At 58.8% G+C, this 42,168-nt stretch carries 33 protein-coding genes and 2 tRNA genes (1 of these 35 cut by a window edge); 16 read left to right on the forward strand and 19 right to left on the reverse strand.

Going from position 1 to position 42,168, the window contains the following annotated elements:
- From ACVWXF_RS03525 to hisG, 4 genes are all read right to left on the reverse strand, one after another.
- A protein-coding gene (locus ACVWXF_RS03525) for a GDP-L-fucose synthase family protein (protein ID WP_457473647.1) crosses the window boundary here: on the reverse strand, positions 1–278 show its 5' end (the start). The gene continues 694 nt to the left of window position 1, outside the view; 278 of the gene's 972 nt are visible here — the first part of the coding sequence; the start codon lies at positions 276–278; the stop codon falls past the left edge of the window.
- A 97-nt stretch (positions 279–375) separates the two neighbouring features.
- Positions 376–1,560, reverse strand: coding sequence for an NAD(P)/FAD-dependent oxidoreductase (locus tag ACVWXF_RS03530; protein WP_457473648.1), 1,185 nt, complete (start codon positions 1,558–1,560; stop codon positions 376–378).
- A gap of 367 nt (positions 1,561–1,927) precedes the next feature.
- On the reverse strand, positions 1,928–2,722 hold the full coding sequence (locus ACVWXF_RS03535; RefSeq protein WP_457473649.1) for a photosystem II manganese-stabilizing polypeptide: 795 nt from the start codon (positions 2,720–2,722) through the stop codon (positions 1,928–1,930).
- A gap of 108 nt (positions 2,723–2,830) precedes the next feature.
- Complete coding sequence (gene hisG, locus ACVWXF_RS03540) at positions 2,831–3,538, reverse strand: ATP phosphoribosyltransferase (RefSeq protein ID WP_011433162.1); 708 nt, start codon at positions 3,536–3,538, stop codon at positions 2,831–2,833.
- Between the two features lie 301 nt (positions 3,539–3,839).
- Here hisG and ACVWXF_RS03545 point away from each other — a divergent pair, with 301 nt between their 5' ends.
- From ACVWXF_RS03545 to ACVWXF_RS03555, 3 genes are all read left to right on the forward strand, one after another.
- Complete coding sequence (locus ACVWXF_RS03545; protein ID WP_414329069.1) at positions 3,840–4,961, forward strand: nucleotidyltransferase family protein; 1,122 nt, start codon at positions 3,840–3,842, stop codon at positions 4,959–4,961.
- Entirely contained in the window at positions 4,939–5,685 is a 747-nt protein-coding gene (locus ACVWXF_RS03550) for a GvpL/GvpF family gas vesicle protein (RefSeq protein ID WP_011433160.1), read from the forward strand. Before ACVWXF_RS03545 ends, ACVWXF_RS03550 begins: the two co-directional genes overlap by 23 nt.
- A gap of 143 nt (positions 5,686–5,828) precedes the next feature.
- A complete protein-coding gene (locus tag ACVWXF_RS03555; protein WP_457473650.1) occupies positions 5,829–6,491 on the forward strand; it encodes a hypothetical protein in 663 nt (220 codons plus the stop codon).
- Between the two features lie 88 nt (positions 6,492–6,579).
- Here ACVWXF_RS03555 and ACVWXF_RS03560 read toward each other — a convergent pair whose 3' ends face one another.
- A complete protein-coding gene (locus ACVWXF_RS03560) occupies positions 6,580–6,822 on the reverse strand; it encodes a hypothetical protein (protein ID WP_414351871.1) in 243 nt (80 codons plus the stop codon).
- Positions 6,823–6,992: 170 nt separating this feature from the next.
- Here ACVWXF_RS03560 and pyk point away from each other — a divergent pair, with 170 nt between their 5' ends.
- The 4 genes from pyk to dnaN all read left to right on the forward strand — a co-directional run bounded on the left by pyk (position 6,993) and on the right by dnaN (position 13,781).
- Entirely contained in the window at positions 6,993–8,852 is a 1,860-nt protein-coding gene (pyk, locus tag ACVWXF_RS03565; RefSeq protein WP_011433157.1) for a pyruvate kinase, read from the forward strand.
- Positions 8,853–8,989: 137 nt separating this feature from the next.
- Positions 8,990–9,220 carry a DUF4327 family protein gene (locus ACVWXF_RS03570; RefSeq protein WP_414412891.1) on the forward strand — a complete coding sequence of 77 codons (231 nt, stop codon included), beginning with the start codon at positions 8,990–8,992 and terminating at the stop codon, positions 9,218–9,220.
- A 150-nt stretch (positions 9,221–9,370) separates the two neighbouring features.
- Positions 9,371–11,674: a RelA/SpoT family protein gene (locus ACVWXF_RS03575; RefSeq protein ID WP_457473651.1), complete on the forward strand. Its 2,304-nt coding sequence runs from the start codon at positions 9,371–9,373 to the stop codon at positions 11,672–11,674.
- Between the two features lie 730 nt (positions 11,675–12,404).
- Positions 12,405–13,781, forward strand: coding sequence for a DNA polymerase III subunit beta (gene dnaN, locus ACVWXF_RS03580; RefSeq protein ID WP_457473652.1), 1,377 nt, complete (start codon positions 12,405–12,407; stop codon positions 13,779–13,781).
- Between the two features lie 711 nt (positions 13,782–14,492).
- Here dnaN and queG read toward each other — a convergent pair.
- From queG to rpsB, 4 genes are all read right to left on the reverse strand, one after another.
- The gene (gene queG / locus ACVWXF_RS03585) at positions 14,493–15,482 is read right to left on the reverse strand and encodes a tRNA epoxyqueuosine(34) reductase QueG (RefSeq protein ID WP_457473653.1); all 990 of its coding nucleotides are present in this window, start codon (positions 15,480–15,482) and stop codon (positions 14,493–14,495) included.
- Positions 15,483–15,496: 14 nt separating this feature from the next.
- The gene (locus ACVWXF_RS03590; protein ID WP_414407212.1) at positions 15,497–16,912 is read right to left on the reverse strand and encodes an amidohydrolase; all 1,416 of its coding nucleotides are present in this window, start codon (positions 16,910–16,912) and stop codon (positions 15,497–15,499) included.
- 222 nt (positions 16,913–17,134) lie between these two features.
- Complete coding sequence (gene tsf / locus ACVWXF_RS03595) at positions 17,135–17,926, reverse strand: translation elongation factor Ts (RefSeq protein WP_457384367.1); 792 nt, start codon at positions 17,924–17,926, stop codon at positions 17,135–17,137.
- A 144-nt stretch (positions 17,927–18,070) separates the two neighbouring features.
- The gene (gene rpsB / locus ACVWXF_RS03600; protein WP_414328871.1) at positions 18,071–18,865 is read right to left on the reverse strand and encodes a 30S ribosomal protein S2; all 795 of its coding nucleotides are present in this window, start codon (positions 18,863–18,865) and stop codon (positions 18,071–18,073) included.
- A gap of 290 nt (positions 18,866–19,155) precedes the next feature.
- Here rpsB and ACVWXF_RS03605 point away from each other — a divergent pair.
- A tRNA-Pro gene (locus tag ACVWXF_RS03605) sits at positions 19,156–19,229 on the forward strand.
- 227 nt (positions 19,230–19,456) lie between these two features.
- On the opposite strand, the gene ACVWXF_RS03610 is transcribed toward ACVWXF_RS03605, so the two are convergent.
- Entirely contained in the window at positions 19,457–21,808 is a 2,352-nt protein-coding gene (locus ACVWXF_RS03610) for an AAA family ATPase (protein WP_457473654.1), read from the reverse strand.
- Between the two features lie 89 nt (positions 21,809–21,897).
- Here ACVWXF_RS03610 and ACVWXF_RS03615 point away from each other — a divergent pair, with 89 nt between their 5' ends.
- Positions 21,898–22,356 carry a gamma-glutamylcyclotransferase family protein gene (locus tag ACVWXF_RS03615; protein WP_414342279.1) on the forward strand — a complete coding sequence of 153 codons (459 nt, stop codon included), beginning with the start codon at positions 21,898–21,900 and terminating at the stop codon, positions 22,354–22,356.
- 298 nt (positions 22,357–22,654) lie between these two features.
- Here ACVWXF_RS03615 and ACVWXF_RS03620 read toward each other — a convergent pair whose 3' ends face one another.
- The 4 genes from ACVWXF_RS03620 to ACVWXF_RS03635 all read right to left on the reverse strand — a co-directional run bounded on the left by ACVWXF_RS03620 (position 22,655) and on the right by ACVWXF_RS03635 (position 24,723).
- A complete protein-coding gene (locus ACVWXF_RS03620; RefSeq protein WP_457473655.1) occupies positions 22,655–22,909 on the reverse strand; it encodes a DUF2283 domain-containing protein in 255 nt (84 codons plus the stop codon).
- A complete protein-coding gene (locus ACVWXF_RS03625) occupies positions 22,906–23,175 on the reverse strand; it encodes a DUF4258 domain-containing protein (protein WP_457473656.1) in 270 nt (89 codons plus the stop codon). The genes ACVWXF_RS03620 and ACVWXF_RS03625 overlap by 4 nt, the downstream gene beginning before the upstream one ends.
- Positions 23,176–23,309: 134 nt before the next feature.
- Positions 23,310–24,491, reverse strand: a complete 1,182-nt coding sequence (locus ACVWXF_RS03630) for an aldo/keto reductase (RefSeq protein ID WP_457473657.1) — start codon at positions 24,489–24,491, stop codon at positions 23,310–23,312.
- 158 nt (positions 24,492–24,649) lie between these two features.
- A tRNA-Asp gene (locus tag ACVWXF_RS03635) sits at positions 24,650–24,723 on the reverse strand.
- 49 nt (positions 24,724–24,772) lie between these two features.
- On the opposite strand from ACVWXF_RS03635, the gene ACVWXF_RS03640 reads away from it, so the two are divergent.
- A complete protein-coding gene (locus ACVWXF_RS03640; RefSeq protein WP_457403491.1) occupies positions 24,773–25,276 on the forward strand; it encodes a hypothetical protein in 504 nt (167 codons plus the stop codon).
- Positions 25,277–25,506: 230 nt separating this feature from the next.
- Here the strand turns inward: ACVWXF_RS03640 and ACVWXF_RS03645 are convergent, their stop codons facing one another.
- Positions 25,507–27,168: a protein kinase domain-containing protein gene (locus ACVWXF_RS03645; RefSeq protein WP_457473658.1), complete on the reverse strand. Its 1,662-nt coding sequence runs from the start codon at positions 27,166–27,168 to the stop codon at positions 25,507–25,509.
- Between the two features lie 303 nt (positions 27,169–27,471).
- Between ACVWXF_RS03645 and alaS the strand changes: the two genes are divergently transcribed.
- A complete protein-coding gene (alaS, locus tag ACVWXF_RS03650; protein ID WP_457473659.1) occupies positions 27,472–30,126 on the forward strand; it encodes an alanine--tRNA ligase in 2,655 nt (884 codons plus the stop codon).
- A gap of 163 nt (positions 30,127–30,289) precedes the next feature.
- On the opposite strand, the gene dnaG is transcribed toward alaS, so the two are convergent.
- The gene (gene dnaG, locus ACVWXF_RS03655) at positions 30,290–32,230 is read right to left on the reverse strand and encodes a DNA primase (RefSeq protein WP_457473660.1); all 1,941 of its coding nucleotides are present in this window, start codon (positions 32,228–32,230) and stop codon (positions 30,290–30,292) included.
- 135 nt (positions 32,231–32,365) lie between these two features.
- On the opposite strand from dnaG, the gene ACVWXF_RS03660 reads away from it, so the two are divergent.
- The 5 genes from ACVWXF_RS03660 to ACVWXF_RS03680 all read left to right on the forward strand — a co-directional run bounded on the left by ACVWXF_RS03660 (position 32,366) and on the right by ACVWXF_RS03680 (position 39,320).
- The gene (locus ACVWXF_RS03660) at positions 32,366–32,707 is read left to right on the forward strand and encodes a c-type cytochrome (RefSeq protein WP_414413566.1); all 342 of its coding nucleotides are present in this window, start codon (positions 32,366–32,368) and stop codon (positions 32,705–32,707) included.
- Positions 32,707–33,054, forward strand: a complete 348-nt coding sequence (locus tag ACVWXF_RS03665; RefSeq protein ID WP_457445165.1) for a hypothetical protein — start codon at positions 32,707–32,709, stop codon at positions 33,052–33,054. Before ACVWXF_RS03660 ends, ACVWXF_RS03665 begins: the two co-directional genes overlap by 1 nt.
- A 62-nt stretch (positions 33,055–33,116) precedes the next feature.
- Positions 33,117–33,710, forward strand: coding sequence for a YcnI family protein (locus tag ACVWXF_RS03670; RefSeq protein WP_457445163.1), 594 nt, complete (start codon positions 33,117–33,119; stop codon positions 33,708–33,710).
- 17 nt (positions 33,711–33,727) lie between these two features.
- The gene (locus ACVWXF_RS03675) at positions 33,728–35,350 is read left to right on the forward strand and encodes a copper resistance CopC/CopD family protein (RefSeq protein WP_457397587.1); all 1,623 of its coding nucleotides are present in this window, start codon (positions 33,728–33,730) and stop codon (positions 35,348–35,350) included.
- A gap of 157 nt (positions 35,351–35,507) precedes the next feature.
- The gene (locus tag ACVWXF_RS03680; protein ID WP_457473661.1) at positions 35,508–39,320 is read left to right on the forward strand and encodes a tetratricopeptide repeat protein; all 3,813 of its coding nucleotides are present in this window, start codon (positions 35,508–35,510) and stop codon (positions 39,318–39,320) included.
- A 93-nt stretch (positions 39,321–39,413) separates the two neighbouring features.
- On the opposite strand, the gene lysS is transcribed toward ACVWXF_RS03680, so the two are convergent.
- The 3 genes from lysS to ACVWXF_RS03695 all read right to left on the reverse strand — a co-directional run.
- The gene (gene lysS, locus ACVWXF_RS03685) at positions 39,414–40,949 is read right to left on the reverse strand and encodes a lysine--tRNA ligase (protein ID WP_457473662.1); all 1,536 of its coding nucleotides are present in this window, start codon (positions 40,947–40,949) and stop codon (positions 39,414–39,416) included.
- Between the two features lie 50 nt (positions 40,950–40,999).
- Positions 41,000–41,923, reverse strand: coding sequence for a Uma2 family endonuclease (locus ACVWXF_RS03690; protein WP_457473663.1), 924 nt, complete (start codon positions 41,921–41,923; stop codon positions 41,000–41,002).
- A gap of 38 nt (positions 41,924–41,961) precedes the next feature.
- On the reverse strand, positions 41,962–42,168 hold a 207-nt coding region (locus tag ACVWXF_RS03695), incomplete at its 5' end, for a hypothetical protein (protein ID WP_457473664.1).

The following is a 42,168-nucleotide window of genomic DNA, read 5'->3' on the forward strand; positions in this document are numbered from 1 at the left end:
TTGTCGTAGAAGAGTTCTGCCGGCTTGGCTTGGTTGAGGCCGATGCCACCCACGTGGGCGGCCAAATGGATGACGATATCTTGCCCTTGCACCACCTCTTGGCAGACTTCCCAACGGCGCAGATCCTGGGTGCGGGAGCGCGGGATGCGCACCTGCTCCGGCTTTACCCCCAGCACCTGCAACTGTTGCAGCACATGTTTGCCCAAAAAGCCGCTGCCCCCTGTGAGCAAAATGCGCTTCTGGCTGAGATCGACGGAGCTGGGCAAGCTGTTAGGCATAGATCCGACGCAGAGAACTTCCGGCTTTCATTATGCTGCAGACGGGATAGCCGTATTCCAGACTTGTTGGCGATGGTCATCGAGAATAGGCAAGGCATCAACTCAAAACCTGGGCAAACCGCCCCGGCGATAGAGCAGGGATCCATTCATCCGCCTGTCCATAGGCTTGTTGGGCGAAGCGACGGGCCAAAGCGGGCACGATGGGCAGGGGGTTGCTGAAGCCGGAAAACAGTTGCAAGCCTTCCCAACCGGGCAGGGATCCGACCAGAGGCTGGTGATCGGCGCTAAAGGCCACCAAGCAGTGATACCACCGTCCGGGCAGGTGGGCCAACTTGGGCAGGTAGCGACCAGCCTGTTCCCGGATCTGGACTTCGCTGGCGGCTGCATCCACCTCGGCATGGGGATCTGTCAATACCCGGCTGATCTGGCCCATGCGAATGCTGCCATCCACAAATTGCAGGATCCCGGCATCCAAAATCGGCGGGCCAAGCTCGTGCCCCGGCTCGTCCCAGAGGGGATCCCGATCGGGATGGGCGGCTTGTCGTTCCAGTTCCAAGCGTTGCACGGGCACGCTCATCACCAACGCTTTCAATTGCAAATCCGAGGGCTCCAGCTCCAGGGATTCGGCATGGGTGTAGTAGATGGGCACCCGGATTCCCGCTTGGCGCAACAGAGCCCGTGTCCAGCCGCCGGCGCACACCACCACCTGGCCTGCTCCGTAGCAGTCGGCTCCGGACTCTACGCCCGTGATGCGCGCTCCCTGCCGCCGCAGGGCCGTTGCTGTTGCGATCAAGAGGGATCCCCCCAATCGTTGAAAGGCTTTTTGAAAGGCCAGCGCCGTCAACAAGGGGTTGATGTGGCCATGCCGAGCCCAGAGGACTACTTCCAGAGCGGCCGGATCCAGCAGCGGCTCCAGCTCGCAGGCTGCCGCCACCGAAATCCGCCGGGGTGGGATGCGACAGTCGGCCAGATCCGCCTCAACGGCCTCTGCATCGTAGCCGGGGGCAATGGGCATGAGCAGATCCAGCTCGCGAAATTGAATATCTGCCTCCAGCTCTTCTGACAGGGTGCGGTAGCGTTGGATCCCTTCTTCCCCCAGAGCTTTGAGCAGCGGCGTTTTGCCCGCCCAATGGGCCAAGCCCCCGTAGCTGTAGCGGGTTGCTCCGTTCAGCACTCCATCTTTCTCCATCAGCAGAACGGATCCCCCCTGGCGGGCCAGTTCATAGCTTAGGGCTGCCCCGGTAATCCCGCCACCGATCACGATCCAGTCGTAGTTGGCCATCGCTTCCCTCTTTGCCCTGAACCTCATCTTGCGGCAAAGTGGCTCCGTTCAGGGTAGCAAGCGCAGCGGAACTCGGATCCGCACTGGTGGCGGTACTGGCTGAAGCGGAACTCACAAAGGGCTTCCTTGAGTCCAGATTGAGAGTCCCCTTGGGTCCAGAGTCAACATAAAAGGCAGGTTAGTGGCATCGGCCATCTGCAAATGAACCTGTGGCGGCATCTGGCCCAGACTTTATCGCTGCACACTTCCCCAACAGGTAAAAGGGGCCAACCTGGACAGAGAACATAGCCAACAGAAACGGGCGGAGATCTCCGGGATCCCTGCCCATCCTGGTTTGAGGCGGGTTATTCTCTGCCCTCAGGCGCTTTCAAGACTCTCCCGCCAGGCGGGCGTAAAACAGGCCTTGAATGCGAACAGTGTGGGGTTCCATCGCCCCTTGCTCGGTGCTGGAAGGCTGAATGCTAACAAAGGATCCCGCCATTTCGCCAGTGCTGGGATCCACGCGAGCGATCCGCAGGGACATTTTCCCCTGGGAAACCTCGTCCACCTTGCGGTTGGTGGCAAAATCATCTTTGGCAGCCTGTAGACCTACCGCAGTGTCGTAGCCGGTGTTGGATCCCCGCCCGCGCGGGTCGAGGAAGGTGCTGCTGTGATAGCCGGGCACCAAGAACTCCCCTTCAAAATCGGTCGAAGGGTCAATGGCCGAGCCCTGGGCAGTGGCGACCAAGTCTTTCACGCTAAACAGAAACGGCACCAGCTCGCGGCGGGGCATTTGGCCGGTGGTCGGCTGAGAGGTGATCCCATCCACCACTTTGAGCTCCAGCGCACCGTCTTTGGGAGTCACCTCAGCTTTAATCGGCCCCAGAGTGGCCGCTGAGATCATGATGTTTTTGGCCTTGATGAACTCTTTCTCGCCGTTCCGCTTTTCCTCTTCCACCTCAATTTGCACCGGCTGGAAGCAGACATCCGTCAGCTTCAGGGATCCCCCCCTAGGCACTTCGATACGGCCCCGGGCGTTGTCCGAGACCGAAGGGCAAATGGCGGCCTTGCCGGTGTTGCGGATCTGGTCATAGGTCAGCGGCGCCTTGGCAGCCTTAGCCGGAACAGCAAAGACGCTCAAACAAAGCGCCAACAGGATGGCGAGCAGTGGACGGTACCGCATAATCAACCTCGAAAAACCTTTTTTGAATCTGAACGCTGCTGGGGGAAATAAGCCCGAATGCCCCCATTGTACGCAATCGTGATCCCCCTCAGAGGAAGTGCCTCAAAATTAGCCACCCACCAACAGGGATCCCAGCCAGCGTTCCCGAATCTGGGTGATCAACTCGCGGATAGGCTGTTGGTTGACACGGTAGCTGATGGGATGGGCAATCAGGCGAGCTGTACTCTCGAATAGGCAGTCTCGCTCAATCAGGCCGTTTTCCCTCAGGGTGCGCCCTGTGGCTACCAAGTCGACGATGGCATCGGCCATGCCGGTGAGGGGGGCCAACTCCACCGAACCATAGAGAGAGATAAGCTCCACCGGCAAATCCAGGCGGTCAAAATACTCCCGGGCGCAGCCGACAAACTTAGAAGCCACGCGGGCATGAGCAGGCAACTGAGCTGCCGAGTGGTAGGGGCTATCTTGGGGAAGGGCCACCGACATGCGACAGTGGCCAAATTGGAGATCCAACAGGTGGGCCACCCGCGCTTCGGTGCCGGCATAGCGCTCCCGCAAGACGTCGTAGCCGACAATGCCCAACTGCGCCTGCCCGTACTCCACGTACACCGGCACATCGTGAGTGCGCACCAGCAGCGCTTCGTAGCGTTGTCCGTTCAGCCGGGTGGGGGATTCAATCCGCAGCAGGCGATTGCCGGGATCCAAAAAACGGCTGAAATCGATCCCCACCTGCTGCAGGCATTGAATGGCCTCAGGCAGCAAGGCCCCCTTGGCCAGGGCAATCGTGATGGGTGGGCTGTCGGGACGGCCATCCAGCATCTTTTTCAGGATCTACTACATTTGTCTGATACATCCGTCTGAATCTTGGGCCAGGAGCAATCAATGTAAGAATGCTGGGATCCCCGTCTGCCGGGTGGAACTCTCAGGAGAGACGGGGCAAAACGAGGGGCTCAGGGGAAACCCTTGGCGAAATGCCCAGAAGAGCAAGCCCCCTTGATTGTAGGGGATCGGAATCCCAGCAGCGATTCCCCAGCCTCTTGAAAGCCCCGCCGGTTCTCTGGAATGCCGATCCTGGGATGATAAAGTCAGAGCACGGTTAGCCCGGAGGAGTGACGACGGCATGAAAGCCATGATCCTGGCAGCAGGCAAAGGCACGCGGGTACGGCCCATCACCTACATGATGCCGAAGCCGATGATCCCCATTTTGCACAAGCCTGTCATGGAATTTTTGGTGGAGCTGCTGCGGGAACACGGCTTCGACCAGATCATGGTCAACACCAGCCACTTGGCCCACCAAATCGAAGACTACTTTCGAGATGGGCAGCAATGGGGGGTTCACATCGGCTTTTCCTTCGAAGGCCATTTTGAGAACGGCCAGCCGGTGGCCGAACCTCTGGGCTCCGCTGGCGGTATGCGCAAGATCCAGGATTTCTCCGGATTTTTCGACAGTACCTTTGTGGTGCTCTGTGGGGATGCCCTGATCGACCTGAACCTCACGCAGATCGTCAACTTCCACAAATCCAAGGGAGCGCTGGCCACTGTGGTCCTGCGGCAGGTGGATCCCAGCCAGGTCTCCAGCTACGGAGTGGTGGTAACCGATGAGACGGGTCGCATCACTGCCTTCCAAGAAAAGCCCAGGCGGGAAGAGGCCCTCGGCCACACCATCAACACCGGCATCTATGTTTTCGAGCCGGAAGTGTTCGACTACATTCCCCCTGGCTGCCCCTACGACATCGGCAGCGATCTCTTCCCAGCCTTGGTGAAAGCGGGTGCCCCCTTTTATGGGATCACGGCTGACTTTCAGTGGGTGGACATTGGCCGCACCCACGACTACTGGCTGGCGGTGCAAAAAGTGCTGCGCGGCGAGATCAAGGGAGTCAAGGTGCCTGGGATCCAGATTCAACCCGGCGTATGGACGGGGATCAACATCCGCGCCAACTGGGATCGCATCCACATCGAGCCACCGGTCTACATCGGGGCCAGCAGCTATTTGGCGGACGGGGTCAAACTCATCGGCCCCACGGCAATTGGCTACGGATGTGTGTTGAATGAAGGGTGTACGCTGGATGGCAGCTTGATTTTTAACTACACCCAGATTGCGGCAGGCGTGACCCTACGCCACCAGATGGTGATGGGTCGCTACTGCATTTCCTCCGATGGCAATGCCATCGACACCGAAGAGTCCAACCTCACGTGGCTGATCGGAGATGCCCGCAGCAATGCCAACGGCAAATCCCCATAGCGCCCTCTACCTCTACGGGATCGTCGCTGCCCCTGGCCCGCGTCATCTGAGTGTGGTGGGGCTGGACAAGCAGCCGGTGCAGGTTCACGGGCTGGGATCCCTGGCCTTCTTGTATTCCCAGGCTCGACAGGAGCGCTACCTGGCCAGCCGGGCCAACTTGCTCGCCCATGAGGCCGTGCTGGAAAAAGTGATGAACGAGGGACACCGGGCTCTGCTGCCTCTGCAATTTGGCCTGGTGGTGAGCGGCTGGGAGCAGGTGGAACGGGACTTGGTGCAGCCCCGCTTGGCGGATCTGCTGGCTCTGCTGGAGCGCCTGGAGGGCAAGCGGGAGGTGGGAGTCAAAGTCTTCTGGGATCCCGAGCAGGAGCTCAAGCTGGGGCTAGAGGAAAACCCTGCCCTCAAAGCTCGGCGAGACGAAATGGCCGGCGCTCCTCTGGGGCTGGACGCGGTAGTCGAGATCGGACGGGCTCTGGAGCAGCTCTTAGAGCAGCGACGTCAGCGCATTGCCCAGACCTTTACAGCAGCCCTCAGCCCCTTGGCCAGCGACCGCGTAGAAGGAGATCTGCTCACCGAAAACATGGCCTACAACGGCTCGTTTTTGATCAATTGGGAAGATGAGCCGGTTTTTGCCCAAAAAGTAGAGGAGCTAGACCAGACCTTCCAGGGGCGGCTGCGCATTCGCTACAACAACTTCACCGCTCCCTACAATTTCGTCAAACTTTGACACACTCAGCTGTATTGGGTCACTTCTCTACAAAAGACAAGAGGAGACCGCTCGGCTGAATGGTCGAAGGCAGGGATCCTTTTGGGGATCCGCTTAGGTATTGTGGGGATAGGCACTGCAGTGGCTAAGCCGAGGGAGACGGTATGGAGTGGCTTATTTTTATCCTGTTTTTAGCTCTGGCGGTCGGGATGTTAGCCCTGGCCTTTTATCAAGACAAGAAACGTCGAGAAGCTCTGGAGCGGGTAGCTGCACAGCTAGGAATGCGCTTTTCTGCCCAGTTGCCTGAAGAGATTCGATCTCGCTTGTTGCAAGCAGGCTTTGGACTGTTTGAACGAAGCCATGGGCGGCGTTTCTATAACTCGATGTCCAAGCGGCTGATCGACGGCACCGAGATTGCCCTTTTTGATTACCAGTACACCCGGGGCAGTGGCAAGAGTTCTAGCACTTATCGCCAGTCCGTCTTCTACGCCTATCACGAGGATCTTCATCTGCCCCGTTTTCGGCTGCACCCCGAAAATGCCTTTTTCCACGGCATCGCCAAAGCTTTTGGCATGCAAGATATCAACTTCGAGAGCCACCCTAAGTTCTCCCGGAGCTATCTCTTGCGAGGAGAGAATGAAGCCCAAGTTCGGCTGCGGTTCCATCCTGGCGTCCTTGGTTTTTGGGAGCAGCATCCCAACTATTGTGCCGAAGGGGCCGGCGCCCACCTCATTCTCTGGCAGAATGACCGACAGGTGAATCCCGAAGGGATGGCAGAATGGATGCGCTTGGGGGAAGAGTTGACTCAACGGCTGCGGCGTATGTAGTAGCAGAGCCTACGGCCCCCCGCCGCGAACGGTCAACCTCGGCCTAAACCTCACCCCAAGAGGGTGCGCTGCAATCTCAAGAACCTCTCTACTGAGCGCCGAGGGCCGCCAACAAATCATCTGCCAACAACACCGCCGTATAGACCAAGGCCTGTCGTTGCTCAGGAGACAAATCGCCGACGGGAGTCTGGGGATTGCTCACGATACCCTGCAGTACTCTGCTGGCTATGTATTCCCGCTTGGAAACCCCTGGGCTGGAGATGGTGGGGTTATCCAGAGAGAACTTCTGATGGTGCTCGAAGGGGAAGGCGTATTCGGGGGCAACCGGCATCGCTCGACTCCAGATGGATCTCTACACTCTGCTTTGCCTATTTTCCCATCCTCTCTCGCTGGGGATTTTAAAAAAGCGGTGCCTCAAAAAAGACATAACGGGTTATCGTAATCAGAGAGATCCCTATGTGGGGGAAGGATCTGGGCTGCTCTCCCTTGGGAACAGTGGACATGCATTTGAGGGATTCTTTTCGACGCACCAAAATTGTTGCCACCATCGGCCCTGCCAGCTCAAATCCAGCCATTCTCAGGGAGATGATCCTGCAAGGGGCAACCACCCTTCGCCTGAACTTCTCCCATGGGGATCACGAGCTACACCGCCGCAGCATTCGCCTGATCCGCCAAACCGCGATGGATCTGGGCATCCAGGTCGCCATCTTGCAAGACCTGCAGGGGCCCAAAATCCGCCTGGGCAAGTTCGCCGAAGGCTCGATCACCCTCAAGGCTGGGGATCCCTTTGTGTTGACCAGCAAACCTGTCTTGGGATCCCAAGAGCGCAGCTGGGTCACCTACGACAAGCTGGCCCAAGAAGTGCCCGAAGGAGCGACGATCCTCATCGACGATGGTCGAGTGGAGATGCGGGTGGAAGCCGTGGATCCGGAAGCGGGCGAACTCTTCTGCCGCACCATTGTCGGGGGTACCCTCTCCAACAACAAGGGGGTCAATTTCCCCGGTGTGCGCCTGAGCATCCGCGCCGTGACCCCAAAGGATAAAGAAGATCTCTACTTCGGCCTCAACCAAGGGGTGGATTGGGTGGCCCTCAGCTTTGTGCGGGATCCCTCTGATGTGCTGGAGCTGCGGGAGCTCATCGCCTCTGCCAAACGGCCTTCTTCGGGCTCAGCCGACAAGCGGGTACCCATCATCGTCAAGATCGAGAAACACGAGGCCATTGAACAGCTGCCCCAGATTTTGGCCCTCAGCGACGGTGTGATGGTGGCGCGGGGAGATCTGGGGGTAGAGCTGCCTGCGGAAGAGGTGCCGATCCTGCAGAAGCGGGTGATCGCCCTGGCCAACTCCCTGGGGATCCCGGTAATTACGGCCACCCAAATGCTGGACAGCATGGTGCACAGCCCCCGGCCTACCCGTGCCGAAATCTCCGATGTGGCCAACGCCATTTTGGATGGCACCGATGCCGTCATGCTCTCCAACGAGACGGCTGTGGGCAAATACCCTGTCGAGGCCGTTGCCACCATGGCCCGCATTGCCGTGCGCACCGAGCGCGATTACTTTGACCTGACCTACGCCGACCGACGACAACGCCTTCGCGCCCTTGCCATGCAGGAGCTGAGCCAAAACAACGGCAACAGTCCTGCCGGGATGCGGCCCAAAACCCTGATCACCGACTCGATCAGCCGCGCCGTGGGGGAGATCGCCCAAGAGTTGGATGCTGTAGCCGTGATGACCCTGACCAAAACAGGGGCTACCGCTCGCAATGTCTCTAAGTTTCGCCCCCGCACTCCCATCCTAGCCGTAACCCCCCATGTGGAAGTGGCACGGCGGCTGCAGTTGGTTTGGGGGGTACATCCGCTGTTGGTTATGGATTTGGCCACTACCCGCCAGACCTTTCAAGCGGCCATCAGCTTGGCTCAGGAAGATGGCTTGCTCAAGGATGGCGACTTGGTGGTGCTCAGTGCAGGAACCCTGCCAGGCGTTGCGGGATCCACCGATCTGATCAAGGTGGATGTGGTGAAAGCGGTGGTGGCTCAAGGCAAAGGGTTTGGCAAAGGCATTGTCAGCGGCCCGGCCCGCATCTTGAGATCCAGCCTCGATGCCAGCAAAATCACCGCCGGAGACATTTTGGTTGCCCAATCCACCGACGCCAACTATGTGGAGGCCATCAAACAGGCAGCCGGGGTGATTACCGAAGAAGAGGGAGCCTCCTCTCATGCAGCAGTCATTGGCCTGCGGCTGGGGGTGCCGGTGCTGGTGGGGGTCAAGGATGCTACCCGCTTAATCCGGGATGGATCTATCGTCACTCTGAACCCAGAGAAAGGCATAGTGACCGCAGGAGCCGATGGCTTGGGCTTTTAAGCGGGCCTTAAGGTTGCCTGCAATACAAACTTGTATCTCTTGCTACGAAACGAGACCCAGTTCTATGATGGGGGTGACAGGGCAAGATTTTCCCGACCCCTCGGTGCGTCCCATTCATCCCACGTGTAGGTTAAGCTATGCCCACTTTACAAGCCACCCACTATGCGGTTGAGGCTATCCAGGAGGAAGCTCGTCGCCTTGTCCGGCAGGGGGTCTTGCGCCGCTCCGAAGCCATTGCCCACCTGCAACCCTTCTTCCCCCAGCGGGAGTGGCAGGCGATTGCCCAAGAGCTGGAGCTGCAAGACTACTGCCCCTCGGATCCTCTCTGCGATTTAATCGGCGACTGCGAGGAGTGGGGCGAAGACTAAGCCTCGATCTGCCGAGGATGGCAAGCGGTCGGCGTTGGCAGACAGCCAATGCTTCTTTCTATTCCACCCGTTTTTTCCCTCTTGATCTGTCGGCGGTTAAGCTGGATGAACTATAGTCAGTAATCAAACATCCCTTTTCGCCGGGTTCGCATGGGTCAGACGGCTGTCATTGCCACCTCAGATGGAGGTCTCGACCTGAATAGCCTCGGTTTTGAGGTGCCAGGGTGGCTGCGTGCTCTGCTTTCCGGTGCCGAGGATCCCGGCGATGGGCTGCAGCCTTACACGGCTGAAGAAGCCAATCTGCTGCGCCGTGCCTTTGAGTTTTCCTATTGTTTGCATCAGGGCCAAAAACGCAAATCAGGGGATCCCTACATTGCCCATCCGGTAGCCGTGGCTACTCTCCTGCGGGAGCTGGGGGGGGATGCGGTGACAGTGGCAGCCGGCCTTTTGCACGATGTTATTGAGGATACAGAAGTTACCCCAGAAGCCCTGGAAGCTGAATTCGGCTCTGAAGTTCGCCTACTGGTAGAGGGGGTTACCAAACTCTCCAAGTTCAATTTCTCCAGCAAAACCGAGCAGCAAGCGGAAAATTTCCGCCGCATGTTTGTGGCCATGGCCAAAGATATTCGAGTCATCGTGGTCAAGCTGGCGGATCGCTTGCACAACATGCGCACGCTGCAGTATCTCTCCCCCAGTAAGCAACGGCAAATTGCAGCCGAAACCATGGAAATTTTCGCCCCTTTGGCCAACCGGCTGGGGATCTGGCATTTCAAATGGGAACTGGAGGACCTGGCTTTTAAGTATCTGGACTACGAGGCTTACCGGAAGATCCAGGAATTGGTCAATGCCAAGCGCGCCGAGCGAGAGGCCGAGATCCAAGCTTTTATCGAAGAGCTGCGGCAGAACCTTCTTCAAGCGGGACTGGAACGCTTTGAGATCAGCGGACGGCCCAAACATTTGTACAGCATCTATCGCAAGATGCAGCAGCAGCGCAAAGAATTTCACGAGATTTACGATCTCTCAGCAGTTCGGGTAATCGTACATACCAACAGCGAGTGCTATCGGGTGCTGGCAGTCGTTCACAACTGCTTTCGCCCCATCCCTGGGCGTTTCAAAGACTACATTGGCTTGCCCAAGGCCAATCGCTACCAATCTTTGCATACGGCGGTGATTGGCCCGCAGGGAAGACCGGTGGAGGTGCAGATCCGCACCGAAGAGATGCACCGCGTGGCTGAGTACGGGATCGCCGCCCACTGGAAGTACAAGGAGGCCGGCAGCACCACTGTCAAGCCCGACGAGGAGCGCTTCACCTGGCTGCGACAGCTGTTGGAGTGGCAAAACGACCTCAAAGATGACAAGGAGTATCTGGACACCCTTCGCGAGAACCTGTTTGAGAGCGAGGTTTACGTCTTTACGCCCAAGGGGGACTTGCTGGCTCTGCCCCAGGGATCCTGTCCGGTGGACTTCGCCTATCGCATCCACTCCGAAGTTGGGGATCACTGTGCGGGGGCGCGGGTGAACAACAAGATCGTGCCTCTGGATACCCGCCTGCGCAACGGCGACATTGTGCAGATCATCACGCACAAAAATGCCCATCCCAGCCTGGACTGGATCAATTTCGTTGCCACCAGCTCTGCCCGCAATCGCATTCGCCAATGGTTTAAGCGCTCAAATCGTGAGCAAAACATCGCGCGGGGCCGGCATTTACTGGAGCGGGAGCTGGGCAAAACGGGCTTTGATGCCCTGCTCAAATCAGAGCGGATGCAGAAGGTGGCCGAAAAGCTCAACTACGCCAGCGTAGAGGATTTGTTGGCCGCTCTGGGTTATGGCGAGACGACCCCCACGCTGGTGATCCATCGGCTACAGGAGGTCAGCAGGCCGGCAGTATCCCCCCCTACAGAGGAGGAGTCGCTTGAGGGATCCAAGCTGTTGTTGCCGCGGGCTTCTGCGGCTCCCAGTTCTATCAAATCCCAATCTCCCATTCTGGGGGTGGAGGGTCTGAAACACCAGTTGGCCAAGTGTTGTAATCCGCTGCCGGGGGATCCGATTTTGGGCGTAGTCACCCGCTTTAAGGGTATTAGTATCCACCATCAGGACTGTCCACGGGTGGCTCAGGTTTCGGGGGAACGCCTGGTGCCAGTACGCTGGAACGAAGAGCAACTGCGGCAGAGCACCCAGATCTACCCGGTAGAACTGCATCTGGAGGTTATCGACCGCGTTGGGGTGCTGCGGGACATTCTTTCCCGTCTATCGGATCAAGGCATTAATGTTCGCAATGCTAAGGTACAAACTTTTGCCAACCGCACCGCCCTGATCGATCTCTGTATCGATGTACGTGATAAGAAACAGCTCACCCAGGTTCAAAGTCAACTGCGCCAGCTTTCTGACGTGATCGTGCTGCGCTCCCGCCATCACCAAAACGGATCCCGTCGACCCACAGCCGGCCCCTCGTAGGTACGGATTTTGACGCCCTTCCTTCGCGACCTGCTTCTGCGACAGCTTTACAGTCGCTTGCGGGTCCGCTTTAGGTCAGGCGCTGCCCCATCCTGACCTTCTTTGCCGCCTCCAGCAGCGCAGAGCGCTTTTCTGCCCTTCTTGTGTCTTGCTAAGGATCCCGTGTTGGCTCACAGGCGACCAGACAAGACCAACCAGCCTAGAGCGACGTCCCAGGCTTCCTTCGATAGCCTGTGGAAAACCTGGGGAAATCCAGCGAAGCCCGCCCAAGCTCCGATGGAGTTCCTGGCCATATCTAGGGGGAGGACTCACTACATTACGGGATCCTACACTGACTGTGTGTTAATTTTTATGAATTTGTCAGGAAATCACAACATTAGCCTGTGGAAAACCTGTGGAAAAACCTGAAAAATTTGTGGAAAACCTGTGGAAAAACCCCCCAAGTTATTAACAGGTATAAATACTCTGTGGAAAAGTGGCCAAGTTATCCACAGTTTTTCCACAGGTGGGGAATAAGCTCAAAAGCTCATGGCGCAAGGTGTTGACGATCACTTTCCACAGTTTCCACAGCCCCTACTACTACTAGATCAAAAAATTAAATTAGGCAGGGATCGAAATTTCAGATCTGTCCTACGCGCGAGGCAAATTTTCCAAAACTCGACCGCAAGGAGAGGGATCCAACCGGGGCAGTCGGTGTAGGATCTGCGTGTGCAGCCCTCAAGTGCCCCCCATGGTGCAAGCTCAACGTCCTGTGGATCGAGAACTCGAGGCCGAGTCATTTGCGGCAGTGTTGCGCAGCAGCAAGACTGCAGCTCCTCAGCGTGGGGAGGGATACCTTGACGGGGCCGTGGACTCGTCTCCGGAGGGTTTCAGCTTCACCTGCGAGCAAGCCGATCTCAGCCACCACCTCACTTCCGTTGGACGGGCTGTGGCCAGCCGCCCCGCCCTGCCCGTTTTGGCCAATGTGTTGGTGGAGGTCGATGCGGAAACTCAACGGGTTGCCCTCACTGCCTTTGACTTGAACTTGTGCATTCGCAGCGAGTTCGAGGCTCAGGTCAGGGGATCCGGTCGCACCACCCTGCCGGCCAAGCTGCTCAGCGACATCGTCAGCCGTCTGCCCAGCGGCCCAGTGACTCTTGACGCGAGCAGCCAAGCCCAGGAGAGTGCCCCTGTGATTCTCATGTCGGCAGCCGGCCAGTATCAAGTGCGCAGCCTGTCGGCTGAAGAGTACCCCACCCTGCCGGAGATATCGCTTCCCGCCGCCGACGCAGATGGCGATTTTGCGGGGGAGGAAAGCCCGACAGCTCAGGCTCTGGAGCTGCCCATCGAGAGCCTGTTGCAGGGGATCGGCCAAACCCTTTTTGCGGCCTCTGGAGATGAGACCAAGCAGGTGCTCACAGGAGTGCATGTCAAGCTCTTGCCAGGGGATCCCCCTTGCCTGGAGTTTGCAGCCACCGACGGGCATCGTCTGGCGATGGTGCAGGTGGAGGCCGAAGGGATCCCGGTTGCTTCGGCCCATGGGGAAATAGGGTTGGATTTCACCATTCCCGCTCGCACTTTGCGAGAGGTGGAGCGCATCCTCGGCACCCAGACCGCGGCCTCTACGGTGGAATTGCGGTTTGACCGATCCCAGGTGCAGTTTGTGCTGCCTCCTCGCGCCAGCAAAACGCAGTGCCAACAGCGGATCACCAGCCGCCTTTTGGAGGGCCAATATCCCGACTACAACCGCCTGATTCCCAGGCAATTTGAGCGGCAGATAACCCTGGAGCGTCGGCCTTTGATTGAGTCGCTGGAACGGGTGGGAGTACTTGCTGCCCAAAGAAACGACATCGTCAAGTTCAATCTTTCTGCCGCAACCCAAACCCTGCGCATCAGCACCGAGGCGCCCGATGTGGGCAGTGGCGAGGAATCGTTGCCAGTGCAGATGTCTGGTCCTGACCTGGAGCTGGCCTTCAATGTGCGTTACCTGCTGGATGCCCTCAGGGTGTTTCATACGCAGCAGGTGAGCCTGGAGCTAAACGGCGCCACGCAGCCGGCCATCTGGAAGCCCCTTGGGGCAATGCGGCTCTGTTATTTGGTTATGCCGGTGCAGCTACGGGCTACCTAGTCTTAGGAGAGCTCCACCCAGCTCTAGTCCAAAACTCTCAAGATCATCTCAGTACAAATCTACAGTTGTTTGTACAAATCTACAGTTGTTTGCATTGCCCCCTCTCCCAGAGGGAAAGGAGCCAGGGATGGTCGCGGAAGCGGCGCCGAGCGTTCAGGGAGCATGCCTCTAACCCCCAAAACCCTGAACTTTGCTGAATTTACTGAGCTTTAGGCGGTTTGGCAAAAGTCATTGAGAGGGATATAGTAGACCAAGTTTCCCCCTGATCCTTGAGTCCACCGCAACGGTTGCCGGGAAGTGAAGGGGGAAAGCGCTCGGGGGGTATTCCTCAGGGCTTTGCGGGATACCGCCTTCCTGCTCAGAGATAGGCAGGATGCGATCGCTTCTTTCCTGAACCATGTTCAGGAGAGTTCAGCGTGAATGTATCAGTGTCCTAATCTAGCTTGAAATGACCGTGTTTTAGGTGGGGCTACTGTGTTTGAGTCGATCCAGCTCAAACAAAGCGGTGGGTAAACTCCTGCACCAAGTCCACACGTCCTTTGCGCAAAACCGCTCCCACGAGAGCAAGACCATGGCGGCCCAGCACTGTGGCCTCAGAAAGAGGGTAGGGCATGTATGTTAGCTTGCGTCCCTGGCCCAGAGACAATAGCCCCACCATTTTCTGGCGCCGGCCTCGAGGCCGCAAGATCCTGCTAGGAAAGCGTATCCAAGTTAAGTAGAGGGGGCTTCCAAATCGTTGCTGCCAGCTGCAGAGCTGGAATTGCCTTCCAGGGCTGCTTGGGCGTTGCGGCGCAGGCGGTGGGCCTTGAGCCGGCGCAGGGCAGAGGCCGGAAACTTGTGGTCGAATTCCCGATCATCGATCCGGGCCAGCTCCTGGAGATCAGGGGCAACATTCCAAGAGTAGGGCTGAAAATCCGGGATCCGGCTGGGTTGGGCAAAGCGTTGGTTCCAAGGGCAGACCTCCTGGCAGATGTCACAGCCGGCCACCCAGTTGTGCAGGTTCTGGGCAATCTTGGCAGGGATCCGCTCAGCGTGGCTTTCTAGGGTGTGATAGGCGATGCAGCGGCGGGAATCCACCACCCCCGGACTGACGATGGCCTGCGTGGGGCAAGCCTCTAGGCAGCGGGTACAGGTGCCGCAGTGAGCGGTGTGGGGCTGGTCAGGGAGCAACGGCAGGGTGGTCAGGATCACTCCCAGAAACACCCAGGAGCCGTACTCGCGGGTGAGCAACAGGCTGTTTTTGCCGATCCAACCCAAGCCCGCCTGCATGGCCCAGGGCTTTTCCGCCACCGGGCCGGTATCGACATAGCATCGACCGCGGTAGTTCGGAAATTGCGCTTGCATCCAGAGGTGGAGCTGCTTCAGCCGCCGTCCCAACACGCGGTGATAATCTCGACCCCAAGCGTAGCGGGAGATCTTGCCTTTGCCCGGATCCTGGCTGTGGCAGATGGGGGTGTAGTAATTCAAAGCCACACAGACCAACGACTGCACCCCCGGCAGCACCTGCTTTGGATCCATTCGCCTAGGATCCGCCATCCAGGCCATGTCGGCGGCCATGCCCGCAGCCAGCCAAGCTTGCAGGCCCCGCAAGTCGGGGGGATCCTCTATGCTGGCAATGCCGACTTTGTCAAAACCCAGGGCCAGGGCCTGTCGTTTCACCTGCTCTGTGATGCTGGCCCGGTCTGCTTCTTCTGGCCACACAGGGACATCCAACGCTACTTTGGCAAGCCCATCACCCGACGATAACGAGCTTCCAGATGCTCTGCCTGCTGGGATCGGCGGAAGGGATCCCAGGTGCTGTGGGCAAACAGATCCTGCCGCAGCTTGGCCACATCCACCGTCGTCACGGCTCCGCCGGACACTACCTGTTTTCCTCGCACCCAAACGCTATGCACTGCCTGGGTGGGCCGACCCAACACCAGCAGCCCAATGGGATCGGTACGGGGCAACAGCGACAGTTGGGTGAGATCGTACAGCACCAGATCCGCTTGCTTGCCCACTTCCAGGGATCCCAGCTCCTCCCCTAGCCCCAGGCCAATGGCCCCACCGCGGGAGGCCATCTCCACACTCTCGCGGGGCGAGATCCAGTGGCGGTAGTCGGGATCGGTGATGTTGTGCAGGATGGTGCCGATTTTGATGGCCTCCAGGAGATCCTGGGAATCGTTGCTGGCAGCCCCATCGCAGCCAAAGGCCACGTTCACCCCTGCCCGGCGGTATTTCAAGATGGGGGCAATGCCGCTGCCCAGGCGCAGGTTGCTCAGGGGGTTGTGAACAACGGTAGAGCCGGTGCGGGCCAAGATCTCGATATCGGCATCGCTGAGCCAGACGCAGTGGGCCAAGGAAGTTTTCCGGTCTAGGTAGCCCAAGCGCTCCAGATGCTCGACTGCGCTGCAGCCGTACTTTTCCTGGGCCAGCATCTGCTGGGCACGGGTTTCCAACAGGTGGGCGTGGCGGGGTAGGTCATACTTCTGGCTTAACTCCGCACAGCCCTTGAAAAGCTCGTCTGAGCACAGTTGGATCCCTGTGGGAGCCACCATGAGGGTAATGCCCTCTTCTGGCCGGTGAAAGCGCTGCACCGCCTCTTCCACAATGGCCAGCACCTCTGCTGTGGAGAGGGGATAGGTTTCCGGCTCCCGATCCCAAGAGGAGCTGCTGGGCAACCCCCGAGAGAGAGCCTGATCCTGGATCAAGGGGCCCACGAAGGCGCGGATCCCGACTTCTCGGTAGGCCCGTACCGCCGCCTCAATGGTGGCCAACTCTTGGCCTGGGATCAACACCAGATGATCCACCACCGAGGTGCCCCCCGTCAGCAGGGTTTCCACCGCCGTCCCCAGCGCGCTGAGATAGATTTTTTCCGGATCCGGCGGCGCATACTCGTGCAGTTGTGCCAGCCACAGCTCCAGCGGATAGGGTGGGATGATCCCTCGCTGCCACATTTCGGAAGAATGGGTGTGGGCATTGACAAAGCCCGGCAGCAAGAGTTGGTTACTGGCATCCAGTTCCAGGCTGTCTGCGCCCGTTGCGGGTAATCCTCTGCCTATGGCAGCAATCCGTTCCCCCTCGATTCGCACATCTGCGGTTTCGTAGCCGGTGGCGGTGGGAATTAACGCATTGCGCAAGATAAAACTCATGCCCGGGATCCAAAAAGGCCGTCTGCTACCTTAGCGTGCTGGAGTTAACCCTGCCAAGGCGGGAGGATCAGAACATTTGCATGCATAACCTAGCCTTTCCCCCAAGGGATACCCAAGCGTAGTGGTTATAGAACTGCCGACATAGAGGTGCCCACACTCTCCATAACGCAGTTTCAACGCCTCTGCACCGCCGACATGGCCCTACAGCTCAGCCTTGACCGGCTATTTCTTTTTCTTGGCGGAGCCTTTTTTGGCCGGCTTGCTCTCGGCAGCAGGGGCCGGTTCTGGGGCAGGTTCTTCAGGAGGAGCGGGTGGAGTCTCTTCCACTTTGGGGGCCTCTGCCGGCTTGAGACCGGCTTGAGCGGCAACCTCAGCAGCAAAATCCACTTCTTCTTTCTCGATCCCCTCTCCCAGGACAAAGCGCACAAACCGCCGCACCCGAATGTTTTCCCCCAGTTTGGCAATGTGCTGCTTCACCAATTCCTCTACGGTGATCGAGGAATCTTTAATAAAGGGTTGATCCAACAGGGATAACTCTTTCAGGCGCTTTTCGATGCGACCTTGCACGATCTTCTCGCGTATGTTCTCCGGCTTATTGGCCAGATCTTCTTTGCCCATTTCAATGGCTTTTTCCCGCTCCACCACTTCAGCAGGGATCTGGTCAACGCTGACGTATTCTACGTTTTGGCAGGCGGCAATCTGCTTGGCGATGTCTTGCACCAGTTTCTTAAAATCTTCGCTGCGGGCCACGAAGTCCGTCTCGCAGTTCACTTCCACCAACACCCCAATTCGATTGCCGAAGTGGATGTAGCTGTCAACTGCCCCCTCTGCCGCGACGCGACTGGCCTTTTTGGCTGCCCCTGCCAACCCTTTCTGTCGCAGCCAGGTGATGGCTTTCTCCATATCGCCACCGGAATCTTCCAGGGCTTTTTTGCAGTCCATCATGCCTGCGCCCGTCTTTTCGCGCAGCTCTTTGACCAGTTTGGCATCAATGCTCATGAGGGCTCCTCGAATGAAAGAACGGGAAGAATGTGGCGGGATATGAGTGAGAATGAGCGGGCTTCGGTAGAATTGTAAACCTAGATTTCAAGAATACACGCCTCTGGATAGGGAACAGGCAGGGAAGTGCCCGGATTGCACGGGATCCCTGCCCTCGGTCTAGCCTTCCTCGGCTTCTCCTTCTTCTTCGTCCTCCATATCCTCCAGCATGTCGTCGTCCAGATCCATGGCCCCTTCGTAGTCGTACTCATCCTCTTCAACGGTGTCGAGCTGCCCATGCCGCCCTTCGTAGATGGCATCCGCCAGCTTGCCTACAATCAGCTTAATCGCTCGGATGGCATCGTCGTTAGAGGGAATGAAGATATCGCTGAGATCGGGGTCGCAGTTGGTGTCCAGCAGTGAGATGATCGGGATGTTCAGCTTGATACATTCCTGAACGGCGTTGGCCTCCCGCCGCTGATCGACGATGATCACCGCATCGGGGAGCTTGCGCATCGTTTTAATGCCGCCTAAGTACTTTTCCAACCTGGCCAACTCTCGCCGCAGACGGCTGGCCTCTTGTTTGGGCAGGCGATCCAGAAGACCACTGCTCTCCATCTCCTCAATTTCTTTGAGGCGGTCGATGCGGGTTTTGATGGTGGCCCAGTTGGTGAGCATACCCCCCAACCAGCGCTGGTTGACATAGTAGCTGCCACAGCGACGAGCCTCTTGAGCGATGATCCCGGCAGCTTGCCGTTTGGTGCCCACAAACAGGAAGCGCCAACCCCTGTCAGCAGCATCCCGCACATACTCGTAGGCTTCGTTCAGATAGCGGGCCGTCTGCACCAAATCGATAATGTGGATGCCGTTCCGCTCGGTAAAGATGTAGGGCCGCATTTTCGGGTTCCAGCGGCTGGCCTTGTGGCCGAAGTGAACCCCTGCCTCCAACAGTTGAGGCAAACTGACTACGCTCATGAGTTTTTCCTCTCCTACGGGTTAGCCTCCGCCCGAACGGATCCCAGTTACGGCCTTCCCGCCGGTTACCTGCACAGAGCGCTCTACCCCCATTGGCAAGGAACTCAGGAGCTGTTGCAGCAAACCGCGAAAGGGCTGTTAGGACACCCGGTGGTTCAGGCGTGTGATTTTTTAACAGCTTAACCAGGCTAGCACGTTTTTCGCAGGATCCCGCAGCTTGGGGTTAACTCTGGCGGCGATCCAATGCTAAACTGGCTAAGCGCTTCATAGGCTTCTACCTGTAAGTGCGTCGGGGCGTAGCGCAGCTTGGTAGCGCACCACTTTGGGGTAGTGGGGGTCGTGGGTTCAAATCCCGCCGCTCCGATACTGAGTAATCAGGGGAGGGCTTGAGCCGGACAAAGCCCACTATGCCGGAAACTTTGAGGTACTTTGGCTCCGCTGTCAATCCCTTGCCATTGGCTCCGTTGATCGGCAGCCTTAAGAATCAGGTCACAAGCTTGGCCGGACAATATGGGATCCCGGTTTTACGGTGCTGGATCCCGATGCGGAGCCGACCTTGAACAACATGGGGTTTCGACGGATCTGGAGCGCTTAATCACGGCCCAGGATCCAGGCAATAAGGGGGGGATCCCTGTGGTCAAGATAATACCGAACGGCTTGGGTCAGGTCGATTTCCAGGTCGCGGTTTTGGATGTCGGTGATCATCCTGTGCATAAGCTCCAGATGGATGCGGTCGTCTTGGGTGAGCAGAGCATACTTGCCATTGGGGCTGTTGTTGAGGGCGGCCAAGGCCGCTTGGGTGGCGGTAGCCGTTTTGGAAGGAGGCTTAAGGCGGGCATCCCGTAGCAAAAGAAACTGAAGCTCAGGGTGAGCAATCACCAATTGGTTGAAGTTATTGAGCTGTCCATACATGCTGCTGGGACCCACTTGGATAAAGGCGATCACCCGCTTCTGGGCGGAGAAATAGAGGTGATCTGGAAGTTTGCGTTGGCCCAGTCTCAGGGTGCTCATGGGGAGGGGATGGATCCCTTGTAGGGCATTGCCGATGGTGCGCAATTTGCCGATATCGGCTGTGCTGTCGATGATCGCCTCTTGGGGATAGGCGGCGCGGAGCTGAGCCTCAGTGGTGCGGAGATAGGGATCCAGCGTCTCAACAAGATCGGCAGATCGGCTGGGATCCCGAAGGGGTGGAGATAGAACGATGGAGGGGCCGTGGGCAGGCAGAAGGGGGATGAGCAGTTGTTTGAGGGTTTGCAGCTCAGTCTCGAGGCGCTGGACGCGGGCGGGCAGGTCGCTGGCAGTGGGCAGAGCTTGTACCCGTGGGGGGAGAGGGATCCCGTTGATGTAGTGGCGATAGTAGGCTGAGGCCCGGTTGAGAATGGCCCGGATGGAGGGTTGACCAAGAATATCGCTTAGGTCATCGGCGGTAAAGAGAGCTTGGAGGTGGATCCCTGAAGGCAGGCGGCTCTGGAGAAGGGCTTGAAGCTGGGGAAGAGAGGGGAGATCTAGGGAGAGGACGGTTTGGGAGAGGCGATCGACGGTAGCCCGGTCAAATTGGGTTTGGAAATGTTGCCAACGATCAGGAAACAAATTAAGGACAAACAAACTGTTGGGAATACGGGTAAAAAGCTCTTTTAGAGCATCGCCAAAGTTGAGAAGGATATCTCGATTTTCCTCTCGGCCCAGAGCCTCCAATTGGTCGAAGACAATGATCAGGGGCTGGTCAAGCAGCGAAAGCCTGCCGATGACTTTCATCCCTTCTAGGGCAAAGGTGTTGCGATCCAGATCTGCACTCCAAGGGGGCAACCCAATCAAGTTGGTTTCTTCAGGATCCAGGTCGGTACCGCTGAGCCAGCGGATGATCTGGTGACGGCGGTTGGGATCCCTGTAGCTGCAGTATTTGATGATGCCCTTGAGAATGTTTTCGGTGGAACCGGTAAGGAAGTTTTGCTCTGCCCACCAGCGCAGAACCAGTTTTTCAATGGCTTGCCATTGCTGACGACGACGCTCGGTGCCTTCTGCTCCCAGGCGATGAAAGAGGTTGAGGGGATCCGCCGTGAGAAGGGAGAGAAGCTCTTCAGTTTTTGAGGTTTGGGGGAAGGTTTTCAAGATTTCCACAAAGCTCTTGGCAATCAAGTAGTCGAGCTGGGTGTGGTGATGGGCATCTACCCGTTCGCGCAGGGATTCCAGGGTGTGGCTGTAGATGTGGTGGTAGATGTTGTCGGGATGGGTGGGCTGAGGGATAAACAGGAGACGGTTGTGGCGCAGGAGGTTTTGGGCCACCCGCATGATCAGGTGGGTCTTGCCGGATCCAGGTTCTCCCAGTAAGACAACCCCTCGGCTCTGGTGGTTGGGATCCCGTTGGATGTCCTGTAGGGTGGCAGTGAGCTGCTGGTACTGAGGCTGATAGATGGTGGTCTCGTCGGGATAATGCTGAAAGGGATTGTCAACTCTGCTGTTGGCGAAAGGATTGGGAACATTCTGGGCTTTGAGCTGAGCGTGGGTGAGGTGGCGATAGAGGTGGTAGGTAAAGAGGGCATCGTAGCTGGCGTCGTGGGCCAGTTTGGAGTTGAAGTAACCGCTCTCCAGTTGGATCCCAAGATGTTTGCTCAGGTACTCGAGTCCGTAACCGGCGAGGTTGGGAAAACATTGCTTGGCGGCTGACCAAGTACAGAAGATGGGGTTAGGAAGCCAATCTTGGTTAACTTGGTCAAAGGCTTGTTTAAGGATTTTTAGGTCGTGATCTGCATGGTGGAAAACAAGGGTTTTACCTTGTGTCAAGCGCTGTAGATCCGCAACGATCTGGGTCAGGGGCTTGGGCTGGGGGTGGTGGGGCGAGTATTCTTGGGTGTAGGCGTGGTAGATGAGCTGGCCGCTGCTGTCGATAAGGGCGATTTCTTTGAGGTTGGGGTTGCCCTCGGTGTCGATAACCAAGTAGCTCATGGAGGGGCGGGATCCCGTGATGCTAATGTGCTCAATATCTCAGTGTAATTCTGGGTAGGCGGGTTCACCCGACACCAAGGGAACTAGAGATGAGTGAGCAGTGGTATTTTGCATACGGAAGTAACCTAGATGCCCAGCAGATGGGACACCGTGCTGTTGATTTCAAGGAAGCTAGGCGTGCTCGTTTGCAGGGATACCGCCTGACGTTCAACAAGCGCGGCAACGATGGAACCGGCAAGGCCAACATTGTCCGGGATCCCTCTGGGGTTGTGTGGGGAGTTGCCTATCTGTGCAGCTCGGACAGGCTGGAGAGGATGGATCGGTATGAAGGAATTCCGGGAGGTCATTACCGTCGCCAGCAGGTTCAGGTTCGAAGCGATGAGGGTGAAGTGATCGAAGCAATGACTTACGTGGCGGGAGATTCATTCATTGATGATTCATTGATCCCAAGCGAGGGATATCTTCAAGGAATCTTGAAGGGGGCACGAGAGCATGGGCTTCCCCCCGACTACATTCATCAAATTGAAGCGATGGGGTTGGGTGGCTGAGAGCACTCTGTCCAAGGGGATTGAGGCTGCTGGCAAACAGGTTCCTGCCCCTGACCTTAAGATGGAGCCTCAAACCAGGTGGGTTGATCCCGAACGGTTTTGGCAGCGTCCAGATCCAAGAGAGTGCGGCCTATCCGATAAAAGTGACGGCACATCCGTTGGCAATCCGAAAGGTCGGCGACTGTTATCTCAATCACCTACAACCATGCCAAACAGGCCACAGTAAAAGGCTGGCCATCGCAATGGTACTCCTCTTGCGTCTACAGATGCGGTGGGGCTAGTGTTGCCAGACTCTCATCTAACTCAGTAACTGTTCTTGCAACACGGAGTTTCTCAATAAAACGATGTAGTCTTGAATCTCTTGCGGAAGCGTTTTAATGTCGCTATCCATTTGTCGATGAACAGAGAGAACCTCAACTCCAACCAGTTGATTTTCCTTGTCGAAATCCAAAACAACCCCAGGGGCAATCTCCTCCGAGCTTTGGACTTGAGCTGTTGTCAAACGAATATATCCAGCACCCACATCAGGATCAAACTCGATGAAAGGTCTCATGGCAGCTTTTTCCCCATTGTTCGATCAAAAAAGATAGCCACCACTGTCCAAGGATCCGTTGATTCATCGTAAACAATCTTCAGGAGGCGATTGCCGTACTCCGGAATTCGACCATAGGCTTGCTTGAGCTGAGGATCTTTGGGATCCACTTGTACGTAGTCAGGGCAGCTCAGAACTCTCTCGATCCACTGGCTTGCGATCTCTTGTCGCTGCTGCAGCCGTCTCAACGCATGCTCAGATAGCCGAAAGTGCTCAGACTCTAACACGAGCTACCCAAATGAGATAAGGAGCCGCTGGCGGGAGCTGACAACTCTTTTTTTCCTGCGGTTAAAGAGTAAACCTTGCCATATCATCTTCTCCACCGGATCTCGACCGTCAAACGGGGGGATCCCTGAGCAAGCTAGCTCTGAGATAGGCGCTTCACCTCAGCTCCAGAGAGCAGGCGATGGGCTTCTTGCAACAAAGCCGGGATCCGGTCGCGGTGGGGGCTGTGGATAAGATAAGGTCGCAGGGCTTCGGCATCCACTTTGTCTGCCCGCTGGCCGGGGAGCCAACTGCCGGCATTGCCCAACAGGTTGTAACGGCTCTTGGCATAGTCCACCAAGTCATAGGCCAAGACCAAATTGCGCAGCAGCAGAATGAACGGGATATTCACTTGTCCGGGGGTTTGGTCGTAGCGAGGCAGGCCCTGGTGCCAAGTTTTGGCGTAGTGCTCTCCCACCTTCTCGATCAAAGCTTGCTCTAGGCGGGCCAGGATCGGCGGCAACAGCTCATCAGCCCGATCCAACAGCTCCACCGCCCGCAGGTGCTCATCAAAATCGCTGGGCCGAGCTGCCCCAATGCTGAGGGTGTGAACCTGGGGATGGGACAGACAGAACAGGTCGTTGAAGACCATCGGGCTGAGGGGTTGGCACAACTGCACCAGCTTGGCGGGCGGATCGTAAAGCCTGCCCCCCTTATCCGAGGGACTGATGATGAATACCCCCATATCCTGCTGAGCAGCGGCCTCAATGGCAGGCCAGTTGGTCTGGTTGACAAAATACCAGTGCAGGTTGACGTAATCGAAGCCCCCTGACCGTATGGCTTCCACGATCAACTCCGTTGGCCCATGGGTGGAGAAGCCAACGAAACGCACCCGTCCCTGCCGTACTAGGCGCTGACACACCTCCAGACACCCCCCTGGACGCAGGCTGTGCTCCAAGTCTTCCCAGGTATTCAACCCGTGGATGGCCAGCAGATCCACATAATCGAGGTTCAAGTAGCTCATCGATTGCTCGAACTTGGCCAGGAACTGCTGCGGGTCGGCGCTGGGGCCAATTTTCGTCTGCACAATCAGATCTTGCCGGGGAAAGAGCGGCAAAATGCGGCCCAACTGCATTTCAGAAGTGCCATAGCCGCGGGCAGTTTCGATGTGGTTGATGCCCACCTCCAAGGCCCGGCGAATCGTCGCCTCCAGGTTCTGCTGGCTTGCCGCTGGGATCCCTGACCAAGGAGTATCTTGCCAACTGTGTTGATAGCGCATGCCACCACAGCTCAGCACGGGCATAGACAGCTCGGTACGCCCAAATCTGCGATACTGCATGGTTTTTCCCCTGGACTAAGCCCCATTTTAGAGTGGCCCCACCGCCGAAGCTTAAACCCCAGGCCAACCGCGTTGCGCAGCAGTCTCCATCAGAAATCAGATCAGTCTGGAGATATGAGGCTGCAGGAGAGCGACTAAGCTAGAGTGTTTTAGGAGTACGGGGCTGACGGGGCTCGAACCCGCAACTTCCGCCGTGACAGGGCGGTGCTCTAACCAATTGAACTACAGCCCCAATCGCTGCGAATATCTATTCTGGATGTGGACGAGGATTGTTGTCAATCATGGTGGTTAGTTTGGCAGCACAGGCCGCAACCCTTGTGGATACCGCTCCGCAAAATGGGATCCCAACGGCGGCGATGCAACAGGTGGCGGATGTGCTCACTCAGGTGGCCCAACACCTGGATCACCTGCAATACACCACCTTGCGCTACCCCGATGGCGGCTGGCTGACGGTGCGGGTGGTCGAGGATCCTGCTGCTGGCGACTCATCCTCAGAGGGATCCGAGCCGGCAACTCATCTGTGGATCCCGGCCTTCGGCCACCTGGAAGATGCCCACACCACGCTGGCAGAGCTTAAGGATCGAGCGCCGGAGCTGGAGACCGCTTCTTTTGGGGTCTTGGAGCTGTTGTTCTTGGCGTTGGGCCTTTCTCGGGCCGATGGCATCGTCTTTTACGACCAAGCTGGGGATCGGCAACAGGGCAAAACCGTAGCCTGCCGAGCTCTGACGGAACAGGTCAACCGGTCTCTTCGCAGATGGGCCTCTCCACCCCCTTCAATGGCTTGAGCTCTTGAACTTTTCTCTTTTATGGTTTTGTGGTCATTTCGATTCAAACTAGGACAAAGCGTTGAATGCGGAGGGCCAGAAGGCTTTTCTAAGGACTCCGTCCCGCTTGCTCGATCAGTAGCCCAGGCGTCTCATCCTAACCTGAAACAACTATAAAACTATTAAAACTATTAAAGTTAAAGATCGCAACGCAAAATTCCAGATCCGCCAGATCCGCAATCCGCCCTGCGTCAACTCAAGATGGCTCCCTGTCGGCGGGCAAACTTCCGTAGCTTCTCGTCCATCCGCGCCCCCCGTAGATCCGCTTTGCAAAAGTTGGTAAAGCGCTTGCTCTTTTCTTCTGGGTATCGAGCCAAACGAACCCTGCCGGCCATCGACCAGATCACCGAGCTGGCCACCACCAAGGCGATCCCAGCCGCTCCTAAAGCATAAACCAAATTGCCCGTGGTCAGGCGGACAAGCAAAAAGGCCAGGATCCCTGAGCCCAGCAGCCCCCCCAAGCCTGTCAGGATCCCTCCCAATGTTTTGGCCGATCCAGACAGTTGGCTCAAAACCCGTAGCCAATGGGGTTGAGGGGTGTTGAAGAGGATCCCGCGCAGATCCGCCCCCTGCAAGTTGGCCCCTGAGAAATCGGCCCCCCGCAGATCGGCCTGGCGCAAATCATAGCCGGCTAGGTTTTGGTTGGCAAAGGACTTGCCCCGTAGATCGGCCCCCGCCATGGAAGGGATCCGCGGTGGGGTAGCCGGCTTGATCCGTCCGCCGCCTGTGATGCTGCTGGCTCGGCCCAGTTGGGTAAAACCGGTGGTGCTCCCCCACTCAGAGGGGATGGATAGCGGGCTGCTGGCTGTCATTCCCCCTGCAGTGAACTGAGGTAGGGGTGTGGGCACGAAATCACCCGAGCGGCGCTTGGCCCAGTAGCCGGAGATCACCGATGTGCTGGGATTGGCAGACAGGGGAGAGCTGGGCAACACAATCGGCTGAGAGATCGGGCCGCCTGCCTCTTCCACCGGGATCCCTTGCAACGCCCGCAAGACCTCGGTGGCGGTGGCAAAGCGCTGATTGATGGCCGGCTGCAACATGCGGTGCAAAATGGCGTCGAATTCCGGGCTGAGCTGCAGGCAATCCGACCAATCCCACTGTCCCGTTTCATGGTTATAAAACTTGGCCGGAGATTCCAACGTCATCAAGTTGATGCAGGTAGCCGCCAAGGCATAGAGATCGCTAGAGGGACCGACCGCCTGGCCGGCTACTTGCTCTGGGGGAGAAAAGCCCAGCGAGCGAATGGCCGTCGCCTCTTCTGCCGAATCCTGGCCCGGGCCGAGCTGCTTGACGGCCCCAAAGTCGATCAGCACCAATCGACCATCTTCTTTGCGACGAATCAGGTTGGCGGGTTTAATGTCTCGGTGAACCGTGTTTTGGCTGTGGACATAGCTGAGGATCAGCAGCACCTCCTGCATCACCTGCCGGGTTTGTTCTTCGGAAAAGGGCCCATTGCGACGCATTTCTTGCGAGAGGGTGGTGCCCTGGATAAATTCCTGCACCAAGTAGAACTTGCCGCCTTCCTGAAAGTGGGCGTAGAGCTTGGGGATCTGCGAATGTTCGCCCAGGCGCTCCAACACTTGGGCCTCGCGATTGAAGAGCTCCTCCGCCAGCTTGGCCAGTTGCGGGGATCCCTCGACCGGGCGCAACTGCTTGATCACCCGCCAAGGTTTGGAGGGCATGTCCTCATCCCGCGCCAAAAAGGTAGAGCCAAATCCCCCCTGGCCGATGCGCTTGAAGGCCCGGTAGCGATTGCGCAGCAGGAGGGGATGGCCACAAGAGGCACAGGTAGAGGCATCCGCCGGGTTTTCCGGGTGCAAACAGGCAGGGTTAAGGCAGTAGCAAGTGAGCATACCAGTTTGGGGTTACCGGCTGGCGATCCGGACAACCGAGACGGAGCCAAGAAGTTGGCAGGCAAGTTGTGAGAGATACATACAGGTTAGACCAAGAAGAAACAAATCTTGCACAACTGCCTCAGATAGGCTGATCTTAGCGTCTGCCCGCCCTGAGGTTCATCGGACAAATCGCTTAGGTTTTCGGCGGATGGGGTTTGGTGGAACAGAGGAGAACAACAAGGGCTGGACTGCCCTGCAGAGGGAAAACTTAGAATTGATGAATACAGCCATCTTCGATGAATACAGCCATCTTCGCCTGTCATGTTTCCAGCGCTTTCCGGTGCCGCCATTCGGCAAACTTTTCTGGACTTCTACGCCCAGCGGGGCCACCAGGTGTTGCCCAGCGCCTCCTTGGTGCCCGAAGATCCGACGGTGCTGCTGACCATTGCCGGCATGTTGCCCTTTAAGCCCATTTTCCTGGGGCAACGGGATCCGGAGTACCCACGGGTTACAACGGCCCAGAAATGTGTGCGCACCAACGACATCGAGAACGTGGGCCGAACGGCGCGCCACCACACCTTCTTCGAGATGCTGGGCAACTTCAGCTTTGGCGACTACTTCAAAAAAGAGGCCATTGCCTGGGCCTGGGAGCTGGTGACGGAGGTGTTCGGCCTGCCCCCGGAACGGCTGGTGGTGAGCGTCTTTCGCGAAGATGAGGAGGCTTTTGCCCTCTGGCGAGATGAGGTAGGGATCCCGGCCCACCGCATCCAGCGCATGGGAGAGGCGGATAATTTCTGGGCTGCCGGCCCCACCGGCCCCTGTGGCCCTTGTTCTGAGATTTACTACGACTTCAAGCCGGAGCTGGGGGATGAGCGGATCGATTTGGAGGATGACTCCCGCTTTCTGGAGATCTACAACCTGGTGTTCATGGAGCTGAACCGGGATAGCGAAGGTCACCTGATGCCGCTGGCCAAGCAAAACATCGACACCGGCCTGGGGTTGGAGCGGTTGGCCCAAGTGTTGCAGGGGGTGCCCAACAACTACGAGACGGACTTGATCTTTCCCATCATTCAAACGGCGGCTGGGATCGCCGGGCTGAACTACTCCAAGGCCGACCCGGAGCAGCAAATCTCCCTGAAGGTGATCGGGGATCACGCGCGGGCAGTGATGCATTTGATTGCCGATGGGGTGCTTCCTTCCAATGTGGATCGGGGCTATGTGCTGCGGCGGCTGATCCGGCGAATGGTGCGCCACGGTCGGTTGCTGGGGATCGGCGAGCCTTTCACCATCCCGGTGATCGAGACCGCGATTCAGTTGGCCGAGGCTGCCTATCCTCAGGTGCGGGAGCGAGAAACCCTGATCAAGACCGAGCTGCAACGGGAGGAAGAGCAGTTTCTCAAAACCCTGGAGCGGGGGGAACGGCTGCTGCTGGATTTGTTTACTGCCGTCGAATCTTCCCGCCGTGACAGCAGCTCGCCAAAGCAGATCTCCGGCGCCGACGCCTTCAAGCTCTTCGATACCTACGGTTTTCCGCTGGAGCTGACCCAAGAAATCGCCCAAGAACACGGCTTCAGTGTGGATCTGGAGGGCTTTGAACAAGAAATGGAGAAACAGCGGCAGCGGGCCCGCGCCGCCCACCAAACCATCGATCTCACGGCCCAGGGATCCCTGGACGAGCTGGCGGATTTCCTCAGCCAAACGGAGTTTTTGGGGTACAGCCAATCTTCTGCCCGCGGCGTGGTCGAGGCCCTGTTGGTCGAGGGGAAATCGGTGCCCCAAGTGGAGGCAGGGCAGGCAGTGCAGGTCGTTTTGGATCGCACGCCCTTCTACGCCGAGTCCGGCGGGCAAATTGGCGACCGGGGCTACCTTTCTGGGGACGGCCTGCTGGTGCGGATTGAAGATGTGCAAAAGCAAGGGGATCTGTTCGTTCACTTTGGCCGTGTGGAACGCGGGATCCTGCGGGTGGGGGATCCCGTCCAAGCCCAAATCGACCTGGCCTGTCGGCGGCGCGCCCAAGCCCACCACACCGCCACCCACCTGCTGCAGGCGGCCCTGAAAAGAATTGTCGATCCCTCGATTGGTCAGGCGGGATCCCTGGTGGCTTTTGACCGGCTGCGCTTTGATTTCACCCTATCCCGGCCAGTCACCCCTGAGGAGCTGGAACAGATCGAGAACTTGGTGAACACCTGGATTGCCGAGGCCCATGCTGCTCAGGTGGCGATCATGCCCCTGGCCGAAGCCAAAGCCAGAGGTGCCGTGGCCATGTTCGGGGAAAAATACGGCGCCGAGGTGCGGGTAATCGACTTTCCGGGGGTGTCGATGGAGCTGTGTGGCGGCACCCACGTCAACAACACCGCCGAGATTGGCCTGTTCAAGATCATCGCCGAGACCGGGGTGGCTGCTGGGATCCGTCGCATCGAGGCCGTGGCCGGGCCGGCTGTGCTGGAATACCTGAACGAGCGGGACAGGGTGGTGCGGGAGCTGAGCGCCCAATTCAAAGCCAAGCCCCAGGAACTGCCGGAGCGGGTTGCCGCCCTACAGGCGGAGCTGAAAGCTGCTCAGAAGGAGCTGGAGGAGGTGCGCAGCCAGTTGGCCTTGGTGCAGGCCGAACGTTTGCTGGCCCAGGCGGTTGCCGTCGGAGATCTCAAGGTGCTGGTGGCCGAGCTGGGATCCACCACCCCTGAGGCCCTCAAAACCGCTGCCGAGCATCTGCTCCACAAGCTGGGGGAAGGGGCAGTGGTGCTGGGATCGGTGCCGGAAGCCGGCAAGGTCAGCCTGGTGGCTGCCTTTAGCCCTGCTGTGCAGCAACTTGGCCTGAAGGCGGGATCCTTCATCGGCGAGATCGCCAAACTGACTGGGGGCGGTGGTGGCGGACGGCCCAACTTGGCCCAAGCTGGGGGCAAACAGCCGGAACAATTGCCAGAGGCTTTGCGGGTGGCCCGGGAGCGGTTGCAAGCGGAGCTGATCTCGCGCTAGGGGAGCGAAGCCCTTTTGAGCAGCAACAGGCCGTCCATCAGCCACTACAGTCGTTCAGTTTAGAGTGCTGTTCAGTTTAGGGTGAGACGCCTGGGCTATTGAGGGAAGCCTTCTGGCCCCGTATTGGGTTATGGGTTTAGTGTCCTAGTTTGAATCGAAATGACTATAAATCTTCGGCCAGTGGGGTTTCCGACATGTCTTCCAGGCTCAGTTGCACCTGCCGCTGCAGCGCCTGAATCGCTTGGTATTCCTGCTGGATGCTGGCCTGGTACTGGGCGGCCAGGGCAGTGTTGCCTTCGGAAAAGGCTTGATCCCACAGTTGGGTCCAGTAGCGGTAGCGCTTCTGGCGAATTTCCAGCTCCATGTTGGCAATGGCGGCCCGCACCACCATCCGTGGACGCATCAGGGCTACGCGGGTATTTTCGTCCAACCAGAGCAGATGGCTGAGGCGCTCGTTGAGCTGCTCATCTTGGGCACAGAGGGTGCGCAAAGCCGTCAGCAACGTCTCTTCTTGCTCTTCCAGCTCCGGCTGTGCCGAGATCAGTTCCAAGATCCGCTGCCACAGCTCCCGGTGGGGGCGAAAACTAAATTGCAGCTCTCGCTCCAGCAAAGTTTGCCGAATTTCGCGGCGATACTCGCCAAAATGCAGAAAAATCTGCAAAAGATGGGACTCCGACTGCAAGAGTTTGGATCCCTTATTGAGGGAAGGTTGCTGGGGTTTGGCCCAGCGGTACTGCCGCACGGCTCGGCGCAGGTCTTCTTCCAAATCTCGACTGAGGCGACCGTTGCCGCGGCTGAGCAATTCTGCCACTTTGTGCAAATACAAAGAGCGCCATTGTCCACCCAAACCGGCCAGCAGTTGCACAAGGGCTTGACGGGCCTGCTGAAAATCGGTGGCTCGGCTCAGATCCCGACCGGCCAACACCTGTTCAATTCGCCAATCCAGCCACAGGGGAGCTTGCTCGATCAGGGTTTGCAGTTCAGAAACCGCTCGCGTCGGCGGGGCCGAGCTCTTGTACTCCCGCAAAAACTCGTCGGCATCTTTGCCCTCAGGAAGGGTGAGAATGCGCAGCTCAATTTCTCCGCGCCGCGCTTGTTCTTCAACGGCTTCAATGGCTCGGTTGGCGGCGTTCAAACCGGCCCGATCCGCATCAAAATTGAGGATCAGCCGCTTCGACTGGGTGTAGCGCAGCAGGGTCTTCACCTGGTGGGGCGTCAAAGCAGTGCCCATAGCGGCTACGGCATAGGCAACCCCCGCCTGATGCAGGGCGATGACATCGAAATAGCCTTCCACCACCAGGACTTGATCGGCCTTGGCAATGGCATCGCGGGCAAAGTTGAGGCCATAGACCACCTGGCTTTTGTTGAAGAGCTCTGTTTCTGGAGAGTTGAGGTACTTGGGCTGTCCTGACTCCCCCAAGGCTCTGCCGGCAAACCCGATCACCCGCCCCTGCACATCGAAAATGGGCAGCATGATCCGGTTGCGAAAGCGGTCGTAGTGGCCGGATCCCTGCTGGCGGGGAACCAGCAATCCAGCCTCTTCTAAAAGTTTGACCGGTTGGCGCTTGTGGTTGACCAAGTATTCGTAGAGAGATTGCCAGCCGGGGGGAGCAAAGCCGATTTGAAATTTTTGCAAAGTTTCTTCGCTCAGGTGGCGGCTGTGCAGGTACTGGCGGGCGGCAGCTCCCACCTGGGAGCGGAGGGCATGCTGATAAAAATCGGCGGCCATGGCCAAAATCTCCAGCAGCTTTTCCCGGTGGGAGAGTTCCCGCTCATCAAGGGATCCCAAGGGCTGCGCCTCGGGATTGCGGGTGGGCAGAGGGATGTGGTATCGCCGCGCCAAGTGGCGCACGGCCTCAGCAAAGGAGAGATGCTCGGTCTGCATGACAAAGCGCAGCACATCTCCCCCTGCCCCGCAGGAGAAGCACTTGTAGATCTGCTTGCTGGGGCTGACCTGAAAACTGGGTTTGTGGTCGTTGTGGAAAGGGCAAAGCCCAACGAAGTTCTTTCCCTGCTTGCGCAGCACCACTTTTTCGGCCACCACTTCCACGAGGTCGGCCTTTTGGCGCACCAACTGAATGAAATCGGGGGGCAGACCGCTCATGGCTTCGGGGGATCCTGACCTTATAGTAGCCGGGGGAAACTCGACAGGCTGTCTTTTGACCTGGCCCAACGGGCTTGGGATAATGGGCGGGCCTTAAAGGCTAGTTTTCGGTCAGTCCCTGAGATGAAAATGCGAATGATCAACCTTTTTATAGGGCTTTTGTTGGCAGTCTCTGCCCTCTTTTTGAGCCCGCAAGCGGCTTCTGCCGAGCCGGATTTGGCCTTGGGAGCCAAGGTCTTTCAGGCCAAATGTGTGGGTTGTCACTTGAACGGGCGCAACACTTTGGTGGCAGCGAAAAACCTTTCTCTGGCGGCTCTTCATGAGTACCACGTAGACACCCCTGAGCTGATCCAGGCCCAAGTGAGAAACGGCAAAGGGGCCATGCCGGCTTTTGCCAAGATTCTCAAGCCGGAGGAGATCGAGGCGGTGGCGGCCTACGTTTTGGATCGCGCTGAGCACAACTGGAGCAGAGGCTAGTGTCCAAAGAGAAGACTCAAGATCCAGCCCTGCTCCAGGGGAGACCAGTGGAGCGGCTGCCTCACGAGCAGGGATGTGAAGGACAGGGATCCCGCCGCAAAATCCTGTCGGTTGGCGTGGGAGCCCATGGCTTGGTGGCGGTGGGCATTTCTGCCCATGGGGTAGTGGCCATCGGCGTGGTGACCCACGGCATCCTCTCCATTGGCCTAGTGGCTATGGGGGCGCTCTCCTTCGGGCTGGTGTCGATGGGCTTGGCCAGTGCCGGCCTGGTGTCGATGGGCCTCTCCAGTTGGGGACAGCACAGCATGAGCGTAACGGAATCCCACGGATCCCATCACCATCCCTAGGTTTTGACAAACAAACACTGCATTTTTCTCTTTCTCTACAGGTTTGTAAGGAGCATCTGCGAGTGTTCAGTCTGCAAAGTTACTTGACCCTGGCCAAGAAATCTCTGCTGGCCCTGGGAATGAGTTGTTTGCCCCTTTCTTCTGCCTGGGCCCATGTCACCGTCCATCCCAAAGAGGCCACGGCGGGCAGCTATGCCAAGCTCACCTTTCGGGTGCCCCATGGCTGCGATGGATCCCCGACCGTTCGCCTGCGGGTGCAGATCCCAGAGGGATTCGTCTCTGTGAAGCCGATGGTGCATCCCCTGTGGAAAATCGAGACGGTCAAAAAGCCGCTGGAGACCCCCTATGAGTCGCATGGGAAGATGATTACCGAAACGGTTGCCGAGGTGATCTGGAGCGGCGGCTCGCTGCCCGATGAGTTCATGGATGAGTTCAGCATCCGCGCCAAGCTGCCGGATCGGCCCGGCGAGGTCATCCCCATCCCAGTGATTCAGGAGTGCGAGCAGGGCATGTACCGCTGGATTCAGGTGGCTCAGCCTGGCGAGGATCCCAACAGTTTGCCGGAGCCGGCTCCGCTGCTGAAGCTGACAGGTGGAGACAGTGGACAGGGTCACGGTCAAGGCCATGGGCACGGCCATGGACACGGTACCCGCTAAGCGGTCTGCTTAGGAGCATGTTTCATCCCAAAAGGGGTTTTGCTTGGATTTGGTCTGGGATCCTCTGCGCCTTGCTGTGGGTGGCCGGGATCCCGCCCGCTTTTGCCCATGCCAGCTTGCTCTCCACCTTCCCGGAGGATGGGGCGGTGCTGCAGGAAGCGCCGACACAGGTGCGGCTTGTTTTCAATGAGCCGGTGCGGATCACGCAACTCCAGGTTTTGGGTAGCAGCGGACGGGCGCTAGCTTTGGAAAACGTGGTGAGCACCGGCAACGCGCCGCAGGGGGATCTGCCCCAGGAGATCCCAGAGGGGGTTTACATTGTCAGCTGGCGGGCCATTTCTGCCGATTCTCATCCGGTAAGCGGTTCGTTTGTTTTCCTGGTGGGAGCGGATCCGGAGCGAGTTCAGACGGTGAGGGCGACCCAGCTTCAAGGAAGGGATCCCTTGTACTGGCCGCTGGTGGGGGTACGCTGGGGGATCTACTTGGGCAGCCTCTTTGTGGTGGGGGTGCTGGGCTGGTGGCGACTGTTGCGGGGGCAGCGGAGCAGTTTCGCCGATTCTGATCGCGTCAGCGGGGCGGAGCCCTTATCTTGGGCTTTTGCGACAGCTTGGATCACCCTCAGCTTGACCGTGGTGGCCTTCAGTCTGCATTTGGCCCAGCTCTACCCTTACTTTAATGGGCGAGAGCTGCTGCGTGTGATGCTTTCTCCCTACGGTTGGGGTACAGGGCTGCGGCTGGTGGGGCTAGGGATCCTGATCTGGGCCTGTGAGGGAGGTGCCGTCTGGGCCAGCGGTATGGGGTCGGTGTTGGTGCTCGGCTCCTTTTTGCCCATTGGCCATGCTCTCACCAGTGAGCATCCGATGGGGACAATGGCGCTGCTGGGGCTGCATCTGGCCGGTTCAGCTTTCTGGTTGGGAGGGTTGTGGGGGCTGGAGCGCCTGCTGGGCAAGGAATCTGCTCTCTACCCATCTGTAGGCATCATCCAACGGTTTTCTGACGTGGCCACCTGGGCGGTACCGGGGCTTATCCTGGCGGGGGTGGGGATGGGTGGGATCCACCGCGGCTGGGACTGGGATCATCCGTATGGGCAGTATCTCTGGGCCAAGCTGCTGCTGGTGCTGATGATGGTGGGGTTGGGCGCCCACAACAAGTTTCGGCTGGTGCCGGCATTGCAGCAGGGTGGGCAGACGGTGGGCCGGTCGCTGCGCCGGATCGTCCGCCTGGAGTTGGTGGGGCTGATGCTGGTGCTGGCCTTGACCAGCTTCCTGGTGGCCCAGGCTCCTCCCAGTAATGGAAGGCAGGGCATGGGATCCCCCCTGGAATCAGGTTGGCAGACCAGTTGTGAAGAGAGCTTGAACTGGCCGGAAGGCAGCCTGCACCTGAGGATTCTGCCCTGTCGTCCTGGGGAAAATCAAATTCGGGCTGAGGTGAAGGGAGTCCCGGCCCAGGAATTGACCCTTGGGTTTTCCCTGCCAGAACAGGGGATCCCCCCTCTACGCCGCACTGTAGCGCCGGATGGGCCTGGCCAATTTGTGGTGGAAAATGTGCCTCTGGCCCTGGCGGGGGAATGGCAGATCGAGGTGAGACTGCTGATCAGCGATTTTGAAGAGCGGCGAGGTCAGATCGCGGTTTCTCTCTGACTGAATTGTTACAGACATTGAAGATCGCGAAAAGAAAAAGCAGAAAAAGACCCTGGATAGGAGCTGTGGATTGCTCCGCCCAAGGGCGTCCGCCTGTGGCAGAATCGAGCCAGCTTGCAGTGGCAAAAGGCTGCGCCGCTCAGGGACTGACTTGGCCATGGAAGACAAGATCAGAGCGGGAAGTGTGCTCAGGGGACGCTATCGCATTCTCCATCCCCTCGGGGAAGGGGGATTTGGCATAACCTACAAGGCGGTGGATCAAGACACCTTCGATAGCCCCTGCGTCGTCAAGCGCCTTCGCCCCCTCTCCACGGATCCTTATACACTGGCCACGGCTCGCAAGCTCTTTGAACGGGAAGCCAAGGTTCTCAACCGGCTCAACCACTTCGACCAAGTGCCCCGCCTTTTGGCCCACTTCGAGCAGGATCAGGATTTTTACTTGGTGCAAGAGTTTGTTGCCGGGCATGATCTCAGCCAGGAGCTGATCCCGGGCAAGCCGCTGAGCGAGGCCGAGGTTTTGAAACTGTTGTGGGATATTTTGGAGATCCTGCGCCATGTACACGCCCACCAGATCGTCCATCGGGATATCAAGCCGGCCAACTTGATGCGCCGCGATGCCGATGGCAAGTTGGTGTTGATCGACTTTGGGGCAGTCAAGGAAGTGGGGCGGTTGGTCAGCCATGCCCCCGGCCAAACTCAGTTGGCGACGGTGATTGGCTCGGTTGGCTACATGGCGCCCGAACAGCTCAACGGCAAGCCCCAGCCCTGCAGCGACCTGTACTCCGTAGGGGTGCTGGCCATCCAAGCCCTCATCGGTCGTCCTCCCCATAAGATCCGGGACGATCCCCGCACCGGCCAACTGCTCTGGCGGGATTTGGTTCAGGTCAGCGAGGAGCTGGCCGAGATTTTGGATCGCCTGATCTGCCCCCACTGGCAAGAGCGCTTCCAGTCTGCTGCTGAAGTGTTGGAGGCGCTGCGGCCCCTGTTGCCTTTTCCCCAAGAGGCGACGCTCGGCGATGTTTCGGTGGATCAGGTTTTGGTGACGCGCCTGTTGGCCCGCGCACAGGAGAAAGCCCGCCAAGGGGATTTCCAGGGGGCGATTGCCGACTGTACGTTGGCCATTCAATTGGATCCCCAAAATAGCCGCGCCTACAGCCAGCGGGGCAGCGCCCGCTACAAAAGTGGGGACTTGGCAGGGGCCATCGCAGATTACACCCAAGTCATTCAACTGGCAGGGGACGCCCGCGCCTATTTCAACCGAGGTATTGCTCGCTACCGGCTGGAGGACTACGAGGGAGCTGTTGCCGACTACACCCAGGCTCTCGGCCTCAACCCGCAATGGGCGGTGGCCTACTACAACCGTGGCAATGCTTACCGGCAACTGAATCAGCAGCAGCAAGCCATCGAGGATTATTCGCGGGCCATTGAGCTCAACCCGGAAGATGTGCGGGCCTATTTCAACCGCGGCGTGGTGCGCGGCCATCTGGGAGATGCGCAGGGGGCAGCAGCCGATTTTTCCGAGGTGATCAAGCGGGACCCTCAGGACGGGGAAGCCTACTTCAACCGGGGAGTGGCGCGGGTCCAGTTGTCAGATTTGCAAGGGGCCGTCGAGGACTACACCCAAGCGCTGCGGTTGGATCCTCGCCACGGCAAAGCCTATTACCACCGGGGCCTGGCCCGGCAAGCGTTGGGGGATCCCCAGGGGGCTGTTGAAGACTTTTCTCAGGCCCTATCCCTACGGTCTGCTGAGGCCACTGAGCTACCTGAGGCAGAGGCGGCAGCCCAGGCGGATCTCTACTTGCAGCGGGCCATGGCCTACCTGAGCAGCAACGCCCTGGAGTCGGCGCTGGCGGATTGTGAACAGGCTCTCCGTCTGGATCCCAACCTGTCGCGGGCCTATCTCTGCCGGGGCTTGGCTCGCCAGGGGCTGGGGGATCCCGGCGGCGCTCTGGCAGACTTCAACCGCGCCCTGGAGCTGGATCCCCAAATGGCCAAAGCCTACCTCAACCGGGGCATTGCCCACCTGGACTTGGGCAACATCGAAGCGGCTTTGTCGGACTTGAGCCAGACCATCGCTCTGGATCCCCAAGATGCCAGTGCCTACAGCAGCCGCGGGCGAATCCATTGGCTGTTGGGGGATCCCCTAGCGGCTCTGCAGGATTACACGGCTGCCCTGGAGCGGGATCCGCAGAACCCTCAGCTCTACTTCAACCGCGGCCAACTCCATGCTGAGCGGGAAGATTGGCCGGCAGCCTGTGAGGACTTCTCGCAGGTGTTGCAGTGGGCGGCGAGGCCTGGGATCCCACGCGGGCCGGAGCTGCTGGTTAATGCCCATCTGCGCCGTGGTATGGCACGGCAACGGTTGGGGGATTGGCAGGGGGCGTTGGCCGATTTCGACCAAGTCCTGCAAGGGGATCCTCAGTCGGGCTTGGCTTATTTCCATCGCGGCCAAGTGCGGGCTGCTCTGGGAGATGGGCTGGGGGCCATCCAGGATTACCACCAGGCTTTGGCGCTGGGGGTGGCAGTGGCCGAGGCGGATATCCGCCGAGATCTGGCGCGGGCCCAAATCCAGGCAGGGGATCTGCAGGCGGCCTTGGAGCAGTTGAACGAGGCGGTGCGCTTGCAGCCGGAACGGCGGGATCTGCGCCAAGAGCGAGCTGAGTTGTGCCGACGGCTAGGCCGGTGGCAAGAAGCAATTGCCGACTACGACGAGGTGTTGCGGCAGGATCCCCAGGACTGGACGGCTTGGCTGCGACGGGGCATGGCCCATGGGCAGGTGGGCAACTGGGCTGCCGCCCTTCAGGATCTCAGCCGGGTTTTGCAGCAGGATCCTGACCACAGGGAAGCGCTGTGGCACCGAGGACAAGCCCTGCAGCAGTTGGGTCAGACCGAAGCGGCCTTGCAAGATCTAAACCGTCTGCTGCAGCGGGATCCCCAACACAGGATGGCCCGCTTGGCCCGCGGCTCTCTGTTGTTGACGTTGGCAGTGCGCGGCACCGATGGCCCTACCAACCGCGCGGAGCAGGATTGCGTCAGCGGGACGGAGTCCTTGGAGCTGGGGTACTACGCGCAGGCTGAATCCGACTTCGACCAAGTCACCCAGGAAGAGGCCCAAGACGGGGAACAGTCCCGGCAGCTCTATCTGGAGGCCCACCTGAAGCGGGCCCAAGTCCGCCGCCTGCGCCACAACCTGGAGGGGGCAATAGCCGATTGGGATCGGGTCTTGGAGCTGGCCAGCCCAGGGGATCCAGAAGTGCTGGTCACCGAAGCCCTGTTGTATCGGGGCTTGTGTCGCCAAGAGAGGGGGGATCTGGCTGGGGCGTTGGCCGATTTCACGGCGCTGATCCAGCAGCAACCGCAGGCTTCTCAGGCTTTTGCTTTGCGGGCAAGGGTGCATCTGGCTTTGGGGGATCAAGAGGCGGCATTGGCGGATCTCAACCAAGCTCTGAGCCTCGACCAGAACTGGGGGGTGGCCGATGCTGCCCTGGCCTACCGTCAACGGGGGGATCTACACCGGCAGGCCAATTGCCCTGAGCTGGCCATTGCCGACTACACGCAGGCCCTGGCCTTGAACCCCCAGGAGCACTCTGCTTTGCTCCACCGAGCTCTCCTGTGGGATGGCGAGGGACAGACGGACAAAGCGATAGAAGACTACACCCGACTGCTGCAACTGGAGCTGGATCCCCAGGAGCGGGTCTGGGTTTTGAACAACCGCGGCTGGGCCTACGCCCAACAGGGGGATTTTTCGGCGGCCATCCGCGACTACGACCAAGCCATAACACTCTGCACTGCTGACGCGAGCGATAGGGATCCCTGCCACCTCAAGGCCCACCTCAACCGCGCCCTGGCCCGGACTGCCCTTGGGGATTGGCAGAGAGCCTGCCAGGATTTCCAGGCTGCCCTCCAGATGCAAGGGTACGAAGGTCGGCTTTTGGAAGACGTTATCGCTAGTTATTTCAAAATAGGTTGAGACACTTCCCAAAGGCTCCGCGCCGTCGCCGCGGCCACCTCCAACCTCTCTTAGAAATCGATAGGATTTGAATGGACAGTTAGAGGGATCGGCTCAAGCCTCCTCCGCCACTTCTCCCGTCTCGGGCCGCAGCAGCGGAAAGGCAATGACATCGCGAATGCTGGGAGCGTCGCACAGCAGCATCACCAAGCGGTCGATCCCCACGCCCAGGCCGCCGGTGGGGGGTAGGCCGTATTCCAAGGCCGTGAGGAAGTCTTCATCCAGAAAGTGGGCCTCTTCATCGCCGGCTGCCTTCAGGGCTGCCTGGGCCTCCAGCCGCTGCCGCTGATCCACCGGATCGGTGAGCTCGGAGTAGGCGTTGGCCGTCTCCCGCCCAACGATGAACAGCTCGAAGCGCTCGGCCAACCCCGGTTTGCTGCGGTGAGGCTTGGTAAGAGGACACACCTCCAGGGGGTAGTCCAGAACAAAGGTGGGCTGGCGCAGGCGGCTCTCGCAGCAGTGCTCAAAGGCTTTGACCAGCAACTGGCCGGGGGAGTCCTGGGGTGAGAGATTGGGGATCCCTTGGGCGGCCAAGGCCGGCAAGAGCTCTTCAGGGCATCCCTTTTCCACATCGATGAAAATGCCAGTGGCCTCCTCCACCAGCTCCTGCATCGTCACCCGTCGCCAGGGAGGGGTGAGGTCGATGGCTTCCCCTTGGTAGGTGAGCTGCAGGGATCCCCGCACCGCCAGGGCGGCGTTGCAGACCAGGGTTTCCGTCAGCTCCATCATGGTGTGGTAGTCGGCGAAGGCTTGATAGGCCTCTAGAGAGGTGAACTCCGGGTTGTGGCGGGTGGAGATGCCTTCGTTGCGAAAGACCCGCCCAATTTCATAGACTCGCTCGATCCCGCCCACCACCAGCCGCTTCAGGTGCAGCTCGGTGGCAATGCGCAAGTAGAGATCCAGATCCAGGGCGTTGTGGTGGGTAACAAAAGGCCGCGCCTCCGCCCCGCCGGGGATCACCTGCAACACTGGCGTCTCAATTTCCACAAAACCTCGCTCTTCCAGAGTCTGCCGCAGGGAGCGGATGATCTGGGCGCGGTCGAGCAAGGTCTGCTTGACCTCAGGGTTGACGATGAGATCGACGTAGCGCTGGCGGTAGCGTTTCTCCACATCCCGCAGGCCGTGCCACTTGTCCGGCAGCGGCAACAGCGCCTTGGTTAGCACCTGGTACTCGTCCACCCGCACCGACAATTCCCCTTTTTCGGTGCGCTTGAGGCAGCCCTTGGCCCCCAGCCAATCGCCCACGTCGATGAGCTTGTCCAAGTTCTTGAAGGCCAACTCCCCCATATGCTCCGTCAGCCGTTGCTTCTCCAGGTAAAGCTGGATGGTGCCGGAGCGATCCTGAAGGGTAAAGAAAGCCAGCTTGCCCATGACCCGCCGCGCCCGGATCCGCCCGGCCACCGCCACCTGCACATCCTCCCGCTCGCCGCCGGGCTCTAGGTCGGCAAATTGCTCCTGCAGCTCGGCAGCCAGATGGGTAACAGGAAAAGAATAGGCGTAAGGCGGGATCCCTTGTTCCCGCAGGTGTTGGGCTTTTTCCAGGCGGGCGGCCCGTTGGGCAACTTCGCTGCTGCTGGGGAGAGTGGACATGGCAGTGGATAGGCAATGGACAATGGAAGCCCCGTTAGGGACGGGATTTTTCAGGCTGCCGGCGGTGCGATCGCGTTAGCGGGACGGAGTCCTTTCGCGTTAGCGGGACGGAGTCCTTTGCCGTGGGAACGCAGCAGCTCCAAAAGGGCTTCAGCCCGTTGGCGTTCTCTTTCGGCCCGTTGATGTTCCAAAGCAGCCTTCTCTTCGCCGGTGGGCAAAACCTGCCCCTCCCGATCACACCAGCGTAGCCATTCGGTATTCACGACCTCAAAGGATCGCTGCCAGAGGGTTAAGCCCAGCCCGATCGCGTTAGCGGGACGGAGTCCTTTCGCGTTAGCGGGACGGAGTCCTTTCGCGTTAGCGGGACGGAGTCCTTTGTCCTCCAGCCATGTGGACGCGAAGGGGACAAACTCACCTCCCCGCCGCTGAAAAAGGGCCAGAGGGGATCCCTGCAGTTCCCTTAGTTGCCGCAAGGGAGAGGCTACGCCCGCTGTGCGATCGTAGACCGCGTAGTAGCTGACGCCGGCGCGGGCATAGTCTTTGCGTTTGCGGCCCAGCTCTTCCCCTTTGCGCTTGGAGACAATCTCAATGACCACATCCGGCGGCTTACCCATCTCCCAGACCAGGTAGGTGCGATCTTCCTTGCGCTCAAAGCTGGCGGGGGGAGCCACCTCCAGGCTGAGCATCACATCGGGCACCAGGGGAGGCAGTTTGAGGGCATAGAACAGACCGACATTGGCCGTGGCCAAAAAGGGGATCAGCTCCCCCGTGTCTTCGGCCTTGGGCTGGAAGGAGGCGTAGAGAGCGCTGGTGAGCAGGCGCTGCAGCTTTTTGGAGAGAATGCTGTCCGCGGGCTCATCATCCTCGATGACCAGGTCGCTGTTCGCGCAGCGGGTGTAGCCTTTATCCGGTGGCGGAGGAAATGCCGTCTCTGGCATCGAGGGCTGGACTGGGCTGGAGGGTGCGGAAACCATGCTCACCGGGATCCCTTGCTGGTGTTGCTAACTACGGACTAGGGCTCAGCTAAGGCTGCTGAGCTGTTTGCCCAGCAGGCGTAGCCTTTTTCGAGGGTAACAAAAGTTTTCGGGAACATGATGGACATGCCACCGAAGCAGCGGATGCCGATCGCGTTAGCGGGACGGAGTCCAATCGCGTTAGCGGGACGGAGTCCAATCGCGTTAGCGGGACGGAGTCCAATCGCGTTAGCGGGACGGAGTCC

The organism is Thermostichus sp. MS-CIW-40 (assembly GCF_054058315.1).

What these genes read in the sequence shown, in the direction of transcription:
- ACVWXF_RS03530 (WP_457473648.1), bottom strand. Translation starts at nt 1,560, where the DNA reads ATGGCCAACTACGACTGGATCGTGATCGGTGGCGGGATTACCGGGGCA.
- ACVWXF_RS03535 (WP_457473649.1), bottom strand. Translation starts at nt 2,722, where the DNA reads ATGCGGTACCGTCCACTGCTCGCCATCCTGTTGGCGCTTTGTTTGAGC.
- hisG (WP_011433162.1), bottom strand. Translation starts at nt 3,538, where the DNA reads ATGCTGGATGGCCGTCCCGACAGCCCACCCATCACGATTGCCCTGGCC.
- ACVWXF_RS03545 (WP_414329069.1), top strand. Translation starts at nt 3,840, where the DNA reads ATGAAAGCCATGATCCTGGCAGCAGGCAAAGGCACGCGGGTACGGCCC.
- ACVWXF_RS03550 (WP_011433160.1), top strand. Translation starts at nt 4,939, where the DNA reads ATGCCAACGGCAAATCCCCATAGCGCCCTCTACCTCTACGGGATCGTC.
- ACVWXF_RS03555 (WP_457473650.1), top strand. Translation starts at nt 5,829, where the DNA reads ATGGAGTGGCTTATTTTTATCCTGTTTTTAGCTCTGGCGGTCGGGATG.
- ACVWXF_RS03560 (WP_414351871.1), bottom strand. Translation starts at nt 6,822, where the DNA reads ATGCCGGTTGCCCCCGAATACGCCTTCCCCTTCGAGCACCATCAGAAG.
- pyk (WP_011433157.1), top strand. Translation starts at nt 6,993, where the DNA reads ATGCATTTGAGGGATTCTTTTCGACGCACCAAAATTGTTGCCACCATC.
- ACVWXF_RS03570 (WP_414412891.1), top strand. Translation starts at nt 8,990, where the DNA reads ATGCCCACTTTACAAGCCACCCACTATGCGGTTGAGGCTATCCAGGAG.
- ACVWXF_RS03575 (WP_457473651.1), top strand. Translation starts at nt 9,371, where the DNA reads ATGGGTCAGACGGCTGTCATTGCCACCTCAGATGGAGGTCTCGACCTG.
- dnaN (WP_457473652.1), top strand. Translation starts at nt 12,405, where the DNA reads ATGGTGCAAGCTCAACGTCCTGTGGATCGAGAACTCGAGGCCGAGTCA.
- ACVWXF_RS03590 (WP_414407212.1), bottom strand. Translation starts at nt 16,912, where the DNA reads ATGAGTTTTATCTTGCGCAATGCGTTAATTCCCACCGCCACCGGCTAC.
- rpsB (WP_414328871.1), bottom strand. Translation starts at nt 18,865, where the DNA reads ATGAGCGTAGTCAGTTTGCCTCAACTGTTGGAGGCAGGGGTTCACTTC.
- ACVWXF_RS03610 (WP_457473654.1), bottom strand. Translation starts at nt 21,808, where the DNA reads ATGAGCTACTTGGTTATCGACACCGAGGGCAACCCCAACCTCAAAGAA.
- ACVWXF_RS03615 (WP_414342279.1), top strand. Translation starts at nt 21,898, where the DNA reads ATGAGTGAGCAGTGGTATTTTGCATACGGAAGTAACCTAGATGCCCAG.
- ACVWXF_RS03620 (WP_457473655.1), bottom strand. Translation starts at nt 22,909, where the DNA reads ATGAGACCTTTCATCGAGTTTGATCCTGATGTGGGTGCTGGATATATT.
- ACVWXF_RS03630 (WP_457473657.1), bottom strand. Translation starts at nt 24,491, where the DNA reads ATGCAGTATCGCAGATTTGGGCGTACCGAGCTGTCTATGCCCGTGCTG.
- ACVWXF_RS03640 (WP_457403491.1), top strand. Translation starts at nt 24,773, where the DNA reads ATGGTGGTTAGTTTGGCAGCACAGGCCGCAACCCTTGTGGATACCGCT.
- ACVWXF_RS03645 (WP_457473658.1), bottom strand. Translation starts at nt 27,168, where the DNA reads ATGCTCACTTGCTACTGCCTTAACCCTGCCTGTTTGCACCCGGAAAAC.
- alaS (WP_457473659.1), top strand. Translation starts at nt 27,472, where the DNA reads ATGTTTCCAGCGCTTTCCGGTGCCGCCATTCGGCAAACTTTTCTGGAC.
- dnaG (WP_457473660.1), bottom strand. Translation starts at nt 32,230, where the DNA reads ATGAGCGGTCTGCCCCCCGATTTCATTCAGTTGGTGCGCCAAAAGGCC.
- ACVWXF_RS03660 (WP_414413566.1), top strand. Translation starts at nt 32,366, where the DNA reads ATGATCAACCTTTTTATAGGGCTTTTGTTGGCAGTCTCTGCCCTCTTT.
- ACVWXF_RS03675 (WP_457397587.1), top strand. Translation starts at nt 33,728, where the DNA reads ATGTTTCATCCCAAAAGGGGTTTTGCTTGGATTTGGTCTGGGATCCTC.
- ACVWXF_RS03680 (WP_457473661.1), top strand. Translation starts at nt 35,508, where the DNA reads ATGGAAGACAAGATCAGAGCGGGAAGTGTGCTCAGGGGACGCTATCGC.
- lysS (WP_457473662.1), bottom strand. Translation starts at nt 40,949, where the DNA reads ATGTCCACTCTCCCCAGCAGCAGCGAAGTTGCCCAACGGGCCGCCCGC.
- ACVWXF_RS03690 (WP_457473663.1), bottom strand. Translation starts at nt 41,923, where the DNA reads ATGGTTTCCGCACCCTCCAGCCCAGTCCAGCCCTCGATGCCAGAGACG.